Origin of the sequence: Actinokineospora auranticolor, from assembly GCF_002934265.1 — a bacterium.
GTDB classification, from domain to species: Bacteria; Actinomycetota; Actinomycetes; order Mycobacteriales; family Pseudonocardiaceae; genus Actinokineospora; species Actinokineospora auranticolor.
Genome location: NZ_PTIX01000001.1, coordinates 56290 through 113960 on the forward strand (window position 1 = coordinate 56290; position 57671 = coordinate 113960).

At 72.4% G+C, this 57671-nt stretch carries 47 protein-coding genes (2 of these 47 only partly in view); 34 read left to right on the forward strand and 13 right to left on the reverse strand.

Annotated elements, in window-relative coordinates:
• Positions 1–1325 carry the 3' end of a tetratricopeptide repeat protein gene (locus CLV40_RS00280; RefSeq protein ID WP_146107862.1) on the forward strand. The gene continues 1432 nt to the left of window position 1, outside the view, so the window shows 1325 of its 2757 coding nt (coding positions 1433–2757); its start codon lies beyond the left edge, outside the window; the stop codon is at positions 1323–1325.
• Here the strand turns inward: CLV40_RS00280 and CLV40_RS00285 are convergent.
• Positions 1311–2396, reverse strand: a complete 1086-nt coding sequence (locus CLV40_RS00285) for a carboxylate-amine ligase (protein WP_104475746.1) — start codon at positions 2394–2396, stop codon at positions 1311–1313. The two genes, CLV40_RS00280 and CLV40_RS00285, sit on opposite strands and share 15 nt — an antisense overlap.
• 100 nt (positions 2397–2496) lie before the next feature.
• Here CLV40_RS00285 and CLV40_RS00290 point away from each other — a divergent pair, with 100 nt between their 5' ends.
• Genes CLV40_RS00290 through CLV40_RS00300 form a run of 3 tightly spaced genes read left to right on the forward strand, consistent with a single transcriptional unit; the run spans position 2497 to position 6065 of the window.
• The gene (locus CLV40_RS00290) at positions 2497–3993 is read left to right on the forward strand and encodes a CYTH and CHAD domain-containing protein (RefSeq protein ID WP_104475748.1); all 1497 of its coding nucleotides are present in this window, start codon (positions 2497–2499) and stop codon (positions 3991–3993) included.
• A 39-nt stretch (positions 3994–4032) separates the two neighbouring features.
• Entirely contained in the window at positions 4033–4701 is a 669-nt protein-coding gene (locus CLV40_RS40485; protein WP_146107863.1) for a hypothetical protein, read from the forward strand.
• Entirely contained in the window at positions 4701–6065 is a 1365-nt protein-coding gene (locus CLV40_RS00300) for a sodium:proton exchanger (RefSeq protein WP_104475751.1), read from the forward strand. Before CLV40_RS40485 ends, CLV40_RS00300 begins: the two co-directional genes overlap by 1 nt.
• Here CLV40_RS00300 and CLV40_RS00305 read toward each other — a convergent pair.
• A complete protein-coding gene (locus CLV40_RS00305; protein WP_181043236.1) occupies positions 6033–6452 on the reverse strand; it encodes an anti-sigma factor antagonist in 420 nt (139 codons plus the stop codon). The genes CLV40_RS00300 and CLV40_RS00305 overlap by 33 nt on opposite strands.
• 204 nt (positions 6453–6656) lie before the next feature.
• Here CLV40_RS00305 and CLV40_RS00310 point away from each other — a divergent pair, with 204 nt between their 5' ends.
• The 3 genes from CLV40_RS00310 to malQ are packed head-to-tail and all read left to right on the forward strand — an operon-like array spanning position 6657 to position 10431.
• The gene (locus CLV40_RS00310; RefSeq protein ID WP_104475755.1) at positions 6657–7193 is read left to right on the forward strand and encodes a hypothetical protein; all 537 of its coding nucleotides are present in this window, start codon (positions 6657–6659) and stop codon (positions 7191–7193) included.
• Positions 7193–8530, forward strand: coding sequence for a DUF2867 domain-containing protein (locus tag CLV40_RS00315; protein ID WP_181043237.1), 1338 nt, complete (start codon positions 7193–7195; stop codon positions 8528–8530). The genes CLV40_RS00310 and CLV40_RS00315 overlap by 1 nt, the downstream gene beginning before the upstream one ends.
• A gap of 38 nt (positions 8531–8568) precedes the next feature.
• Entirely contained in the window at positions 8569–10431 is a 1863-nt protein-coding gene (malQ, locus tag CLV40_RS00320) for a 4-alpha-glucanotransferase (protein WP_104475759.1), read from the forward strand.
• A gap of 734 nt (positions 10432–11165) precedes the next feature.
• On the opposite strand, the gene CLV40_RS00325 is transcribed toward malQ, so the two are convergent.
• Both CLV40_RS00325 and hisG read right to left on the reverse strand, forming a co-directional pair.
• Positions 11166–11750, reverse strand: a complete 585-nt coding sequence (locus CLV40_RS00325; RefSeq protein WP_104475761.1) for a DUF7711 family protein — start codon at positions 11748–11750, stop codon at positions 11166–11168.
• 26 nt (positions 11751–11776) lie between these two features.
• On the reverse strand, positions 11777–12634 hold the full coding sequence (gene hisG / locus CLV40_RS00330; RefSeq protein ID WP_104475763.1) for an ATP phosphoribosyltransferase: 858 nt from the start codon (positions 12632–12634) through the stop codon (positions 11777–11779).
• A 127-nt stretch (positions 12635–12761) separates the two neighbouring features.
• Here hisG and CLV40_RS00335 point away from each other — a divergent pair, with 127 nt between their 5' ends.
• From CLV40_RS00335 to CLV40_RS00355, 4 genes are all read left to right on the forward strand, one after another.
• Positions 12762–13313, forward strand: a complete 552-nt coding sequence (locus CLV40_RS00335) for an ArsR/SmtB family transcription factor (RefSeq protein ID WP_104475765.1) — start codon at positions 12762–12764, stop codon at positions 13311–13313.
• Positions 13306–14163, forward strand: coding sequence for an SRPBCC family protein (locus tag CLV40_RS00340; RefSeq protein ID WP_104475767.1), 858 nt, complete (start codon positions 13306–13308; stop codon positions 14161–14163). The genes CLV40_RS00335 and CLV40_RS00340 overlap by 8 nt, the downstream gene beginning before the upstream one ends.
• 694 nt (positions 14164–14857) lie before the next feature.
• Positions 14858–15286: a VOC family protein gene (locus tag CLV40_RS00345; RefSeq protein WP_104475769.1), complete on the forward strand. Its 429-nt coding sequence runs from the start codon at positions 14858–14860 to the stop codon at positions 15284–15286.
• 319 nt (positions 15287–15605) lie between these two features.
• Positions 15606–15965 carry an STAS domain-containing protein gene (locus tag CLV40_RS00355; RefSeq protein WP_146107864.1) on the forward strand — a complete coding sequence of 120 codons (360 nt, stop codon included), beginning with the start codon at positions 15606–15608 and terminating at the stop codon, positions 15963–15965.
• An 85-nt stretch (positions 15966–16050) separates the two neighbouring features.
• Here CLV40_RS00355 and CLV40_RS00360 read toward each other — a convergent pair whose 3' ends face one another.
• Positions 16051–17400, reverse strand: coding sequence for a bifunctional 3-(3-hydroxy-phenyl)propionate/3-hydroxycinnamic acid hydroxylase (locus CLV40_RS00360; protein ID WP_181043238.1), 1350 nt, complete (start codon positions 17398–17400; stop codon positions 16051–16053).
• A gap of 247 nt (positions 17401–17647) precedes the next feature.
• The gene (locus CLV40_RS00365) at positions 17648–18829 is read right to left on the reverse strand and encodes an MFS transporter (RefSeq protein ID WP_245930892.1); all 1182 of its coding nucleotides are present in this window, start codon (positions 18827–18829) and stop codon (positions 17648–17650) included.
• Positions 18830–19036: 207 nt separating this feature from the next.
• Here CLV40_RS00365 and CLV40_RS00370 point away from each other — a divergent pair, with 207 nt between their 5' ends.
• Both CLV40_RS00370 and CLV40_RS00375 read left to right on the forward strand, forming a co-directional pair.
• Positions 19037–21274 (forward strand): terpene synthase family protein, encoded by a 2238-nt coding sequence (locus CLV40_RS00370; protein ID WP_104475777.1) that lies wholly within the window; start codon positions 19037–19039, stop codon positions 21272–21274.
• A gap of 120 nt (positions 21275–21394) precedes the next feature.
• Entirely contained in the window at positions 21395–22954 is a 1560-nt protein-coding gene (locus CLV40_RS00375) for an amidohydrolase (RefSeq protein ID WP_104475779.1), read from the forward strand.
• Positions 22955–22957: 3 nt separating this feature from the next.
• On the opposite strand, the gene CLV40_RS00380 is transcribed toward CLV40_RS00375, so the two are convergent.
• A complete protein-coding gene (locus tag CLV40_RS00380) occupies positions 22958–23605 on the reverse strand; it encodes a response regulator (RefSeq protein WP_104475781.1) in 648 nt (215 codons plus the stop codon).
• Between the two features lie 13 nt (positions 23606–23618).
• Positions 23619–24770, reverse strand: coding sequence for a sensor histidine kinase (locus tag CLV40_RS00385; RefSeq protein WP_104476686.1), 1152 nt, complete (start codon positions 24768–24770; stop codon positions 23619–23621).
• Between the two features lie 1355 nt (positions 24771–26125).
• Here CLV40_RS00385 and CLV40_RS00390 point away from each other — a divergent pair.
• The 5 genes from CLV40_RS00390 to CLV40_RS00410 all read left to right on the forward strand — a co-directional run bounded on the left by CLV40_RS00390 (position 26126) and on the right by CLV40_RS00410 (position 31136).
• The gene (locus CLV40_RS00390) at positions 26126–27385 is read left to right on the forward strand and encodes a hypothetical protein (protein ID WP_342752232.1); all 1260 of its coding nucleotides are present in this window, start codon (positions 26126–26128) and stop codon (positions 27383–27385) included.
• Complete coding sequence (locus tag CLV40_RS00395) at positions 27382–27783, forward strand: FixH family protein (RefSeq protein ID WP_245930894.1); 402 nt, start codon at positions 27382–27384, stop codon at positions 27781–27783. Before CLV40_RS00390 ends, CLV40_RS00395 begins: the two co-directional genes overlap by 4 nt.
• Before the next feature lie 16 nt (positions 27784–27799).
• Positions 27800–28891: a hypothetical protein gene (locus CLV40_RS00400; protein WP_245930896.1), complete on the forward strand. Its 1092-nt coding sequence runs from the start codon at positions 27800–27802 to the stop codon at positions 28889–28891.
• Positions 28888–29418 carry a hypothetical protein gene (locus CLV40_RS00405; RefSeq protein ID WP_104475783.1) on the forward strand — a complete coding sequence of 177 codons (531 nt, stop codon included), beginning with the start codon at positions 28888–28890 and terminating at the stop codon, positions 29416–29418. Before CLV40_RS00400 ends, CLV40_RS00405 begins: the two co-directional genes overlap by 4 nt.
• Before the next feature lie 101 nt (positions 29419–29519).
• A complete protein-coding gene (locus tag CLV40_RS00410) occupies positions 29520–31136 on the forward strand; it encodes a methyl-accepting chemotaxis protein (RefSeq protein ID WP_181043240.1) in 1617 nt (538 codons plus the stop codon).
• Positions 31137–31193: 57 nt separating this feature from the next.
• Here the strand turns inward: CLV40_RS00410 and CLV40_RS00415 are convergent, their stop codons facing one another.
• Positions 31194–32153, reverse strand: coding sequence for a small ribosomal subunit Rsm22 family protein (locus tag CLV40_RS00415; protein WP_104475787.1), 960 nt, complete (start codon positions 32151–32153; stop codon positions 31194–31196).
• 242 nt (positions 32154–32395) lie between these two features.
• Between CLV40_RS00415 and CLV40_RS00420 the strand changes: the two genes are divergently transcribed.
• From CLV40_RS00420 to CLV40_RS00440, 5 genes are all read left to right on the forward strand, one after another.
• Positions 32396–32590 carry a sigma factor-like helix-turn-helix DNA-binding protein gene (locus CLV40_RS00420; RefSeq protein ID WP_245930898.1) on the forward strand — a complete coding sequence of 65 codons (195 nt, stop codon included), beginning with the start codon at positions 32396–32398 and terminating at the stop codon, positions 32588–32590.
• A 64-nt stretch (positions 32591–32654) separates the two neighbouring features.
• Positions 32655–33074, forward strand: coding sequence for an ester cyclase (locus CLV40_RS00425; RefSeq protein WP_104475791.1), 420 nt, complete (start codon positions 32655–32657; stop codon positions 33072–33074).
• Positions 33075–33392: 318 nt separating this feature from the next.
• The gene (locus CLV40_RS00430; protein ID WP_245930900.1) at positions 33393–35786 is read left to right on the forward strand and encodes an immune inhibitor A domain-containing protein; all 2394 of its coding nucleotides are present in this window, start codon (positions 33393–33395) and stop codon (positions 35784–35786) included.
• A 184-nt stretch (positions 35787–35970) separates the two neighbouring features.
• Complete coding sequence (locus CLV40_RS00435; RefSeq protein ID WP_104475793.1) at positions 35971–36663, forward strand: DUF2306 domain-containing protein; 693 nt, start codon at positions 35971–35973, stop codon at positions 36661–36663.
• Positions 36664–36685: 22 nt separating this feature from the next.
• The gene (locus CLV40_RS00440; RefSeq protein WP_146107865.1) at positions 36686–37501 is read left to right on the forward strand and encodes a hypothetical protein; all 816 of its coding nucleotides are present in this window, start codon (positions 36686–36688) and stop codon (positions 37499–37501) included.
• A gap of 22 nt (positions 37502–37523) precedes the next feature.
• Here the strand turns inward: CLV40_RS00440 and CLV40_RS00445 are convergent, their stop codons facing one another.
• The 4 genes from CLV40_RS00445 to eccCa form a co-directional block, all read right to left on the reverse strand.
• Positions 37524–37976: a hypothetical protein gene (locus CLV40_RS00445; RefSeq protein WP_104475797.1), complete on the reverse strand. Its 453-nt coding sequence runs from the start codon at positions 37974–37976 to the stop codon at positions 37524–37526.
• A gap of 202 nt (positions 37977–38178) precedes the next feature.
• Positions 38179–38697, reverse strand: coding sequence for a sigma-70 family RNA polymerase sigma factor (locus CLV40_RS00450; RefSeq protein ID WP_104475799.1), 519 nt, complete (start codon positions 38695–38697; stop codon positions 38179–38181).
• 145 nt (positions 38698–38842) lie between these two features.
• Positions 38843–39958, reverse strand: a complete 1116-nt coding sequence (locus CLV40_RS00455; RefSeq protein WP_104475801.1) for a S8 family serine peptidase — start codon at positions 39956–39958, stop codon at positions 38843–38845.
• Positions 39955–43899, reverse strand: a complete 3945-nt coding sequence (gene eccCa / locus CLV40_RS00460; RefSeq protein ID WP_104475803.1) for a type VII secretion protein EccCa — start codon at positions 43897–43899, stop codon at positions 39955–39957. The genes CLV40_RS00455 and eccCa overlap by 4 nt, the downstream gene beginning before the upstream one ends.
• A 755-nt stretch (positions 43900–44654) precedes the next feature.
• On the opposite strand from eccCa, the gene CLV40_RS39210 reads away from it, so the two are divergent.
• From CLV40_RS39210 to CLV40_RS00515, 11 genes are all read left to right on the forward strand, one after another.
• Positions 44655–45320, forward strand: a complete 666-nt coding sequence (locus CLV40_RS39210; protein WP_245930902.1) for a RibD family protein — start codon at positions 44655–44657, stop codon at positions 45318–45320.
• Positions 45317–45760 carry a cytidine/deoxycytidylate deaminase family protein gene (locus CLV40_RS39215; RefSeq protein WP_245930904.1) on the forward strand — a complete coding sequence of 148 codons (444 nt, stop codon included), beginning with the start codon at positions 45317–45319 and terminating at the stop codon, positions 45758–45760. The genes CLV40_RS39210 and CLV40_RS39215 overlap by 4 nt, the downstream gene beginning before the upstream one ends.
• 57 nt (positions 45761–45817) lie before the next feature.
• Entirely contained in the window at positions 45818–47200 is a 1383-nt protein-coding gene (eccD, locus tag CLV40_RS00475; protein ID WP_104475805.1) for a type VII secretion integral membrane protein EccD, read from the forward strand.
• A gap of 72 nt (positions 47201–47272) precedes the next feature.
• The gene (eccB, locus tag CLV40_RS00480) at positions 47273–48607 is read left to right on the forward strand and encodes a type VII secretion protein EccB (RefSeq protein WP_104475807.1); all 1335 of its coding nucleotides are present in this window, start codon (positions 47273–47275) and stop codon (positions 48605–48607) included.
• Between the two features lie 75 nt (positions 48608–48682).
• Positions 48683–48973: a hypothetical protein gene (locus tag CLV40_RS00485; protein WP_104475809.1), complete on the forward strand. Its 291-nt coding sequence runs from the start codon at positions 48683–48685 to the stop codon at positions 48971–48973.
• Positions 48974–49014: 41 nt separating this feature from the next.
• On the forward strand, positions 49015–49305 hold the full coding sequence (locus CLV40_RS00490) for a hypothetical protein (RefSeq protein WP_104475811.1): 291 nt from the start codon (positions 49015–49017) through the stop codon (positions 49303–49305).
• Positions 49306–49398: 93 nt separating this feature from the next.
• A complete protein-coding gene (locus CLV40_RS00495; protein WP_104475813.1) occupies positions 49399–49761 on the forward strand; it encodes a hypothetical protein in 363 nt (120 codons plus the stop codon).
• 143 nt (positions 49762–49904) lie between these two features.
• Positions 49905–52076 carry a hypothetical protein gene (locus tag CLV40_RS00500; protein ID WP_104475815.1) on the forward strand — a complete coding sequence of 724 codons (2172 nt, stop codon included), beginning with the start codon at positions 49905–49907 and terminating at the stop codon, positions 52074–52076.
• Between the two features lie 9 nt (positions 52077–52085).
• A complete protein-coding gene (locus CLV40_RS00505; RefSeq protein ID WP_104475817.1) occupies positions 52086–52493 on the forward strand; it encodes a YbaB/EbfC family nucleoid-associated protein in 408 nt (135 codons plus the stop codon).
• Positions 52490–52795 carry a hypothetical protein gene (locus CLV40_RS00510; RefSeq protein ID WP_104475819.1) on the forward strand — a complete coding sequence of 102 codons (306 nt, stop codon included), beginning with the start codon at positions 52490–52492 and terminating at the stop codon, positions 52793–52795. Before CLV40_RS00505 ends, CLV40_RS00510 begins: the two co-directional genes overlap by 4 nt.
• Positions 52796–52847: 52 nt before the next feature.
• A protein-coding gene (locus CLV40_RS00515; protein ID WP_104475821.1) for a toxin glutamine deamidase domain-containing protein crosses the window boundary here: on the forward strand, positions 52848–57671 show its 5' end (the start). It continues 5760 nt past the right edge of the window; 4824 of the gene's 10584 nt are visible here — the first part of the coding sequence; its start codon is at positions 52848–52850; the stop codon falls past the right edge of the window.

A 57671-nucleotide genomic window follows, 5' to 3' on the forward strand; every position in this document is an offset into this window, starting at 1 on the left:
TGGATCCCGACGAGCGCACCGCCTTGGCCGTGCGCGGTGACATCGCTCGCTGGGTGGGTGAGGCGGGTGACGCCAAAGGCGCGTCCGGTGAACTGCGGGCGTTGTTGGCGGACCAGGAGCGAATGCTGCCACCCGACGACCGCGAGACGCTGACCAACCGAGCCAACATCGCCCACCTCCGGGGCGTCACAGGGGATGTCGCGGGCGCGTTGGCCGAACTCAGAGCTGTCCTGGGCGTCCGCGAACGCGTTCTGGGCGTCGACCACCCCGATACCCTCGGTACCCGCCACCGCCTCGCCTACTTCCGCGACGCCTCGGGCGACAGCGCGGGCGCCTTGGTCGACGGTCTCGAGTTGCTGACCGACCTACAGCGGGTCTTCGGGCCGGACCACCCGGACGTTCTCCTCGCCCGCGCCAACGCCGCGGGCTACCGCGGCGGGGCAGGTGATCCCGCCGGTGCCGTGGCCGAGTTCGAGGTGCTGGTGGCTGATCGCCTGCGCCTGTTCCCGCCGGACCACCCCGCCACGCTGCACGACCGCGAGAACCTCGCCTACTGGCGCGGTCAGAGCGGTGACCTCCATGGCGCGTTGACCGCCTACCGCGCGCTGCTGGCCGACCGCGAGCGGATCCTGGGGCCCGGCCACCTGCACACCGTCGAGTGCAGACTCGGTGTCGCCGTGCTGCGCCACCGCGCCGGTGACGCGATCGGCGCGCTGGATGACCTCGACGCGGTGGTGGCGGGCAGGCACCGGCTGGTGGGGCCCGACGACAAGCTGACCCTCAGCCTCCGGCGGGCCGCCGCCACCTGGCGATTCGAGTCCGGGGACCCGGTGAGTGCGCTGGCCGAGGCCCGAGCCCTCGCCGCCGATCAGGCGCGGGTGCTGGGTCCGGACCACCCCGAGACCTCGGCGACCCGCTACCACCTCGCGGTGTGGCGGCAGGCGAGCGGGGACACCGCGGGTGCGCTCGCCGATTTCGAAGCCCTGCTGCCAGACCAGCGACAGGGGCTGGGACACGACCACCCCCAGACCCTGTCGACCCGCCACCACCTCATCCGGCTCGGCAGCGGCGACGCGAAAGCGAAGCACGCCGCGATCGGGGCGTTGTTGCTGGATTTCGTCGCGGTGTTCGGCGCCGACGACCCGCAGACCCTGATGGTGCGCGACGACCTCGCGTACCAACGCGCCCAGTGTGGCGACCTCGCGGGCGCGCTGGCCGATTTCGAAGCCCTGCTCCCCGAGGAGGAGCGCGTCTTGGGCGCCGATCACCCGACCAGCATCGGCACCCGCCACTACATCTCCGTGCTCAGGTCAGGTCGCGCCTGAGGTCTGTCGGGCCAGCATCCTCAGCACCCCGTCCACGCTTCCCGTGCGGTGGAACGCTTCCCGCTGCCGGTGAGCCCCGTCTCCGTTGTGCGTCAGGAAGCTCAGCGTCTCCTCCACGAACGGCAGCTCCCCGGACGCCTTCAACGACGCCGAGTGCCGGTCCACCAGATCCCGGACCACCGCCATCGCCTCCCGCAGCGTCCCCGTGCGCGGGTCCGGCACCGACGCCACCAGCCCGTCCTTCGCCGCCCGCCACTGCGCCGCGCTGATCACCGTGCCCGGTACCCGCGGCGCCGGGTCCGGCGACTCCACCGCCTCCGCGACCAGGCACCGCACCAGCACCGCCAGCAGGGCCGCCTCCTCGACCGTGCCCAGCACGTCCGCGACCCGCACCTCCACCGTCGGCTGCGCCTCCGACGGCCGCACGTCCCAATACACCATCTTCCGGTCCATCGCCGCCCCCACCTCCAGCAGCCGACCCACGATGTCCTCGTACTCCTCGACCGAGTCCACATAGGGCGGCGGGCCCGCCGACGGCCACCGGCCCCACAGCACGTGCCGGGTCGACGCGTAGCCCGTGTCCACGCCGCCCTGGAACGCCGAGTTGCCGCTCACCGCCAGCAGCGCCGGCAGCCACGGCCGCAGGTGGTTCGCGACCCGCAGTCCGGCTGCTCGGTCTTCGACGCCCACGTGCACGTGGCACCCGCAGGTCAGGTCCGCGAAGATGAACGGCCCCACGTGCCGGGCGATCCGGTGGTAGCGGGTGCCCGGGCCGATCTCCGAGATGTCGCGCTGCGCGTGCGGCACGGTGCCCGCCGCGATCAGCACCGCGTCCCGCTCCGCCGCCGCGTCCGCCAGCCGGGCGCGCAGCGCCGCCAGCTCGCCGCGGATCTCCTCGGCGTGCCGCAGCACACCCGTCGCCGACTCGACCTGGCAGCGCAGCAGCTCCGGCTTCAGGTCGACGTCCGTGATACCCGCCACCGCCTCGGGGCCTTGGTCGACCAGGTCGCCGTCCGCGTCCACCAAGAAGAATTCCTCTTCCACACCGACTGTGTAATCCTGCTCAGCCAAAGCCGCTCCTCGAAACGTACTGGTCAGCGGCCGAATGGCCCCGTCTCGAAGGCAGAAGTACCCATCCCCGCGCCCGCTCACCCGGTGACATAGTGGGGGGATGCCTACCCGAGTACGCGAGACCGAACGCAAGTACGAGGCGCCCGCCGACTTCGCGCTGCCGGACCTCACCGCGGCCGAACCCGTGCACACCACCTCGGGCCCCGTCCGGTCCGAACTGGACGCCACCTACTTCGACACCGCCGACCTCCGGCTGGCCCGCGCGGGCATCACCCTGCGCAGGCGCACCGGCGGCAGCGACGCGGGCTGGCACGCCAAACTGCCCGTCGCCCCCGACGTGCGCGACGAGATCCGGGTGCCGCTCGGCCGGGCCAAGACCCGCGTGCCCGAGGACCTCGCGGTCCTCGTCCGCGCCCACACCCTCGGCGCGCCGCTGGCCCCGGTCGTCCGGATCACCACCGAGCGGCACGAGTGGGAGCTCAAGGACGCCGACGGCGGCACCATCGCGTTACTGGCCGACGACCGCGTCACGGCCCACCCCGTCGACGACGAGCCGCACGCCTGGCGCGAACTGGAGGTCGAGGCCACCGACCGCGACGTCCTGGCCGCCGTCGGCGCCGTCCTCGGCGCCCAACCGGCCCAGTCCACCTCCAAGCTCGCCCAGGCCCTCGGCGACCGCGCCAAGACCACCCGCAGGCCCGACCTGCCCACCGACCCCACCGCCGCCGACGTCGCCCTCGACTACCTGCGCGCCCAGGCCGCCGCCCTGCGCGCCCACGACACCGGCGTCCGCCTCGACACCGACGACGCCGTCCACCAGTTCCGCGTCGCCGCCCGACGGCTCCGCAGCGCCCTGCGCTCCTTCCGGCCGCTGCTCGACCGCGACCGGGTCAACGCCCTGCGCGTCGAGCTGAAGTGGCTCGCGGGCGAGGCCGCGGTCGCCCGCGACACCGAGGTGCTGACCGGCGAACTCCAGGCCGAACTGGCCGCACTGCCCACCGAGAACGTCCTCGGCCCCGTCTCCGCGCACCTCACCGCCGAACTCGGCCGCGCCGCCGCCAACGGCCGGACCCAGGTGCTGTCCGCTGTGGACAGTGACCGCTACCTGGCGCTGCTCACCGACCTCGACGCCTTCCTCACCGCACCGCCCTGGACCAAGCGCGCCACCCGACCCGCCGCGCGGGAACTGCGCAAACCCATCCGCAAGGCCTGGCGTGCCCTGGCCGCTTCCGTCGCAGCCGTCGACGCCACTACGAACCCCACCGATCGCGACAGCGCACTGCACCAGGCCCGCAAGGATGCCAAGAAGGCCCGCTACACCGCCGAGGCCGTCGCCCCCGTATTCGGTGCGAAGCTCGACACCTGGCGCAAGCACATCAAGAGTGCTCAGAAACCACTAGGACTCCACCAAGATGCCGTAGTAGCCCGCACGACTTTGCGCGACATCGGCGTCCGGGCATACCTTTCCGGCGACAACGCCTTCACCTACGGCCTGCTGCACGCCCGTCAGGACGCGCGAGCCGCCCGAGCCGAGACCGAGTTCACCCGGGAGTGGAAACGACTGCGCCGCGCCCGGGCGCCGCGCTGGCTGCGGTGACGCGCCGTTTTGCCGGAGTTCACCGGTGGTACCCACCAGGTGACCGACAGACGCTTGTCCGAGAAGGGGCCCATCGTGGACGACGGCACCTATGTCTTGTTCCTGGTCCTCGGTATCGCACTCGTGGTGGTGGACGGGCAGATCATCTACCGCAGCGGGCTGAGGTACCTGTCCGACTCCTACGGCGACCCCGGGTCGGCGCGATCGATGGCCCGCCTGGTGTCGGTGCTGTTCCACTTCGCCGTGCTCGGCGTCCTCGCGCTGATCTCCGCCATCGACATCGGCGGTGACACCGTGCTGATGGCCGTCGTGCGACGCCTCGGCGTGGTTCTGCTGCTGCTGGCCGTGGCCCACGCGCTCACCATCCGCATGCTCACCCGGATGAGGGACCGCCTCGACGCGGAGAACCTCACCAAGCAGCGCCAAGAGCACATGCAGACGCACGGCGTCCCGCTCGACCCGAGCGCTCCGACCCCGCCCAGCGGTGCCATCGACAGCGAGGCCATCGCCCGCGCCAACGGCAACGCCGAGACCCGCCTGTCCCGCGCCCCCGGCGCCGAGCCCGGCATCGGCACCGTGCCCACCGGCCCGGACGCCGCGGTGCCCGGGCAGGACGTGCCGGTGCAGCAGCGCCGCGCCGTGAAACCGAACCTGGGCACCGAGGCGGTCGCGCGCCGCGGCGGCACCGTGGGACCCGAGGAGCTCTGATGTCGCAGCCGCGGCCCGCGCCCAAGCGGGCCGCGGTTCCCCTCGCTCTGGCCGCACTGGCCACCGCCCCCGGCGTCTACCTCGGCGCCACCGGAACCCACCTCGCCCCGCCGCTGGCCGCGGCCCTGTTCGGCATCGCCGTGATCGGGGCCGCGTTCGTGCTGTCCTGGGTCGCCGAAGCCATCCAGGTCGACATCTCCGCCGGGCTCGCGATCACCGTGCTGGCGCTGATCGCGGTGCTGCCCGAGTACGCCGTCGACTTCGTCTTCGCCTCCGAGGGCGGCAACGCCTTCGCCGAACACGGGCCGACCTGCGTCCCACCGGGCTCACCCGACCACTCCAGCTGCGGGCTCGCCCTGGCCAACATGACCGGCGCCAACCGGATCCTCGTCGGCGTCGGCTGGGCACTGGTCGTGCTGCTCGCCGCGTGGCGCGCGCACCGCGACCGGCTCCGCTCCGGCGACCACCGCAAGGCCCGCCACGCCTCCGAGACCCGCGTGTCCCTCGACCGCACCGACGCCGTCCCGCTGGCCTTCCTCGGCCTGGCCACCCTGTACTCGCTGACCCTGCCACTACGGCACAGCATCACCATCGTCGACGCCATCGTCCTGGTCGGCATCTTCGCCCTCTACGCGATCCGCGTCGCCAAAGCACCCGCCGGGGAACCCGACCTCGAAGGCGTCGCCGCGCTGCTGGGCGGCCAGCCCAAGGCCCGGCGGCGGGTCAGCTGCGTCGCGCTGTTCGCCTTCGCGGCTGCGGTGATCCTGCTGGTGGCGGAGAACTTCGCGCACGCGCTCGTGCAGACGGGCACCGACCTCGGGGTCAGCCAGTTCTTCCTCGTCCAGTGGGTCGCGCCGCTGGCGTCGGAGGCGCCGGAGCTGCTCGTGGCGGGCCTGTACGCGTGGCGGCTCAAGACCACCGACGCGCTGGCCACGCTGGTGTCGTCCAAGGTCAACCAGTGGACGCTGCTGGTCGGCACGCTGCCCGTGGTGTTCGCCGTGGCCGCGGGCTCCACCGCCGGGCTGCCCATCGACGCGGCCCAGCGCGACGAACTGCTGCTCACCGCCGCCCAGTCGCTGTTCGCGGTGGCCCTGCTGATCCGCCTGTCGATCACCGTGCGCGGCGCGCTCGTGCTGCTGGGCCTGTTCCTGGCGCAGTTCGCCCTGACCGCGCTGCTACCCGCGTCGATCAAGGGCGTCGAGATCGTCGCCCTGTCGATCGTCTACCTGGTGCTGGCCGTGGGCGTCGCCGTCCACAAACGGGCCGACCTGCGCACGCTGGTCCGCGACGGGTTCCGCACGCCCTACCGCGACCTCGCGCACCACGAGGAGTCACCGGTGCGCGAAAAGGTGCGGGGCCAGTAGCGCCCGCCGGTCGGCGTGCACGCGGAACGACTGCCGCAACCCCGTCACGTCCAGCGGCCGCAGCACCGACCGCCGGTCCGCCACCAGCCGCAGGTCCACCGCCCGCGCCCGGGCCCGGTCGCGCACGTCCACCAGCACACCCAGCCCGGCCGCCGCCAGGAAGTCCACATCGGACAGGTCGACCACGAGCAGCAGCAGGTCCGGTGGCGCCAGCGCGCCGAGCAACGCCGCCCGCACCCGCGGCGCCGTGACCAGATCGATCTCGCCGCGCACCGCGGCCACCGCCGCCCACCGGCCCACGAGGTCCACCCGCGTGGCCACCGGGTACCGCGCGGGCGCGGCCCGCCGGGGCGCGGGGATCAGCTGGTTCGGGATTCGAGGTGCCATGCCGACCTCGGTTCGCGAGACGGGTGCCCCGGTGCCTGCCTGGGGTCTTCGAATCATAGAGCACCGCTGCCCGCGGACAAGGATCACGCGCTGGCTTCGCCCGATGGGCGCAGAAACACCGCTGGGCCGGGCGATCGATGGTGATTGGGTGTCACTGTGCACGGGTAGGTAAACGACAACGGCGGTGACCCGAGGAGAGAGCCGATGCTCCGACGCTGCTACCGACTCGCCTGGCTCGCGCTGGCCGCGGCCGTCGCCATCCTGGGCGTCGGCACCGGGGCGGTGCTGCTGCGCTCGTGGACCCTGCTGTTCCTCGGCGTCACCGCGGGCTGCCTGGCGATGGCCACGGCGGCGGCCCGCACCGACCCGGACAGCGCGCGCCCGGACCGCGGCACCGCGCTGCTGACCCTGCTGTTCTGCGCCGCGCTCGTCGGCGTCGCCGGGCTGGTCATGCTGGTCGAGTGGGTGGCGTTCGCGGTCGTCGGCGCGCTGGCCGCGGCGGCGTACCCGCTGTTCGGGCTGCGGGCCATGAGCACGTCGAGGCTGTGCGAGCGGTGGCGGACCGGGCTCGACACGCTCCGCGCCGCGCAGACGCCCCTCGCGGCCGCCGCGGTGGTCCGCGAACGGCAGAAGTGCCTGGACGAGCTGGAGCGCCGTGACCCGATCGGGTTCGCCCGGTGGTTGGAGACGCCCGGCGCGGACCCGGCGACGATCCTGCGCCCCCGGCAAGGGACCCGGTAGTGGCCCGCTGCCTGGTACTCGGCGCGGGCGGGTACGTCGGCACCCGGCTGGTCGCCGCGCTGGCGTCGGCCGGGCTCGCGGTGGTGGCGTCGTCGAGGACCATCGACGCGGAGGCCGTCCCGGTCGGGGTGCGGGTGGTGCGGTCGGACGCCCTCGACCTGGGGCCCGCCGAGCTGGAGGGCGTCGACGTCGTCTACCACCTGGTGCACTCGTTGTCGTCGCCGGACTTCGCGGTCCTGGACGAACGCATCGCCCGCGCGGTGGCCGAAGCGGCGGGCGCGGCCGGGGTGCGGCAGCTGGTCTACCTGGGTGGGCCGCGACCACGAGACGGTGAACCGTCCGACCACCTGGCGTCGCGGGCGCGCGTCGGGGACGTGTTCCTGGCGTGCCCGGTGCCCGCGCTGGTGCTCCAGGCGTCCATGATCATCGGCGCCGGGTCGGCCAGCTTCGAGTTGCTGGCCCGCGCGGCTCGGGGTGGTCCGGTCATCCCCAACCCGGCGTTCCTGCGCAACCGCAGCAGGCCGATTGCCCTCGATGACGTGATCCGCCACCTGCTGGCGGCCACGGGGGAGCCGGTGAACGGCTGCTACGACATCGGTGGGCCGGAGGTGTTGACGTACTGGGACCTCATCCAACGGTGCGCCCGGGCGGCGGGGCTCCCGCGTCGCGTGCCGCTGCCTGCCGCGTTCCCCACGTCCCTCGCCGCCGCGGCGACCCCGGATACCTTGACCCGCGCGCTGCTGGAATCCCTCCAGCACGACCTGGTGCCCAGCGCTGTCCTGCCGCTCGACGGCCGCACGAGCGTCGACCGGGCCCTGCGGCAAGCTCTCGACATCCCCACGCCGCCGCTCCCGCCCGCCGACGGTGCGCTCACCGATCACCAGACCCTCCAGGTCCATGCCGATCCCGCCGCCCTCTGGCACGCGATCACCACCCGCGGCGGCTCCGCCTTGCCCGCGTTGTGGGCCCTGCGTGGTGCGTTCGACCATGTCGCCGGTGGTCCGGGTCTGCACCGGAACCGCCCGCCCCATCCGAGGGCGGGGGACATCGTGGACAGCTGGACGGTCGTTCACCGCGACGACGACACCCGCGAACTCCACCTGCACGCGGACATGCGCCTGCCGGGTAGGGCGTGGCTCACCCTGCGCGCGGAACCGGGGGCCGCTCCGGGGGAGAGCGTGTTGCGTCAGACGACCACTTTCGCCCCCGATGGCCTGCTGGGGCACCTCTACTGGCGTGCGCAGAAACCGGCGCATGTCCTCGTGTTCACCCTGATGGCGCACAGCCTCGCCCGCACCGCCGAGACCGCGCGGCGGGGGAGCGGCCGGTCCGGTTGAATGGCGGGGTCCGCCTACCGCCGGTGAAAGGTTCCCCTGTGGACGATCGACTCGCCGTACTCGCCGCCGCGCACGGGGTCGCCGTGGAGTACGAGAACGGTGCGCGGCAACGGGTCGAGGTCGATCCGGCCGTGGTGCGGGCGATCCTCGACGAGCTCGGCGCGGACGGGCCACCGGCTGCCGGCGCGGTGCCGACGGTGGTGCGGCAGGGGAGTCGCGCGGAGGTCGGGCACGGCACGGTGCTGCTGGAGACCGGTGCGGAGGTCGCCGTGCACGGCACCCTGCCGGAACTGCCGCTCGGCTGGCACACGCTGCGCGTCGAGGGGCGTGAGACGTCTCTCGCCGTTACGCCCGCGGCGCTGCCCCCGGTGCCGCGGACTTGGGGGTGGATGACGCAGCTCTACGCCATCCACACGCCTGACTCCTGGGGGATCGGTGACTACGCGGACCTGGGGGCGTTGGTCCGTCGGGCGGTCGCGGACGAGGCGGGCGCGGTCTTGGTCAGTCCCGTTGCCGCGGGTGCGCTCACCCATCCGGTGCGGAAGTCGCCGTACTCGCCGTCGAGCCGCCGGTTCCTCAACCCGCTGCACCTCTCGGTCGCGGACCTGCCCGAGTTCCGCGACGCCGACGCGGCGCTCCGCGCGCGGGTCCTGGCCGCCAAGCCGGCCCTCGGGGAGCAGATCGACCACGACGCCGTGTGGGCGGCGAAAACCGGCGCCTTCGACCTGCTCACCCCGCGTCTGCCCGATCTGGGGTCACTTGATCGGGCAACCCTCGACTACGCGACGTACAGCGCGTTGGCCGAACTGCACGGCCCCGACTGGCGCGTCTGGCCCGCGGGGCTGCGCCACCCGGGCCGCCCGGAGGTCGCCGCCGCCCGCCGTGAACTCGCCGGTCGGGTCGCCTTCCACGCCTGGCTCCAGCAGCGCGCGGCCGAGCAGCTGGCCGCCGTGCACGAGGCCGCGCGCGGCATGGCGGTCGGCGTCATCCACGACCTTCCCGTCGGCGTCGACCCTGGTGGCGCCGACGGCTGGTCGCTCCAGGACGTCCTGGCCTCACGCGTGACTGTCGGCGCCCCACCGGACGCCTTCAGCCCGCTCGGCCAGGACTGGGTGCTCCCGCCGCTGCGGCCCGACCGCCTCGCCGCGACCGGGTACCTGCCGTTCCGCGACATGATCCGAGCCGTCCTCACCCACGGCGACGGCATCCGGGTCGACCACGTCGCGGGGCTTTGGCGGCTCTGGTGGATCCCACCGGGCGAGTCGCCCGATCGAGGGACATACGTGCACTACGACGCCGAGGCGATGCTCGGTGTCCTCCTGCTCGAAGCGCACCGCGCCAACGCCGTCGTCATCGGGGAGGACCTGGGGACGGTGCCCGAGCACATCACCCGGACCCTGCACGACACGGGTGTCCTGAGCTGTGCCGTGGCTTGGTTCCAGCGTGACCGGGCGGGCAACCCGCTGCCGTCGGCGGAGTACCCGACCCAGGCCGCCGCGAGCATCTCGACCCACGACCTACCCACCGCCACCGGCTTCCTGACCGGCGAACACGTCCGGGTCCGCGCGGAGTTGGGCCTGCTCACAGACCCCGAACAGGAAGCCGAAACCGCCAAGGCCGAACGACAGGCGATCATCGACCTGCTGGGTGCGGAGGGGCTGCTCCCCGAGGAACCGACGACGGACGACATCGTCGCGGCCCTGCACCGGTTCATCGCGCGCACCCCGTGCACGCTGGTCTTCGCCGCGCCGCAGGACCTGATCGGGGAACCCCGGCAACCCAACCTGCCGGGCACCATCGACCAGTACCCGAACTGGCGCCTCCCCCTACCCCTCGACGTCGAGACCCTGATGAACCACCCCGCCGTCCGAGCCGCCACCACCACCTTCCGCACCCGCTGACCCAGCGCCGACGATCCCGTCCGCTGGGTAGCTCGGTCGGGCGCGCGGGGATACCGGTCGTGAACCGGCGGCCAGCCGGCCGACCCCGGGCATGACCGGACCCTGATGGGCGGCGCGGCGACTCCCTCTCGCCGTGGACCAGCCTGCCCGCTGCGCCACCTCGGACGAGGCGGGCCGCACCGTCGGGCCGCTCCAGTGCCTGCGGCGGGCGTGCTGTTGCCTGAGCCCGTGGACCTGCCGGGGGCGGTGCGCGATCTCAACCGCGGTGTACCCAGCCATGTCAGGGATAGCGGACCAGCGTGCTACCGCTGTTCCCGGTGGCAGCCCCCGCATGCGGCAGAAAACCGCAGGTCGGGCCGGTCGATGGGCGGCCCCGCCGCCTCTGCCGTACCGAATCCGCAGGATGCCGGGCGTCGGCCGACGAACCCTCCCCGGACATGACAGACCCGCGGGGCGCCGGGACTCCCGGCCTGCGCGGCCCGCGGGTCTGGTGGTCGACTACTCCGGTTGGTCGTCGTCCGGAACCGGGGTCACGCCCTGTTCCTCGATCAACGCCGTGTAGATCGGGTTCGGGTCGGTCTCCCGCGTGGTCGTGGTGCTCATGTCGGCCCCCTGGTATTCGTCTCCCCCGGACTTCCCGGGACTCCATCTGTCTTCCGCTGTGTAACCAAACCGCCATCCCCCCACACGTCTGATCGGGTGAAGGTTGCCGGTTCGCAATACACGAGACTAGTTCAGTTTGTTGCTCGCAGGAGATCCAGGTAGCCGTCACTGGCTTGCCACAGGGCGTCGGCCACCGGTTCCAGCTTGCCCGGGCGCCAGCGTTTCCGCTGGTAGTCGGCTGTTCGATCACGCAAACCGGCCAGGCTGACGGCCAGGTCCGCGGCCAGTCGCTCCCGCGTCTCGGCCTCCGACGGGGCCGCCGCGCGCACCGATTCGGCGTCACCCTCGGCGATGCGGTCGATCACCCGCTCGTCGACGCCGTCGTCCGCCGACCACACCCGCGCGGGGCGGTGCAGCACGTGGTTCCACACCGGCACGCGCGTCGAGCGCCAGAAGACCTCGACCGGGGCGTGCGGCAGCCGCGCCGCCGCCGCCCAGTGGCGGGCGCCCGCGGGTTCGGTGCGCCAGGGCACCTCCTCGACGTCCACCGTCAGCGCCACGATCAACGTCTCGACCTCGACGGGACCGGACAGCACCGGCCCCGCCACCCACAGCTCCGCCACGCGCAGCGGGTAGATCGACACCGGTCGGGTCGCCATGTCGGCGCAGGTGTCCGCCAGGGAACGCAGGTGGTGCAGCGCACGCGTCCAGTTCACGGACCGACATCCTGCCAGGCGGGCCCCTAGATCCGGCTCGACTCCAGCGCGCTGACCAGGATCGCCCGCGCGCCCACCTCCCACAGCTCGTCCATCACGATCGCCGCCCGGTCGCGCGGCACGAGGGAGCGCACGGCCATCCACCCCTCGCGGGCCAGCGGCGACACCGTCGGCGACTCGACGCCCGGTACCAGCGCGCACGCCTGGTCGAGGATCGCCGTGGGGCAGTCGAAGTCGATCATCACGTAGTTGCGGGCGATCAGCACGCCCTCCAGCCGCCGCTGGACGCGGTCGATCCCCGCGCTGACCTCGGGCGTCAGGTCCGGCCTGCGGATCAGCACCGCCTCCGACCGCAGGATCGGCTCGCCGAACACCGCCAGGCCCGAGTTGCGCAGGCTCGTCCCCGTCTCCACGACGTCGGCCACCGCGTCGGCGATGCCGAGCTGCACCGACGTCTCCACCGCCCCGTCCAGCCGCACCAGCTTCGCCTCGACGCCGTGCCGGGCCAGGTACTGGCCCACCAGACCCGGGTAGCTCGTCGCGACCCGGCGGCCCGCCAGGTCCGCGACGGTCGTCAGCTCGTCCGGCCGCGAGGCGAACCGGAACGTTGACTCCGAGTAACCGAGCGCCAGGGACTCCTCCGCGCCGGTGTCGGCGTCGATCAGCAGATCGCGACCCGTGATGCCCGCGTCCAGCGTGCCGGTGCCGACGTACAGCGCGATGTCGCGCGGGCGGAGGAAGAAGAACCGCACGTCGTTGCGCGTGTCATCGATCATCAGCTCGCGGTTGGCGCGATGGACCCGGTACCCGGCGGCGGCGAGGAGCTGTTCGGAGGGGAGGCTGAGCGACCCCTTGTTGGGTACGGCGATCCGAAGCGTGGTCACGCGCTGGAATCTTGCCACAGCGCCGGGCACCCCTCCTGACCCGGGCCTTAACGCCCGGTAACACCTGAACGGGCCCGGTCGGCGGTCATTGACAAAGAGAGTTTTTACGTACAAACTCTTTTTTGCCATGAAGAACGTCCACTACCTAGACCGCATCGAGCAGGCCGAGGCCCTGCTGAAGCCGCAGCGCATCGAGGTGCTGCGGCAGCTGGCGGAGCCCCGGTCCTGCACCGAGGTCGCGAGCCGACTCGACCAGACGCCCCAGCGCGTCTACTACCACGTCAACAAGCTGGTGGAGGTCGGCCTCGTGACCCGGGTGGCGGAGCGGAAGGTGCGCGGCATCAGCGAAGGCGTCTACCAGGCGACCGCCCGGTCGTACTGGCTCTCGCCCGCGCTGGTCGGCCGCGTCGGGCCGCGCGGCGACGACCTCGCCCTCGGCTACCTCGTCGAGCTGATGGAACAGGCCCAGGCCGACATCGGCGCGCTCGACCGCACCGCCCCCGAACTCCCGTCGCTCGGCGTCTCCGGCGCCATCCGGCTGCCCCCCGAGCGGCGCCAGGAGTTCTTCGACGACCTGAAATCCACCCTCCAAGACCTCTTCACCCGCTACGGCGGCACCGAGGGCGACGCCTTCGCCCTGCTCGTCGCCTGCTACCCCAAGGAGAACGCCGATGACTGAGACCCTCGTCGTCAAGGCCCGCATCGCCGCGACCGTCGACCGCGTCCACCGCGCCATCACCGACCCGGTCGAACTGCGCGCCTGGCTCGCCGACAACGCCGAGTCCGACGCGGACACCTTCAGCTTCTGGGGGCCGACCGTCCTCGAGGGCGACAAGCCGCACCAGACCCTCACCCGGGTGAGCGCCACCGAGTTGGTCTTCCACTGGGACCTCGGTGGCGAAGACTCCACGGTCGAGATCACCCTCGCCCCGGTGGGTGAGGAAACCTCACTCACCCTGTCGCAGAGCCACTTCCCCGGCTGGGCCGCCGCCGCGGTCGGCGAGGGCGGCGCGCTCGGCCAGGTCGGCACCTGGTGGAGCCTCACCATCGCCAACCTCGTCGAGCACGTCGAGGGGCGCGAGCTGACCCCGCGCGCCGACTTCACCTCCTCCGACCTCAGTGCCGTGGTGGACATCGCCGCCAGCGCCGAGGACATCTACGACGCGATGGTGAACCCGGCCCGCTTCGCCGAGTGGTTCGGCTACCCGGTCGGCATCGAGCCGCGCGTCGGCGGCAAGTGGGCGATGGGCGGCCTGGAGAACAACCCGCACCCCGCCACCATCACGCGGCTCGAACCGGGTCGCGGCATGACCATCGACTTCGGCACCGGCTTCGGCGTGACCTCCTGGGAGCTCGAGGAATCCGGCGGCCGCACGCGACTGTCGTTCTCGCAGAGCGGCTTCGACGTCGAGCGCACGCCGTACGGCGGTTGGCTCGGCTGGCTCAGCGGTCTGGCCGAGCTGCGCCGCTACGTCGAGCAGGGGCAGAACTGGCGCTCCACCTGGGTCGACCTCGTCATGCCCGCGTGACCGCCGAACGAGCGGTTCTCAGGTGGGGGAAACCCGCCTGAGGCGCCCGATCGGGTGAGTCTCCACCGGTTGACGCCTGGCTGGGCGAGAGATGACCGAAAACCGAAGCCCCGCGTGTCTTCCCCACCGGTGCCGCGCAAGGGACCCGGCGAGGCCGGACACGCAGGGCGTAGGTCGCGTGTCCGGCCCGTACCCGAGGCCGGCCCACCATTCGGGCGGCCCGGGGCCCGGAGCCGTCGGCCGGTTTCCGCGGCGGCCGACCTGCTCCGATCGGAGTGGTGCAGGGTGACTAGAGCATGCCCGACCGGTCACCCGCCGCGCCCATCCCAATAACTCATAGCCTCGAGTTATGATCACGAGGCGTCAGAGTCGGTCACTGTGGATCACCGCGCGGAGTGACTACGCTGGTAGGCCGATCGTGCTCCCCGCGCCGCCGCGCGCTGCCGCCGGACCGCGGCGATCACGTTTGGTCACAGCGGAAACCGGGCGGTGCCGTCAATCGGGGTCGCACCCGCGCCGCGCGTCACCCCTCGCGCGTCCCTGCCGGGATCGCTTCCGGCGTGATCGGCGCCCCGGGGCGCCCGTCGACCACACTGGACCGCCGTGCCTGTGGACAGTCCACGCCGTGTTGTCGTACCCCGCCGCTAACGTCGGCGCCGGACGGCTTCAACCACAGGTGAAAGAGGCTCACGTCATGGCGCTCTCCGTGCGCAAGGTGGACTGCACGCTCGACTGCGCGGCCCCCGCGGCCCTGGCCGAGTTCTACAAGCGGGGTTTCGGGTACGAGGACGAACCGCCGCCGCCCCCGTTCGCCACCCGCGAGGAGTGGCTGGCCCAGTTCGACGACCCGGAGGACGACGCCGACGACGGCGCCTGGCTGCACCACCCGGCGGGCACCGCGCCCCGGCTGTTCCTGCAGCAGGTCAAGGAGCCCAAGGTCGGGAAGATCCGGTTGCACTTCGACTTCCGGATCACCGACGCGGACACCCCCGAGGGGCGCTGGCAGCAGGTCGTGGCGGCCGCCGAGTTCCTCACCGGGCTCGGCGCCACCGAGGTCGCCGTGGCGACCGGCCACCACGTCGTGCTGGCCGACCCCGAGGGCAACGAGTTCTGCGTGGCCTGAGGATCCACAGAGGACCGGTCCGGGCGGGGTGCGCGCCTCGGGGGTCGGTGCCCGGGGGCGGTGGTCTCGCGGTCGAAGGCTGTGATCGCTCTCGCCGCCGCGCCTGCCGCGGAGGGAGGCACCGCGGTGGTCGTCGGCCCGTCGAACCTCGACCGGTCGCGGCGTTGCCGTTGGTGCCTGCTCCTCGGCCCGCCGGGGGCGATCGGGAGAGCCGCCGCGGGCTTCGACGTGGCCGTCGAGTCGCTCTCCACGGTAAACCGGGGCGAGCGTGGCTACACTTGACGGCCATGCGGCTCTGGGGTGGCGGGTGGCGTCCGCGATGAAGTCATTGCTCAGCTTCGCCCGGTCGGCCACGGCCGGGTGCTCGGTGCTGGGCGTGTCCGGTGAAGTGGACATGTCCAGCGCCCACCTGCTCGACAGCGCGCTGAGCGCCGCCGCCGACGAGGTGGGCGCCGCCATCCTCATCCTCGACCTCGGCGACGTCCGCTTCCTCAGCGCCGCCGGGGTGGACGTGGTCCTCAACGCCCACTGCCGCAGCGACGAGTCGGGGCCGCGGCTCATCGTCGTCGCGCCGGACGGTGGTCCGGTCCACCGAACCCTGATCCTGGCGGGTCTGGACGCCGCGATCGCCCTGCACCCGACACTGGCCTCCGCGCTGACCGCCGCCAGCGGCGCCTGACCGTCCCGGTCCCGTTGTCCTGTGACAACGTTTTGTGGCGCGACGTCCACTGGGCGACCAAGGGGCGGCGTGTGGGGGTTGTCACCTATTCCGGTCGGGGTGGGTACTCGGGTGGGGTCAGCGACGCGACCAGTTCGGCGAGGCGTGCTAAGTCCTTTGTGGACTTGGTGGCGTCCATGATGGCCCAGTCGGGGCGGACCGCGGTGTACCGCGGGCGGCGTGGTGCCGGGTCGACGACCGCGGGCGGGGTGAGCAGGTCGTCGGTCCAGCCGTCGGGGGTTCTCCGCTGGGGGAAGAGGGTTCCGGCGAGCCGGTGGCGGGCGATCAGGGCGGAGCGGCCGAGTTTGGGGGAGGAGTAGCGCGACGCGGCTGCGGAGACGCCGGGGATCGCCACGGCGGCGCGGATCGCGGTGCGGCGTGCGGGACCGGCCGTCAGGGCCCAGCCGATGACCTGGGCCGCGCGGATCGTGCGCACCGCGTGCGGGAGGCGTTCGGGTTGGTACGTGCGGAGGATCTCGTCGTTGCCGGTGCGGAGGGCGAGGTCCAGTTTCCACACGAGGTTGTGCGCGTCGCGGAGGCCCGCGCCCAGGCCCTGCCCGGTGAACGGGGGCAGTTGGTGCGCCGCGTCGCCGAGGAGGAAGGTCCGCCCGGTGTGCCACCGGGTGGCCACCTGGGCGTGGTAGGTGTAGGTCGCCGCGCGCAGGATCGTCATGGCCTCGAACGGGATCGCGCCGAGGTGGACCAGCCACGGGGTGAGGAGTCCGCGCAAGTCGTTGTGGGACAAGGGGTAGCGGAACTCCCAGCGGTAGTGGTCGCCGGTCACGCGCATGAAGGTGGCCGGGTGGCGGTGGTCGCAGACCTGGTGCACGCCGTCCCAGGTGGTCAGCGGTCGAGGGGACTCGGCGTCGACGACGAGCCAGTCGTGGGGCTCGCCGAGTGCCCGGGTGGGGATGTCCAGGAGGCGGCGGACGGTGCTGTCGGCGCCGTCGCAGGCGAGGATCGCGCGGGCGGGGACCGGGCGGGCGTCGGTGAGCAGGGTGTCGCCGCGCAGTCCTGTGACGGTGACGCCCCAGCGGACGGCGGCGCCGACTTCGCCGCGCAGCAGGCGCTCCAGGTCGGGCTGGTTGAACATCGACGCGTCGGGGTGGCCGTTCGGGCCGGTGCGCGCGTCGCGGCGGAACTCGGCGAGGACCCGGTGGCGGCGGTCGACCAGGCGCAGCCCCGGCATCGGGCGGCTGACCGCGTGGAACCGCGACGCGACGCCCGCGTCCTGGAGCACGCGCAGCGCCTCGCCGTCGAGGTGGACGGCGCGGGGGAGCGGGTAGGGGGCGGGGTGCCGCTCCAGGACCACGGTCGGCACCCCGCGGCGGATCAGCAGGGCGGCCGCGGTCAGCCCCACGGGGCCCGCGCCGACCACCACGACAGGATCGGTCACTCCCGCAGCCTGCCACGGACCCGGACCACCTGCGCCTGCCGCTTTGCCCGCGGCCCGCGCCCGCCCGAGCGTTGTTCGGCGCCCAGCCCCTTTAGTCATTGAGCCAGATACGTATCTAACTATCTAGATAATGGGTATTGGGCGATTGGGTGGTGCGAGCGGGGGATAGCAGGAAAAGAGAAGGGCAAGCAGAGAAGGGCAAGCAAAGAAGAGAGGGTGAAGACGGGGAGTGTGGAGGAGGAGCGTGTCAGTGCTGTGGTGCCACGCCGCGCAGGGTTCGGGCCAGGAGTGCCGTGGCCGCGCCTGCCGCCACCACGGTCAACAGGGCCACGCGCAGGCTGGTCGCGTCGGCGAGGAGGCCCACCAGCGGGGGCGAGACGAGCAGGCCGACCCGGAGCATCCAGCTCACCACCATCAACCCCAGGCCCGACGGCAGCCCCGGTAGCTCGTCCGCGCTGTGCATGGCCGCCGGGATCTGCGTCGAAGCGCCCAGGCCGGCCAGCGCGAAGCCCCCCAGGGTCGTCGGCACCGTCTGGAACGCCAGCGCGAGGGCCATGCCCGCGGCGGAGAGCAGGCCGCCGAAGCGGACAACTCGTTCCTGGCCGAAGCGGTCCGTGACGCGGTCGCCCAAGAGCCTGCCGGTCGTCATCGCCACCTGGAGGGCCACGTACGCCATGCCCGCGGTCGCCGCGCCCGTGCCGAGGGAACCGGACAGGTAGACCGCGCCCCACGACGAACCCGCGTCCTCGACCAAGGCCCCGCAGGCGGACAGCACACCGAACGCCAAGACGAGCCGGACCACCGCGGCCGGGAACCGGCGCCTGCCCGGGGCGACCGCCGGTTCGGTCCGCTCCTCGTCGTCGTCGCCCGGCAGCATGAACCGGAAGCACACGACCGCCACCGCGCTGAACAGCGCGCCCGCCACCACCAGGTGCACCAGGACCGGCACCCCCAACCCCGCCGCCGCGGCGCCCATCAGGCCGCCCGTCACCGCGCCGATGCTCCACAGCGCGTGGAAGGAGTTGACGATCGAGCGGCCGTAGCGGCGCTGCACGCGCATGCCGTGGGTGTTCTGCGCGACGTCCACGATCGAGTCCAGCGCGCCCGCCGCGAACAGCGCCGCCGCCAGCGCGAGCCAGCTCGGCGCCAGGGCGATGCCGATCGTGGCCACCGCCAGCGCGACGATGCCCAGGGTCGCGACCCGCGACGAGCACCACCAGCGGATCACCGTCGAGGCGAACAGCCCGGCCAGCAGGGCGCCGAGCGGCATCGCCGCCAGTGCCGTGCCGAGGGCCGCGTTGGACAGGCCCAGGTCGTCCTTGATCTCGGGGATCCGCGGCACCACCGCCGCGAACAGGGCGCCGTTGGTGAGGAACACCCCCGCCACCGCCGCCCGGGCCCGGGTGTCCACCGTCGTCCGCACCGCCACCCGACCGACCCTACCGAGGTGGTCCGATCATCCCCACCCGGTTTCCGGTGACCACCGGTCGTGTCCGGAACCGGTCGGCAATTCCCGATCGGGTGGATTCCCCCGTGGCCCCTTGGCGCACACCGTCGCGCACTGGTTCTCTTCACCGCGTCCCAGGTCACCAAGACCAACACCGTCGGGGAACACCCCAGAGAGGCCGGGCCGCCCATGCCGCAGCCGTTCCAGCTGCCGGAGTTCTACATGCCCTACCCGGCCCGGCTGAACCCGAACCTGGAACAGGCCCGCCTGCACAGCAAGCGGTGGGCGCGCGCGATGGACATGGTCGACGTCCCGCAGCACGGCACCACCATCTGGTCCGAGGCCGACCTCGACGCGCACGACTACGCGCTGCTCTGCGCGTACACGCACCCCGACTGCGACGGCCCCGAGCTGGACCTGATCACCGACTGGTACGTCTGGGTCTTCTACTTCGACGACCACTTCCTGGAACTGTTCAAGCGCACCCGCGACATCCCCGGCGCCCGCGCGTACCTCGACCGGCTGCGCCTGTTCATGCCCGTCGAGGGGCCGATCACCGAGACCCCGACGAACCCCGTCGAGGCCGGGCTGGCCGACCTGTGGAACCGCACCACGCCAGCGATGTCCGCCGACTGGCGCGGCCGGTTCGTCGAGAGCACCAAGAACCTGCTCGACGAGTCCCTCTGGGAGCTGGCCAACATCAGCGAGGAGCGCGTCTCCAACCCGCTGGAGTACATCGAGATGCGCCGCAAGGTCGGCGGCGCGCCGTGGTCGGCCAACCTCATCGAGCACGCCGTCGGCGCCCAGGTGCCCGCCGCGATCTCCGCGAGCAGGCCGATGCACGTCCTGCGCGACACCTTCGCCGACGGCGTCCACCTGCGCAACGACCTGTTCTCGTACGAGCGGGAAGTGCTCGACGAGGGCGAGCTGAGCAACGGTGTCCTGGTGTTCGAGAAGTTCCTGGGCATCGACACGCAGGCCGCGGCGGAGGCCGTGAACGACCTGCTGACCTCGCGGTTGCACCAGTTCGAGCACACCGCCGTCACCGAGGTCCCGCCGTTGCTCGAGGAGCACGCCATCGACCCGGCCGGACGCCTCGGGGTGCTGGCGTACATCAAGGGTTTGCAGGACTGGCAGTCCGGCGGCCACGAGTGGCACATGCGGTCCAGCCGCTACATGAACGGTGGTGGACCCGGCTCGGACCTGCTGCGCGGCCCGCTCGGACTGGGCACGTCCGCCGCCCGGATCGTGCCTTCGCTGCTGTCGACGTACCGGCAGCGCGCGCGGTCGTTCAGCCACGTCCCGTACGAGCGGGTCGGCCAGGTCAAGCGGCCCGACCTGCGGATGCCGTTCCCCGTGCGCAGCAACCCGCACCTCGAGGAGGCCCGGGAGAACCTGGTCGACTGGGGCAAGCGGGTCGGCATCGTCGACGAGCTCCCCGAGCTGTGGGACGAGGTGAAGCTGCGCGACTACGACCTGCCGCTGTGCGCGTCCGGCATCCACCCCGACGCCTCCGCCGAGCAGCTCGACATCACCTCCGGCTGGCTGGCCTGGGGTACCTACGGCGACGACTACTACCCCGTCGTGTTCGGCCGCACCGGGGACATCACCGGGGCGAAGCTGCTGACCGAGCGGTTCTCCCAGTTCATGCCCGTCAACGGTGAGCCCACCCCGACCCCGGCCAACGCGCTCGAACACGGTCTGCACGACCTGTGGCAGCGCACCGCCGGGCCGATGGCGCCCGATGCCCGCGCCCAGTTCCGCCGCACCATCGAGGAGATGGCCGACAGCTGGCTGTGGGAGATGGGCAACCAGCTGCAGAACCGCATCCCCGACCCGGTCGACTACATCGAGATGCGGCGCAAGACCTTCGGCTCCGAGCTGACCATGAGCCTCTCGCGCATCGGCCACGGCCGCACCGTGCCGCCCGAGGTCTACCGCAGCCGTCCGGTGCTGGCCATGGAGAACGCCGCCATGGACTACGCCTGCATGATCAACGACATCTTCTCCTACCAGAAGGAGATCCAGTTCGAGGGCGAGCTGCACAACATCGTGCTGGTCGTGCGCAACTTCTTCGACACGGACTCCGCCACCGCGATGGCCATCGTCGGCGACCTCATGGACAGCCGGATGCGCGAGTTCGAGCACGTCGTGGCCACCGGCCTACCCGCCCTGTTCGAGGACTTCGACCTCGACGAGGACGCGCGCACCACGCTCACCGGGTACGCGGAGGAGCTGCGCAACTGGCTCTCCGGCATCCTCGCCTGGCACGAGGGCTGCCGCCGCTACACCCAGGCCGACCTGCTGCGGCACTACCCGGAGAGCCCCGGCAACCCCGAGGTCGGTCTCCGCGAACTGCGCGGCCCCCACGGCCTCGGCACCGCCGCCGCCCGGATCACACCGCGCAAGGTCGTCGCGGTCGGGTGATCCACCCTGGTTCTGCCTTCGAGTCAACTGTGCGGGTGGCCAAGTCGACCGCGCGACTGTCCCGTCGCCCCCACGCGGATCGGCCCAGTCCGCGCCGGCGGCAGCCCCTAGGGTGAGGGGGTGCTGGACCTCCGCCTGGTCAACGCGACCTTTCGCACGATGGACCCGGCCCGGCCGCTGGCCACCCGCCTCGGGGTGTGGCGCGGTCGGGTCGTCGGGCTCGACGAGGAGGTCGACGGGCTGCCCGCGCGGCAGGAGGTCGACCTCGGTGGGGCCGCGGTGCTGCCGGGGTTCCTCGACGCGCACGTCCACCTCGCCTGGACCGGGCTGCGGGCCGGGGCGGTGTCGGTGGCGCCGTGCGCCCGGGTGGACGACGTGCTGGCCGCGATCGGGGACGCGGCTGCGGCGGTAGCGCCGGGGGAGTGGCTCGACGTCGTCGGCTACGACCAGCGGCCGCTGGGGCGGCACCTGACCTCGACCGAGCTGGACCGCGTCGCGGCCGGGCGGCGGGTGCTCGTCCTGCACGACTCGGGGCACGCGTGCGTCGTGAACGGGCCGGTGCTGGCCGCGCTGCCCGCTGGTGCGTCGCATGTGGACGGTTTTCTCGCCGAGGGCGGTATGGCGGCGGTGCGGGCGTTGCGCCAACCGTATTCCCTGGGGGAGTTGACTTCCGCTCTTCGTCGCGCGGCCTCGGTGTGCCTGTCCGAGGGGGTGACGACGGTCGCGGAGGCCGGTGTCGGCGGCGGGTTGATCACGCACAGCCCCATCGAGGCCGCGGCCTACCAGCGCGCGGACCTGCCGATCCGGGTGCAGCTGATGGTCGCGGGGACGTTGCTGCGCGACCCGGGCGCGCATCCCTCGGACGAGGTGCCCCGGGCCATGGACCTCGGCCTGACCACCGGGTTCGGCGGCCCGCGGCTGTCGCTGGGCGCGCTGAAGATCTTCACCGACGGCGGGATGATGGCCAGAACAGCCGCCATGACCGCGCCCTACGTCGGATTGGACCACAGTGGACAGTTCTACGACGACCCGGACGTGCTGCGGTCGCTGATCGTCGACGGACACCGGGCGGGGTGGCAGCTGGCCGTGCACGCCATCGGTGACCGGGCCGTCGACCTGGCGCTGGATTCGTTGGCGGCAGCGCAAAAGGCGTTCCCGCGCGAGGGAACCCGGCACCGGATCGAACACGCGGGCGCGGTGCGCCCGGACCAGCTGCCGAGGTTCGCGTCGCTGGGTGTGACGGCCGTGGTGCAGCCGAACTTCCTGTACTACCTGGGCGACGACTACGCGGCCATCATGGGCGAGTCGCGCGCGGACTGGCTCTACCGGGGTCGCGGGTTCCTCGACCACGGCGTGGCGCTGGTGGGGAGTTCGGACCGCCCGGTGACGGCGGGCGCGCCGCTGCGGTCGATCGAGTTCATGGTGAACCGTCGCACCGAGCGCGGGAACGTGGTCGGCCCCGAGGAGGGGGTGACCGTCGAGGAAGCGTTGCGGGCGTACACGATCGACGCCGCGCGCGCCTGTTTCCTGGAGTCGGAGCTGGGCAGTCTGACAGCCGGGAAGTGGGCGGACCTGGTGGTGCTGGGGGAGGACCCGGTGGGGGCGCCCAGCGTTGGCGACATCGCGGTTGTGTCCACTGTGGTGGGTGGTGAGGTGGTTTCGGGCGCGCGGCTGTGGTGAGCGCTACCGCCGGATGAGGCCGTGGCGGTGCGCGTAGACGACGGCGTGCACCCGGTCGCGGAGGCCGAGCTTGGCCAAGACGCGTGAGACGTGCGTTTTCACCGTTTCCTCGCCGATGTGCAGCTCCGCCGCGATCTCCGCGTTGCTCAACGCGTCCGCGACGAGGAGCAACACCTCTCGTTCCCGCGACGTCAACCGGTCCGGCTCGGCGTCGTCGGGCCGCAGGCTGGCCGTGAACCGCGACACCAGCCGCTTCGTCACGGACGGGTCGATCAACGCGTCCCCGCGCGCGGCGACCCTGATCGCGGCGATCAGCTCCTCCGGTGGCAGGCTCTTGAGCAGGAACCCGCTGGCTCCCGCCCGCAGTGCCCGGTAGACGTACTCGTCGAGGTCGTAGGTGGTCAGCACGAGGACCTTGGTCCGGTTGGCGGGGTCGGCCAGGATCGCCTCGGTCGCGGCGAGCCCGTCGAGTTGGGGCATGCGGACGTCGAGCACCGCGACGTCCGGCCGCAGCCGCGCCACCTCGCGGACGGCGGCGGCGCCGTCGCCGACCTCCGCGACGCAGTCGAGGTCGTCCTGGGTGTCGAGCACGGCACGCATCCCGGACCGGAACATCGCGTGGTCGTCGCCCAACAGCACCTCTACCGCCACTGTTCCCCCTCTTTTAGTTGGCTTCCAACGGGATTGACACCTTGACTGTCCACTTGAGACCGTCTGGGTTCGGGCCGCAGTCGGTGCGGCCGCCGAACATGGCGGTGCGGTGGCGGATCCCGGTGAGGCCGCGGTGGCCGGTGGCGCCGTTCGAGGCGGACCGGGTGATGTCGTTGGTGACGGAGAGGGTGATCTCGGCCGGGGTCCGGTCGATGGTGAGGGTCGCGGAGCCGCCGTGCCCGTGGCGCAGGGCGTTGGTCAGGGCTTCCTGGGTGACCCGGTAGAGGGCGATGTCGACGGACTGGGGGACCGTGGCGAGGTCGCCGGACGTGACGACGCGGGTGGGTAAGCCCGCCTCGCGGACGACGGCGACCAGGTCGTCGAGGTCGGCGAGGCCGGGTTGGGTGCTCTCCTCGCCGCGGTGCAGGACGTCGAGGAGCCGTCGGAGGTCCGCCATGGCGGCGCGGCTGGCGGACTCGACCGCCGTCAACGACACCCGCACGGTATCCGGGCGGGACTCGTCGACGGGCAACGCCAACCGCGCCGCCCCCGCGTGGATGTTGATCGCGCTGACGTGGTGGGAGATCACGTCGTGCAGGTCCCGGGCGATGTCGGTCCGCTCCCGCGCCACCGCCCGCCGAACCGCCTCCCGCTCCTCCGCCGCTCGACGGGTGGCGAGGTGTTCGAGCCCGGCGATGTACCCCCGGCGCGCGGTGGTGTTGCGGCCGACCAGCCAGGGGAGCAGGCCGGTGGCCAGGATGTGCAGGACCGAGAGCCGCCAGTCGGTGCCGTAGAAGAAGCGCGCGGTGGCCAACCCGGTGGCCACGAAGGCCAGCGCGAACAACGCCTCGCGCGTCCCCAGCCACGCGCCTGCGCGGTAGCCCGCGACGAGGACGCCGACCTGGTTGGGCCCACCGAAGTCGAGCTGCCACACCACCGGCGTCAACGCCTCGGCGAGCCCGTGCACGAGGGCGACGGCACCGGCGTAGCGGGCCGGACCCGCGAGCAGCAGATCGGCCGCGACGGTGACCGCGATGGCCGCCCAACCCCGCCACCCGACGAACAGGTTGGGACACCCCATGACGAGAAACCCCACATCGGCCACGACGCACACCGCCGCGACCAACCACGCCTGGCGCCGCAGCGCCACCGCCGTGTTCAACACGGGCACAGCTTGACTCACCCGGGTGGGCCTGCGGAACCCGGACATACCTCACGTCCACGGCTGCGGGTGTTGAGAGTGGCGCACCGGCTCTGATCCGGGGAGGTGGGGGGCTTGCGTGATCATGGCGCGCCTCCGGCCCCCGAAATCCATTCGGGCCAAGGGGGCCGACAGTTCCGGCCGAAGACGATCAAGCCTGTGGATAGTGTGGGCGGCCGCAGTGGATCGCCTGCCACCTGCCGCTGTCGATGCTTCGCCGCCTTGCCGGAACCCACCGCTCCCACCGCCGCTCGACCGGTGTCACCCACCCCGCCCTTCCGTCAACCCACCCCGCAACCGTCGCTTGAGCCCAGCTCGCACTCGACGCAACGTGTTCCCGCCACGACATTCGGTTCGTCTCGGCTCTTCCCTGGCCACCCCGAAACCGCCGCAGAAGCCCAGTCACCGCAGAAGCCCTATCCCCGCCGAACGCAACGCGGCTGTACCGGCTCTACCCCATAACCACCGCAGGATCCCTCTCCCCGCAGAACGCAACGCGGCTGTACCGGACCCACCCCATAATTACCGCAGGATCCCAGCTCCCACCGAAGGCAGCGCGGCTGTACCGGACCCACTCCGAATCCGCCGCAGGATCCCAACCCCCACCCAACCCAACACGGCCGTACGGGACCCATCCCGAAACCGCCGCAGGATCCCAGCCCCCGCAGAACGCAACGCGCCCCTGCCACACGCCTTGATTGGGTGGGCTTGCTTTGCGTGGGGGGACGAACCTGCCAAGCTTCCCGGCGGGTGGGGTGGGCTTGCCCATCCCCACCGCTCTTCCCCACCGCAGGTCCGTAGGGGCCCCGCGCAAAGCAAGTTCACTCAATCGAGGCCGCGCATCTTTTCCGCGAACAGCCGGACCGATCAACCCAGCCACGGCTCCAACCGGCACCCCCGCAGCACAAAGATGATCAACGCATGCCTCCGGCCCCCAATGTCCATCCTAGCGACGAGGACCGACAGAACCGGAAGATCAACAGCGAGCCTGTGGACAACTCGAGATGCAACCAACGGCATCCCGATCGGCCCCCGCTCGCCGCCGCGAACCCAGCGAGAGCGGTGCCGCCGGCGGGAAGGCGGCGGGTGGCAACGATCGAACGATGATCGATGCCTCCGGCCCCCGACATCCATTCTACCGACAGCCACCGACAATTTCGCGAGAAGACGATCAAGGCCGGGGACAACTCGGGGTGACCCCGTGGTGACCCTGAGCGGGGTGTCCCCCTTGCGGGGGATCACGAATCCCCTCCTGCCGTGACGATCCGGTGCCGTGGTCGGCGATAGCGTCTTCGACCGTGGGGACAGGGGTGCGACTGGTGGTCGCTCTGGTGTTGCTGCTGCTCGGGGGAACAACCGCCGCCGCGGCGGACGGTGGGCCAGTCGGGGCCGACCTGCACGTGGCGCAGACGGTGGGGGAGCGCGAGTTGACCGTGGTGATCCGGCGGACCGACGGCGCGCCTGCACCGCTGCGCGTCGACGTGGTGGCCCACGCCGGGGACCCCGGTGGGGTGATCAGGGTGCGGGCTGTTCCGACCGGCGCCCGCGCGGTGAGTGAGGCGGCCGTCGAGCTGCGGCAACCGGGTCCGGTCGGGGTGTCCCTGTCCGTGGACCGCTTCGGCGCCTGGGAACTCGAGCTTGACGACGGTACCCACGTGGCCCGCATCCCGTTCACCGTGCCCGAGCGGATCACACCCGCCTGGGAACGGACCGCGTTCGGCGGTTTCGTCGCGGCCGGGGTCTTCCTGCTCGCCGCACTCGTGATGGCCCCGCGCGGCGGCCGGAAAGCGCTGGTGCCCGCGGCTGGAGTTGTCGCGTCGGTGGCGGTCGGGATCACCGCGGCGTTGCTCTCCGCTACGGTCGGGCCGAAAGCGGTCGTGGACACCGGACGCCCTCCCGTGGCGCTCGCGGTGACCCCGGACAGCGAAGCCAAAGCGGGGCAAGGCGTTTGGCTCTCGCTGGACTGGTACGACGCGGCCACCGGACGGCCGGTCGACGACCTCCTCGTCCACCACGGCGCCCTCGTCCACCTCGCCATCATCAGTCCCAACGGCACGCCGACCCACGTCCACCCCATGCGCGTCGGTCCGGGGCGGTACCGCATCCTCTACAAGCCAGCAGAACCCGGCAGGCACGCCATGGCCGCCGAGATCGCCCGCGCGGGCGGCGGGCAGCAGCAGATCCGGGCCGAGGTCGAAGTCGCGCCGGGCACCTCCCAAAAGTCCACTGTGGACAACACGGGCAAGGTCGACACCGGCGCGCCGGTCGCGGGCCGACCCGCGACGCTCACCGCCGACTTCGGCGGCCCCGACGACCTGCAACCCTGGCTCGGCATGCGCGGCCACCTCATCCTCGTCGGCCCCGGCGAAACCCTCTGGGCCCACGCCCACGCCCTCACCAGCCCCATGGCGGGCGGCCAACCCGACGAGAGCGTCGCCGCCTACCCCGCCAAGGTCTCGTTCACCTTCACCTTTCCCACCCCCGGCCGCTACCGGCTCTGGTTCCAGGCCGAACGCGACTACCGGATCCTCACCCTCCCCGCCGTCGTCGACGTCGCCCCCGGCGGGAGCCCCCGGTGAAGCCCCGGGGGAAAGCCCTGCTCGCGGGCGTCGTCGTCGCGCTCGTCGCCGTCTTCGCCGTCATCTGGACGACCCGGGACAAGCCGGTCGAGTTGACGGCCGGGACCGCCAGCTACGCCGTCCGGCTCACCGTCGACTCGCCGCGCATCGGGGGGAACGCCGTGCTCGTCGAGGTCACCGACCTGGCCGGGGCGCCGGTCGTGGCCGACGAGGTGACCGTCGAGCCCGTCATGGCCGACATGGGGCACGCGCTCACCCCGGTCCCGGCCACCGCCGCCGCACCCGGGCACTACCGGGCCGACCCCACGGACCTGCCGATGGCGGGCCTGTGGGAGTTGACCGTCACGGTCCGCCGGGACCGCGCCAGCGAGCACGCCGTCTTCACCCTCGTGATCTGACCGGAAGGAGACCGAAGTGGACCACGATGTCCCGACCACCAGGGAGATCCGCGCCCTGCCGCCCGCCGCCGCCCTGCTGACCGGGGGGCTGCTCACCCTGATCGGGCTGACCTGGGACGTCCAGTGGCACACCGACGTCGGACCCGACACCTTCTTCACCCTCCCGCACCTCTTCCTCTACGCGGGCAGCGCCGTCTCCGGACTGGCCAGCCTCACCGCCGTCCTCATGACCACCGCCGCCCGCCGCGCGGGCAGGCCGACCGACCCGGCCGTCGGCGGTGCCCCCGTCGGCGTGTTCGGCCGGGTGTTCACCGCCCCGCTCGGCTACCTCGTCGCGGGCTGCGGCGCCGCGTCGTTCCTGCTCTACGGCCTGTGGGACCAGTGGTGGCACGGCCTCTACGGGTTCGACGCCGTGATCGACTCGCCGCCGCACATCGGGTTGCTGACCTCGGTCATGGCCACCCTCGTCGGCACCGTCGTCGTCTTCGCCGCGGCCGTGGACCAGCGGTGGGGTCGGATCGGCGCGATCGTCTCGCTGGCCGTGCTGGCCGCGTTCAGCACCATCACGGTCGTGGCGTTCGAGACCATCAGCAGGCCGGTCAACGCCGTGCACGTGGCCATGGCCGGGCTGATGGTCCTCATCGTCGCCACCGGCGCGGCGTTCACCCGGTTCGGCGGCGTGCTGGTCGCCGCCGCGCTCGCCGTCGTCCAGGCGGTGAGCTGGTGGTTCTCCCCGTGGGCCGCCGAGGTCTACGCCGACGCGGTGGGCCTGCCGCTGCGCGACTACGTCGACGGCGTGCCGGTCATGCCCGCGTTGATGCCCATGGTGCTGATCCCGGCCGCGCTGCTGGTCCACCCGCTGCTGACCGCCCGCGCCCGCTGGGCCCCGGCGCTGGCGGGTGCCGTCGCGGGCGCGCTGGTCGCCGGGTTGCAGGTCGTGCAGAACTCGATCGTCTACGACTTCCCCACCCCGGCGGTGAGCAGGCTGCTGCCGACCGCGCTCGCCGGGGCCGTGCTCGGCCTGCTGGCCGGGCACGCGGGCACCCGCCTCGGCGGCGCGCTGCGCCACGCCAAGGGCTTCCCCACCGACGAGAGCGAGGCATCGTGAAGCGCACCATCGCCGCCGCGGTCACCACAGCGGCGCTGCTCGTGGGCACCGCCCCGGCGGCCCTGGCCTACGAACCGGTCAACGTCGTGCACACCGAGACCGTGCAGGCCGGGCCGTACCGGGTGGTGGTCGGGTTCAGCACCTGGCCCGTGCGGGCCATGCAGTCGTTGGACTTCACCTTCGCCCCGGACGGGGGGCTCGAGGGCAAGTCCGGGTACCTCACCGTCGTCCCGGCCGCGGCCCCGGACGTCGCCTGGGACGAGCCGCTGGCCCGGCACCCGCGCAAGCGCGACGTGTGGGGTCTCGACATCCGGGCCATGCCCGTGGCAGGCGACTACACGTTCGGGTTCCATCTCGAAGGCCCCCAGGGACCGGGCGAGGGCACGCTCACCGGGTTGGAGGTGCTGGCGCAGCCCGGTCCGCCGATGGGGCTGAGCTGGGCGTTGAGCACGCTGCCGCTGATCGGCCTCGTCGCGTTCCTGGCCATCGCCTGGCGCCGACACCGCAACCGGACCGCCACCCGGTAGGGAGCTTTCCTCAGGTTCGCCCGGCCCGTGCCGACCACCTCCGAAGGCGGCAGGTATGACCGGATGCTCTTAATGCGAACGTGAGGTAAACGATGGCTGCGGTGAACGCGTCAGAAGTCAAGGCATCGCGTGCCTCAGGTGCGCGGTTCGGCAGTTGGGGGATCCGCGCGAAGATCCTGGGCTCGTTGACGTCGGTGGTCCTGGTGGCCGTCGTGATCGGCATCGTCGCCATGATCCAGATGTCGCGGTTGGACGAGCGCCTGAAGACCGTGGCCACCGGCAACGCGGCCGCGCTGAGCGACCTCGGCGACATCCGCGGCGCGCAGGGAGACGTCAACCACTGGGCCGTCATGTGGTACGTCGACAACTCGCCCGAGGGGCAGAAGCGCGCCCGCGACGGGCAGCACACCGCGGACGCCGCCAGCGACGCCGCGATCACCGCGTACCTGGCCCACACCACCGAGCAGTCGGGCCGCGAGCGCGCGGCGCAGCTGCTGGCCGACCAGAAGAAGTTCCGCACCGAGCGGGACATCAGCTACGGCGACCCGGTGCCCGCGGGCTACACCCCGATCAGCGACATGAACGAGTTCAACACCCTGGTGATGAACATCGACAAGGGCATCACCGAGCTGGCCGTGATCGAGAAGACCAGCGCCGAGAAGGCCTCCGCCGAGGGCGAGTCCGCCTACACCGCCGCCTGGACCACCGTGCTCATCGCGATGATCGTCGGCCTGGCGGGCGCGATCCTGCTGGCGCTGGTCGTCTCCGGTCGCATCGTGCGCCCGCTGCGCCAGATCACCGGCGTGGCCCAGGCCATGGCCGCCGGTGACCTGAGCCGGGCCGCCGAGGTCCGCGGCAAGGACGAGGTCGCCCAGCTGGGCACCGCGTTCAACCAGGCCCGGGAGAACTTCGGCGACGCGGTGTCGGCGCTGGCCAACACCGCCGAGACCCTGCAGGCCGACTCCAACCGGCTGGTGCAGGTCTCCGACCGGCTGCTGACCAACACCAGCGGCGCCAACACCCAGGCCACCCAGGTCGCGTCCGCGGCCGACCGGGTCTCGCTGAACCTGCAGACCGTGGCCACCGGCGCCGACGAGCTGGGCTCGTCGATCAAGGAGATCGCGCACTCGGCCAACGAGGGCGCCACCGTGGCCTCGCACGCCGTCGAGGTCGCCGCCTCCACCACCGACGTGGTCGCCAAGCTGGGCGACTCCTCGGCGCAGATCGGCAACGTCGTCAAGGTCATCACCGAGATCGCCGAGCAGACCAACCTGCTGGCGCTCAACGCCACCATCGAGGCCGCCCGCGCCGGTGAGGCGGGCCGCGGGTTCGCCGTCGTGGCGAGCGAGGTCAAGGAGCTGGCGCAGGAGACCGCGAAGGCGACCGAGGACATCGTCCGCAAGGTCGAGGCCATCCAGTCCGACACCGCGCAGGCGGTCGGCACGATCGGCGAGATCAGCTCGATCATCGCCAAGATCAACGACTACCAGCTGGTGATCGCGTCCGCGGTCGAGGAGCAGACCGCGACCACCGCGGAGATGGGCCGCAACATCGCCCAGGCCGCGTCCGGCAGCACCGAGATCGCGGGCAGCATCTCCCACGTCGCCGACGCCACCAACACCGCGGCGAACGAGATCGACGAGAGCCGCCAGGCCGCCGTCGACCTGGAGAAGCTCTCGGCCCACCTGCGCGAGCTGGTCGCCAAGTTCAAGATCTGACCCGTCCCCTTGCTTCCCGGCGGATCACCCTCTCAGGGTGGTCCGCCGGTCGGCGTTTCAGGGGGACCCGTTCCCGGTCCACGCGTCGCCCCACGCCACGTCCCGCGCGTCCCGGTACGACTCCGGCGTGCGCTTGGTGACGGTCACGTCCGCGAGCGCGCCATCCGCGCCGCAGACCCGCAGCGACACGAGCCCCTTCCGCTTGACCGGGTGCCGCACCACCCGCCCCGGCGCGGGCGCCCAGTCGGCGCGCGCGGCGGCGACGTAGGAGAACTTCTCGTCCTCGAAGCCGAGCGTCGCGTCCTTGATCTTGCGGTGCACCGCGCTCCGGTTCAGCCGCGCGGTGAAGTGGCACCAGTCCTGCCCGGTCGGGATCGGGCAGGCGCCGCTGTGCGGACAAGGCGCCACGACCCGCAGCCCGGCCGCCACCAGCACATCGCGCGCCGCCAGCACCCGCTCGTACCCGGCGGGTGTCCCCGGTTCCACCACGACCACCAGCCCACCGGCCCGCGCCAGGGCGGCCACCGCGTCCGCCCGCGCCCGCTCGGTCAGCTCGTTGAGCACGTAGGACATCGTGACGACGTCCGCGGGCGGCACCTCCCCGATGCCCGCCCGCCGCCACTGGACCCCGCGCAGCCCGCCCCGCCCGGCCAAGCGCTTCCCCAGCGCCAGTGCTTGCGCGGACTGGTCGATCACGGTCACCTCCCGCAACGACCCCCACGCCGCCAGCGCCGCCCACACCGCCGCCCCGGTCCCACCGCCGACGTCGACCATGGACGCGGGCTCGAACCCGGGCGCGAGCCCGGACACGACGTCGAACACCGCCCCGAGCGCGGCGTGCGTCGCGGGCATCCGGTACGCCGCGTACGCCACGGCGGCCACCTCGGAATCGAGCACCACCGACCTCGGGTCGACCCCGGTGCGGTACCGCTCGATCAGCCCCCGAACCACCTCGCCGAGCCGCGCCGGGGGAAACCCCGACACCTCGTCCGCCAGCGCGTCACCCAGATCGCCCACAACCGGCCATCATGCCCGCCACCTCGCCGCACCCCGTGGGCGGGACCGGCGGAGCGGACGCGGTGGGTGACCGGGTGTCACTCTCGGTCGAACTAGTGGGAATCTTAGGTTAGTTGGGAATTTTTCTTCCGTGAGTGCCGTCATGAGGCGTGTGGGTCGCGCGTCCACTGGGTATGCGGATGCCCAGGACGTCGGACGGTCGGGGGCTCATACCTGAGCCCCGGCGCGGGGCGGTCGACCCCATGTCGACCCTCAGCCCCCTACAGCGGCACGTCCTGCGCCTGCGGGTCGTCGACGGGCGCACGGCCGAGGAGGTCGCCGTCGAGCTGTCGATGTCGCCCCAGGCCGTGCGGGTCACGCAGCACCGCGCGCTGGAGGCGTTGCGGGCGCACCTCAAGCGGCGCAGGCGCGACGCCGAGGACGACTCGGTCGAGTGATCTTCGCGGGGCCGCCCGGCGCGCGTCCTGGCGGGCCGCGAGGCGCGGCCTAGCCTGCCCGGCTATGAACGCGGCGGAGATCCACCGGCGGCACTGGGCGACCATCGACCGCTACGACTGGGAGGGCATGCGCGCCCTCTACCACCCCGAGTACCGCTACACCGACGTCACCGGAACCACCTTCGACGACACCGACACCCCGGTGGGCGTCATGGCGTACCTGCACGCCGCCTTCCCGGACGTCGTCTTCCACTACCGGGACTTCCACCCCAGCGCCGACGGCGGCACGTCCTTCGTCGAGGTGCGCTGCGTCGGCACCCACCTCGGCCCGCTGGGCGACCTGCCCGCCACCGGCAGGCGCGTGGTCAGCGTCGCCTGCCACGTCATCGAGGCCCGCGACGGGCTGATCACCGCCGAGCGCGACTACTTCGACATGGCCGCGATCGGCCGCCAGATCTCCGGCGAACTCGTGGTCGGCGAATAACCCACGTCACCCGGCAGTCCACGCAACCGACACGGCCCGGATTACGTCCCAGAAGCGGACATCCGGGCCGTTCCCATATGTAACTCAATTCTGTGAATAACGAATTGAGCAAATAGGGGCCACGATCCCCGGGCATCTGCCCTGGCCCGGCTGGTCCAATGTGGCCTTGCGCCGTTCGGTTCATCACCTCGTCCTATAGTTGAATGTGATGGCCGAAATGGCCGTTGTAATCAGCCCGTGATCTGAGATAACCGGATTCTCCTCTACTGTTTCGCCAGGCTTCACCAGGAGCCGACTGGTACGAATCAGGAGGAATTAGTGCGCCGAAGACTGGTCGTGGCTATCGCCGCGGCGACGGCGGTCGGCACCGGGGCGGTGATGGTCAGCTCGTCCGCCACCGCGGCTCCGATGGCCGCGCCGCAGGCTCCGTCGGCCGCTGCCGAGCACTCCGATGAGGTGGTCGCGCCGCTGGAGCAGAAGCGCCGGGCACTGCGCCAGGAAGGTCTGGCCCAGGTCCTGTCCGGGGAGGCCCGCGCGGAGAAGCGCGGCGCCAGCACCGTGGTCAAGGTGGGCAACAAGCCCGCCGCCAAGGGCCGCAACACCAAGGGCGTCGACCAGTACGTCGAGCTCGCCCGGGAGAAGACCGACAAGATCTTCGTGGTGCTCGCCGAGTTCGGCGATGAGCGCCACCCGGACTTCCCCGACCGCGACACCAGCCCCACCACCCCCGGTCCGGCTCGCTTCGACGGTCCCCGCCACAACCAGATCACCAAGCCCAACCGGGCCGTGGACAACAAGACGATCTGGCAGGCGGACTACTCGCAGAAGCACTACCAGGACCTCTACTTCTCGGCCGACCCCAAGGTCGAGTCGGTGAAGACCTTCTACGAGAAGGCCTCCTCCGGTCGGTACTCGGTCGACGGCCAGGTCACCGACTGGGTCAAGGTCCGCTACAACGAGGCGCGCTACGGCCGTTCCGACGGCTACCCGTGCCCCGGCAAGATCTGCGGCAACTCCTGGTTCCTCGTGCAGGACGCGCTGGACCAGTGGGTCGCCGACCGCAAGGCGCAGGGCGCGAGCGACGCCTCCATCAAGGCCGACCTCGCCTCCTACGACCAGTGGGACCGCTACGACTACGACGGCGACGGCGACTTCAACGAGCCGGACGGCTACCTCGACCACTTCCAGATCGTGCACGCGGGTGGTGACCAGTCCGACGCCGACCCGGCGCAGGGCGAGGACGCGATCTGGGCGCACCGCTGGTACGCCTTCTCCAGCAACACCACCGGCCCGGCGGGCAACAAGCTCGGCGGCGTGCAGATCGGCAACACCGGTCTGTGGGTCGGCGACTACACCATGCAGCCGGAGAACGGCGGCCTGGGCGTGTTCGCCCACGAGTACGGCCACGACCTCGGCCTGCCGGACAACTACGACACCGTCGGCCCCGGCGGTGCGCAGGAGAACGGCATCAACTGGTGGTCGCTGATGGCGCAGAGCCGCGTGTCCAGCGCGGACGAGCCCATCGGTCTGCGCGCCAACGACCTGTCGGCGTGGGACAAGCTGCAACTGGGCTGGCTGGACTACGAGACCGTGGTCGCGGGCCAGGACAAGAAGCTGGACCTCGGTCCGGCCGCGTACAACACCGACAAGGCCCAGGCCGTCGTGGTGGTCCTGCCGGACAAGCAGAAGTCCACCGTCTACGGCCCGCCCTTCGCGGGGCAGCGGATGTGGTGGAGCGACCGCGGCGACAACCTCGCCAACACGCTCACCCGCACCGTGGACCTGACCGGCAAGTCGGCGGCGGAGCTCAAGCTCAAGGCCCGCTACGACATCGAGGACTGCGACTGCGACTTCCTGTTCGTGGAGGCGTCCACCGACGGCGGCGCGAACTGGACCGCCCTCGACGGTGTCGCGAACGGCAAGCCGTTCATCCGCGACGCGCTGGGCACCCCGGCCATCGCGGGCACCACCAACAACCAGTGGGCCGACGTGTCGGTCCCGCTGACCTCGCTGGCGGGCAAGAACGCCAAGATCCGCTTCCGCTACCGCACCGACGGTGGCCTGGCGCTCAACGGCTTCTTCGCCGACGAGATCTCGGTGGTCGCCGACGGCACCCCGCTGTTCACCGACGGCGCCGAGAACGGCGACAACGGCTGGACCGCGGCGGGCTTCCGCACCACCACCGGCACGGAGACCGCGACGTTCGACAACTTCTACGTCGCGAGCAACCGCACCTATGTGGGCTACGACAAGTACCTGCAGCCCGGCCCGTACGACTACGGCTTCCCGGACCGGCCGAACTTCGCCACCCGGTTCCCGTACCAGAACGGCCTGCTGGTCACGTACTGGGACACCTCCCAGCCCGACAACAACACGTCGGTGCACCCGGGTGAGGCCCTGCTGTCGGTGGTCGACGCGCACCCCGAGCCGATCTACAACCTGCAGGGCCAGGCGTGGCGGCCCCGCGTGGCCGGGTACGACGCGCCGTTCTCGCTGGAGAAGTCGGACTCGTTCACCCTGTACGCGGGCGGTCGGGCCAGCTACATCCGCGGTACCGCCGCGCAGCCGCTCTTCGACGACAGCAAGTCGTACTGGAGCGCCGCGCAGCCGAGCGCGGGCGTCAAGCTGCCGAACGCCGGCGTCAGCATCAAGGTGCTGAAGCAGGAGGGCACCTCGCTGCAGATCCGGGTCTTCGCGACCAAGACCAAGTAGCGAGTCGCGTCGCCTGACGGACGGCAGCGGTGGTGGGGCATACCGCCGCTGCCGTTCCACAGAGGACACCGGGCCGGTGGTGGGGTTGACCCCACCACCGGCCCGGGTGCGTTCCGCATGGAGGCAAGATCACCGGATGCCTAGCGTTGGTGGTGCGAAACCAGCCCACGCAAGGAGTTCCGAGATGCCACAGACGTTGTCGCAGGCCACCAAACGAGCACCCTGGGTGGTGCCGGTGGCCGCCGCGATCATCGCGTTCCTGGTCTACGCCCTACCCCCGTACCTCGGCCTGCGGCCCGACATGTCGCGGGTCCCCGCCACCACCTCGTGGCACTACCCCGCGCTCGTCGCACACATCGGCTTCGGCCTCATCGCGATGATCACCGGGTTCCTCCAGTGCTGGCCGTGGTTCCGCAACCGGCACCTGGCGCTGCACCGCAAACTGGGGCGCGTGTACGTCTTCGGCGGGGTGCTGCCCGCCGCGACCGCCGGGTTGCTCGTCGGGATCACCTCGCCGTTCGGCCCGGTCGCCCGGTTCAGCCACGTCGTGCTCGTCACGCTCTGGTTCACCAGCACCGTCATCGGCTACCGCAAGGCCCGGCAGCGCGACTTCCGCGCGCACCGCGAGTGGATGATCCGCAGCTTCGCGCTGACCTTCTCCACCATCACCAACCGGATCTGGTCGCCGCTGCTGGTGCTGCTGTTCGAGCCGCAGCTGGACACCACCTTCGGCGGCAGCGAGCTGGCCATGTTCCAGGCCATCGGCGGGCTGTCGTCCTGGCTGGGGTGGACCGTGCCGCTGCTGGTCGTCGAGTGGGTGCTGCTGCGCAAGAAGCGCCGCGCGCCGCGGGGCGCGCCGGTAGAGTCGGCGGCCTGACAGCTCCTGCTGGGGGGTGGGCGTGCGGAATCCGGTCGCGGTCGACGGCGCGGCGGGTCGGTGGGTGGTCACCGAGCCGTCCCGGTCGTTGAGCGGTTGGCACCACCGGCTTATCGGGCTGGACCTCGTCATAGGGGTGCCGGTGGTGCTGGTCACCGCGGTCCTGATGTTCCTCGCGGCCGTCAACCACGCGGCCCTGCTGGCCATGGCCCCGCTGCTGCTCGGCGCGTCGTTCTTCGCGCTGACCTGGCTGGCCCGGCGGCGGGTGGCGGCCGACCCGCCACCCGCCGCGGTCGGCTCGGACGAGTTCGCGGACCTGCCGGACGGGGTGCGCGAGACCGGGCACCAGCTCGTGCTGTCGATGGCGAGCCTGTTCGCCAGCCGCACCGTCGTCGCCGGGTGGGTGGACGAGGCGACGCTGGCGACCGCGCACCAGGTCACCTGGCAGGCGCTGCGGTCGCTGCGCGACACCGCCGACCTGCGCGCGGCGGTGCGGGAGGCGGAGGGTTTCGCGGAGCTGCGGGAAACCGCCGACCTGCGGCGGGCCGAGCTGGCCGCGGTGGAGGCCGCCGCGGCGGAGATCGCCGACCGGATGGCCGACGTGGCCCGCGCGGTCGCCGCGTCCGACGCGGAGATCGCCGCGGTCGAAGCCGAACGGGCCCGCGACCGCAGGGTCGCGGAGCTGCGGGAACGGCTCGCTGGCCAGGCCCTGCCCGCCGACGGCCGGGGCGCCGCCCCGCGCCCGTCCGACCTCGACGCCATCGCCGCCTCGGTCACCGCCGCCGCCGAGGTCTTGGCGGCGGGCGGGTACCGGGGCGAGGAGGACCCGGCGGGTTAGGCCGTGGTGTCCCGGCGCGGTGTCAGTACGAGTAGCCGAACGTGCGGTGGGTGCTGGAGCCCCAGGTGTTGTAGGCCCAGGTCTCGACCTTGACGTAGCCGCCGACGCTTCCGGCGCTCGGGCCGGTCAGGCTGTAGGTGGCGTTGGTGCCGCAGCCGTTGGTCGCCGTCGCGGACTTCGTCCACAGCGTCACGTAGTTCCCGGAGCCCCGGTAGTCCTGCACGGTGACCTGCACCTTGGCGGAGCGGCTGTCGCAGCCCTTGTCGTAGACCGTCCCGGTGACCTGCGCCTGGCCGTCGCCGCAGCGCTCGACGGTGATCGAGTAGCTCGCGGCCGCCACGTCGTCGCCGACGGTTCCGCTGGACTGCGTGCCGCCGCAGGCCCACGCCGTGCCCGCCGGGACGACCGCGATCCCGGCCGCGCCGAGCGCGACCGCGAGTACCGCCTGCCCGAGCCGCTTTCCCCTGCCCGCCATGCCGACTCCCTTCCGTGGGGTGATCGTCGCGGACGATACACGCGGGAACGGCGGCGGGGGAGTGGTCGCCAAGGCGAGATCGTCGAGGCAACGCAACGAGATCACGCGGTGCCGGGTGGTGCCCGGAATTCCTCTTGAGGTGCGAAGTGGACGGACATCCGCGCGGTTCGGGGCATTGGGGCGGTTTGCCGTGCGGGGCGGATCACGCCGCGTCGGTGAGGTGCGGGGCGTTGTCGCGCAGGGCGCGCAGGGCGTAGTGGAGCCTGCTCTTCACCGTGCCGACCGGGATGCGCAGCGCCTCGGCGGCGGCCGCGGCGGTGCGGTCGGCCAAGTACACCTCGACAACCGTGCGGCGGTGCGGTTCGGGGAGGGCGTCCAGGGCGGCGTCGACGACCACCCGGTCGATCACCTCGTCGACCCGGGCCGGGGCGCTGGTCGGGTCGGCCTCGGGCAGCGCGACCTCGGCGGGTCGGGCGGCGCGGGTGCGGTGGTGGTCGACGGCGATGTTGTGCGCGACGCGCAGGAGCCAGGCCCGCACCGAGCCGCGGTCCTCCGTCAGCCGGTCGCGGTGCCGCCAGGCGCGGATCCAGGTCTCCTGCACGACGTCCTCGGCCCGGTGCGCGTCCCGGGTGAGCCCGCGGACGTGGGCGAGCAGGACGTCGCGGTGCGCCGCGACGATGGTGTCGAAGTCGACGGTCTCCCCGGTGGCGGTGACGGTCATCTCGGTGCTCCCTTGTCGGTGTGCCACCAGATTCCCGCGTTCCACCGGCGAAATCGCTGGGTATGCCCCCCGGACCGCGGGGTGCGGGCCCGCGTCTTCGCGGAGGGTGCGCCCCGCCCCGGGGTGGGGATACCCCTACCCGGCCTCAGCCCGCGTGCCAGCGGCGGCGGCGCGCGCGGGCCACGACGGCCGCCGCCGCGCCCGCGACAGCGGTCGCCCCGGCCAGGCCCGCGACGAACCACAGGGCCGTCGTCGCAGGCCCCCGGTCCTCCACCGCGGGCAACGGCACCACCATCCGCTCCGGCCGCGCCGCGACCGGACCGCCCGCGGTCACCACGGTGGTCACGGCGGCCACCGGGTCGACGATCCCGTTGCCCACCAACGGATTGGGACTGGGACCGGACGGCCGGTCCGCGGTCTCGGCGAGGCGCCGCACGACCTCGGCGGCGGACAGCTCCGGGTACTGGTCGCGCACCAGCGCGGCGGCGCCCGCGACGAAGGCGACACCCAACTCGGGACCGGTCGCCACCCGGTGCCCCGGCCCCGACGGCCCGATGCCGACCAACTGGTCGGCGGGCGCGGCCAGGGTCGGCTCCGCGCCGAGCGTCGCCTGCACCGGACCGTTCGGGCCGACGGGCGCCACCGCCACGACCCCGTCGAGCGAGCCCGGGTACGCGCGCTGCTTCGGCTGCCGGACCGCGGCGGGCGCGATCACGACCACGTCCCGCTCGCGGGCCAGCGCCACCGCCGACCGCAGCTCCGGCGCGTCGACCGCGGTGGTGACTCCCACCGCCACGACCCGCGCCCCGCTCGCCACCGCCGCCCGGATCCCGCCCGCCAGCAGCGCCGCGTCCACCCGGTTCGGGTCGTCGGTGATCCGCACCGGCACGACCCGGGCGGCGGGCGCGACACCGGTGAACGGCGTCTTGTCCCTGGGGCGCGCGGCGATGAGCCCGGCGAGGAACGTGCCGTGCCCGGAGCAGTCCACGGTGGCCGACGCGGCCCCGGTCAGGTCGACACCGCCGTCCACCGCCCCCGCCAACGCGGGCGCCGCCGCGCTGACGCCGGTGTCGACCACCGCGACGAGCACCGCGCCCTTCGTGATCGGCCACACCCGCTCGGCGCCCATCCGCTGCTGCGCCCACCCCCGCTCCCGCGCCGCGGTCGCCTCCGGCGGCGCGCACTGCCCGCCCTGCTGCGCCAGGGCGGGCGTCGGCAGCAGAAGTCCACTGAGGACCACTACGGCGACCAGGGACCTCATGCCTCCTCCGTCCACGCGATCTGCAGGAGGCTGGAGTCGCGGCGGGTGACGAGCATGGCCCGCCCGGGCGGCAGCTGGCGCCCGCGCTGCCCGTTGAGCAGCGGCATCTCGTTGGGCGGCATGGAAAGCGCCAGGTCCGGGGTGTTGGACTCCTGGAGCCTGCGGACCACCGAGTCCATCGACATCCGGCCCGACCCGGCGGCGGCGCGCGAGAGGAGCACGTGCAACCCGATGTCCGCGGCCTGCGGCAGCAGCTCGACGAGCGAGTCGAGCGGACCGCCCGCGCCGTTGTGCACCAGGTCGTAGTCGTCGACGACCACGAAGTACTCCGGCCCGGTCCACCAGTCCCGGTCCCGCAGCCTGCTCGGCGCGATGTCCGGCCCCGGCACCCGGGCCTTCAGCTCGGCGGCCAGCGGCCGCACCAGCTCCGCCGCCGGGCCCGACGACACCGCCACGCCGTGCCGGTACGCCTCCGGGACCGACTCCAGCAGCGACCGGCGCGGGTCCACCAGCAGCACCTTCGCCTCGTCCGGGCCGTAGACCTTGGGGATCGCGGTCGTGATCAGGCGCAGCACGGCCGTCTTGCCGCTGGCCGCGTCGCCGACCACGGTCAGGTGCGGGCGCGTCGCGAAGTCGTGCCACACCGGTTTGAGGTCCAGCTCGCCCGCGCCCAGCGCGATCCGCATCCGGCCCTCCGGCGCGGGCAGCTCGGCCACCGGCAGCGTCGAGGGCAGCGTGCGCACCGGCGGCGCCACCGGACCCGTCCACGACTCGCCGACCGCGCGGGCCAGCTCGCGCGTCGCCTCCGCCAGGTCGTCCAGCGCGGACCGGCCGTCCGCGCGGGGGATGGCGGCCAGGAAGTGCAGCTTGTCCGCCGTGAGACCGCGGCCGGGCAGGCGCGGCACCTGGCCCGCCTTGCGCATGTCGATCACCGAGTCGATCGCGTCGCCCAGCCGCAGCTCCAACCGGGTGCCGAGCTGGTCGCGCAGCGCGCTGTGCACGTCCGACCAGCGGCCCGTGGTCAGCAGCAGGTGCACGCCGTAGGCCAGGCCGCGCACGGTGAGCTGGCGGATCGCCTGGTCGTGCTGCTCGAAGTCGGCGCGCAGCGAACCCCAGCCGTCGACGACGAGGAACACGTCGCCGTGCGGGTCGTCGGGGAACTCGCCCGCCGCGCGGCGCGCCCGGTAGGCGGCCATGCTCTCCACACCGTGCTCGGCGAACACCTTCTCCCGCTCCGCCAGCACCGCCTTGACCTCGGCGATCGTGCGGCCGACCCGCTCCGGCTGCAACCGCCCGCAGACCCCGCCGACGTGCGGCAGGCCCTCCAGCACCGAGAGCGTGCCGCCGCCGAAGTCCAGGCAGTAGAACTGCACCTCGGCCGGGGTGTGGGTCAGCGCCAGCCCGGTGATCACCGTGCGCAGCAGGGTGCTCTTGCCGGACTGGGTGCCGCCCGCGATGCCGACGTGCCCGCCGGACCCGGACAGGTCCACCATGTGCAGGTCGCGGACCTGCTCGAACGGCTTGTCCACCACCCCCACCGGCACGGTCAGGCAGCCGCGGCCGGGCCAGTCCGCCGGGGTCAGGCCCAGCTCGGGGTGCGGCACCAGCGGCGGCAGCAACTGGTCCAGTGGCGGTGGGGTGTCCAGCGGCGGCAGCCACACCTGGTGCGCGGGCGGACCCTGGCCCAGCAGCTTGTCCACGGCCACGTCCAGCACGGTGTCCACGTGCTCCTCGGCCACCGGCGCCCCGACCTCGGCGACCGACGCGGCCTCGGCGGGCAGGCGGCCCGCGCCGAAGGCCACGACCTGGCGGCGGACCTCCTCCTGCCGCTGCTCCCGCGTGCGGCGCTGGTAGCGGCAGGAGACATAGGCCGCCTTGAACCGCACCAGGGTCGCGACGTCGCTGCGGAGGTAGCCGTTGCCGGGTGCGCTGGGCAGTTGGTAGGCGTCGGGGACGCCGATGACGGAGCGGCTTTCCATGGCGGAGAAGGTGCGCAGGCCGATGCGGTAGGAGAGGTGGGACTCGAGTTTGTGCATGCGGCCGTCGTCGATGCGTTGCGAGGCAAGCAGGAGGTGGACGCCGAGTGAGCGGCCGAGGCGGCCGATCATGACGAACAGCTCGGCGAAGTCCGGGTTGGCGGCCAGCAGCTCGCTGAACTCGTCGACGATGAGGAACAGGGTCGGCAGCGGGTCGAGCGCGGCACCGGCCTGGCGCGCGCGTTCATAGTCCAGCAAGGAGGAGTAGTTGCCCGCCGCGCGCAGCAGCTCCTGGCGGCGCACCATCTCGCCGTGCAGGGAGTCCTGCATGCGGGTGACCAGCGGGGCCTCGTCGGCCAGGTTGGTGATCACCGCGGAGGTGTGGGGGAGGCGGTCGAGGCCGAGGAAGGTGGCGCCGCCCTTGAAGTCGACGAGGACGAAGTTGAGGATCTCCGAGCTGTGCGTCATGGCCAGGCCGAGCACGAGGGTGCGCAGCAGCTCGGACTTGCCCGAGCCGGTGGCGCCGATGAGCAGGCCGTGCGGGCCCATGCCGCCCTGCGCGGACTCCTTGATGTCCAGGTCGACGGACGAGCCGTCCTCCGCGATGCCCAGCGGGATGCGGAACCGGTCCGAGCCCATGCCGGTGCGCCACAGCGACTTCGGGGTGTACAAGTCCAAATCGGACACACCGAGCAGGCGGGGCAGGTCGAAGTCGGCGACCATCGGTTCGGCGACGTCACCGGTGGAGTTGATGCGGTACGGGGAGACGACCCGGGCCAGCGAACCGGCGCGCGCGACGCTGAGCGTGTCGGGGCGGCCGAGGTGGGTGCGGACCTCCTGGCCGGTGCGGTCCGTGCGGACGGTGTGCAGCTCGGTCGAGGTGACCTCCAGGCGCAGGCGGGAACGGCCCGCCGCGCCGTCGAGGGCGCCGGAGACGTCGAGGACGACGGTGTTGCGGTAGCCGGCGGCGGCGAGCCGGGACTCGGCGGGCACGGTCGTGCCGTCGAGGACCACCACGACGTACGGCTCCTCGCGGCTGGGGGTCGCGGCGGCCTCGAACCGGGCGCGGTCGGCCAACTCGGCGGCGAGGAGTTCGGTGAGGGCGTCGACGCCGTCGGTGAGCAGCCGGACCTGGCCCGCGCCGTCCTGCTCGACGGGGTGCTGGGCGTGGGGGAGCCACTTGACCCAGTCCCAGTCGGGGAGCCGGTCGGGGGTCGCGCAGACGGCGATCCGCAGGTCCTCGGGGGAGTGGAACGTGACGAGCTGGGCGATCAGGGCGCGGACCGAGGCGCGGATGGTGTCGTCGTCGCCCCGGTAGCGGACCTGGGCGAAACCGCGGAGGAACAGGGCGGTGGGCTGGTCGGCGATCGTGGTGTAGGCGTTGGTGAACCGGCGCAGCGCGCGGGCGGAGAGCGGTTCGAGGTCGGCCACCGGCTTGGTGTTGAGCGGGGTCATGGTCATGGCCAGGCGCTGCGGGCCGACGCCGATGCGGACCTCGGCGAAGTCGGCGTGCGCGGCCCGGCGCTCCCACAGCCTGCCGGTCATGGCGACCGACCAGAGCGCGGCGGGCTCCGGGTGCCGCCAGCGCAGCGCGGTCCGCTGCCGGTCGGCCACGGCCCGCACCTGGACCCGGGTGCCCGCGAGGTACCGCAGGTAGTCCCGCCGCTCACCCCGGAGCCGCTGCCTGCGGTCGGCCCCACCCCGGCCGAGCTGGGAGACGACCATCATGACGCCCATCAGCCCCATCATCCCGGCCATCATGAACGCCATCTGCGGGTTCTGCGGCCCCATGAAGAACAACATGGCCGCCCCACCACCGATGGCCATGGGCAGGTACATGAGCGTCCCACCCATGCCACCCCCCACGGTCTCGGGCAACACCGGAGGCTCCTGGAGCGACAACTCCCCACCCGGCATCTCGGGCGGCTTTTCCCTGGCCTGCCTGCGGAACAGCGTGGTGCTCATCGCCTGGACTCCCTGACTCGGTGCCGACGCCCCCTACACGGGCGGCACCCCCGCGGAAGTTCACCCGATCTCGCCGCGGGCTTGTCACCTGAACCGGTCACTGCTGTCCACAGGCTCGCTGTTGATCTTCCGGTTCTGTCGGTCCCCCTGGCTAGGATGGATGGTGGGGGCCGGAGGCGTGCGTTGATCATCTTGTGGTCTGCGGGGTGCCGGTTGGGGTCGTGGCTGGGTTGATCGGTCCGGCTGTTCGCGGAAAAGACGGGCGGCCTCGATTGGGCGAACTTGCTTTGCGCGGGGCCCCTACGGACCTGCGGTGGGGCAAAAGCGGTGGGGATGGCAAGCCACCCCACCCGCAGGCAAGCTTGGCAGGCTCGTCCCCCCACGCAAAGCAAGTCCACCCAATCAAGGCGTAGGGCAGGGGCGCGTTGCGTCAGGTGGGGGGCTGGGATTCTGCGGCGGTTTCGGGGTGGGTCCGGAATGGCTAGGTCGCGGGGTGCGGCGGGCGCGCGGACGGCGGATCTGGGATGGACCAGGCATGGCCAAGTCGCCCCGGAGCATGGCGGGCGCGCGGGCGGCGGCTGAGGCGTGGGTCCAGGCGAGGCGGCGGAGCGTTGGCAACGGCCACGCGGGCGGACCGTTGCCCGCTGCCCCTGTTGTCCGTAGCCAAGATCAATGTCGCGGGTGCTGTCGGTACCCGCCGGTAAATGGACCTGGGCTCGTCCCTGTGGTGCGGTGGGGTTGGATAGGAGGTGGAGGTGAGCGGCGTGCGTCCCTATGTGCTGGCGAGTGTGGCGGTCAGCGTCGACGGCTACATCGACGACCGCACCGACCAGCGCCTCCTGCTCTCCAACGCCGATGACTTCGCCCGGGTCGACCGGGAGCGGGCCGGGGTCGACGCGATCCTGGTGGGTGGGGAGACCGTTCGCCGGGACAATCCCCGGTTGTTGGTCAATGATCCGGAGTTGAGGGCCCAGCGGGTGGCCCGGGGGCGGTCCGCGTACCCGCTCAAGGTGGTCGTGTCCGGGTCGGGGGAGCTGGATCCGGGGCTGAACTTCTTCCACCACGGCGACGGCAAGGTCCTCTACACCACCGACGCCGGGGCCGCGGTCGCCCGACGGCTGGACATCGACACGGTCTCCCTCGGCGCCACGATCGACTTCGGCGCCCTCCTCGACGACCTAGGCCGACGCGGGGTGCGGCGGTTGATGGTCGAGGGTGGGCAGCGGATCCACACCGCCTTCCTCCAAGCCGGACTGGTCGACGAACTCCACCTCGTCATCGCCCCGGTCGTGGTCGGGCAGACCGGCGCGCCCCGCTTCCTCGGCGACGGCGACTTCCCCCGACACCGCATGCGGCTGGTGGACGCAACGCGAATCGGTGACGTCGTCCTGCTGCGCTACTTCCCCAAGGAGACCTCGTGAACCAGGACGAGCGCTGGATGCGCGAGGCCATCCGCCTCGCCCACCACTGCCCGCCCGCCGACGGGGCCTTCTCCGTCGGGGCCGTCCTCGTCGGCGCCGACGGCACGCCCCTGGCGACCGGGTACTCCCGCGAGACCGACCCCGTCGTGCACGCCGAGGAATCCGCGCTCGCCAAGCCGGTGCCGCGCGACCTGTCCGGGGCTACCCTCTACAGCACCCTCGAACCCTGCTCCGAGCGCAAGTCGCGGCCGCGCACCTGCACCCGGATCATCCTCGACGCGGGGATCGGCCGGGTCGTCATCGCCTGGCGGGAGCCGACGCTGTTCGTCGACGGGGAGGGCTACGAACTCCTCACCGCCGCCGGCATCGAGGTCGTCGAGCTGCCCGACCTCGCCGACCTCGCCCGGGAACCCAACCGCCACCTGCTCGACGGCGCGTAATCCAGTGTTCACCGAACCGGTCTGAACCCCCGGCCGCCCGGCGCCCGTGTCCTGGGCATGGCCACCACCGCAACCGCGGGGTCCGGCGAGATGTGCAGGCTCACGATCTGCGGGCCCGCGTCGCGTGTGGAACTCGCCGTGCCCGCCCACGTCCCGCTCACCGACCTGATGCCCACCGTGCTGGGGCACCTCGACCCGGCGCTGGCCACCACCGGCCTCGCGCACGGCGGCTGGGTGTTGCAGCGGCTGGGTGAACAGCCGCTCGACGAGGACCAGGGCACCGCCGCCCTCGGCCTCTACGACGGCGACCTGCTGCACCTGCGGCCCCGCGACGCCCTGCTGCCGCTGGTCGACTTCGACGACCTGGTCGACGGTGTCCACACCGGACTCACCGCCCGCGACGACCGGTGGCGGCCCGCGCTCGGCCGCCGCGTTCTCCTGGCGGTCATGGGTTTGCTCGCCGCGACCGCCGTGCTCGCGGCCGGGCTCACCGGCACCATGATGGTCCTGTCCGCCGGATCGCTCGCCGCCGTCCTGCTGCTCGCCGCCGCGGCCGCCTCGCGCGGGCTCGGCGACCGACCGGCCGCGTTGGTGCTGGCCACCGCCGGGATCGCGTCGGCCGCGCTCGCCGGTCTGGCGGTCCCCGCCGCCGACCACCCGTTCACCGGACCGGGAATCCTGGCCGCGGCGGGTGCCGCCGCGGTCGCCGCCGCTGCCGCGCGGGTGGCGGTCGGCGGATCGGACGCGCCCTTCACCGCCGCCGCCCTCGCCGCGGTGCTGGCCACCGCGGGCGCGGGCGCCGCCGTCGGGTTCGGGCTCGGCGGGGCCGCCGCCGCGTCGATCGCCCTGGTGGTCGCGCTGTGCCTGGTCCGGGTCGCGCCGCTGGTGTCCGCGCGGCTCGCGGGGCTCGGCGTCGACCAGGTGCCGACCAGCGCGGCCGAGTTCCAGCAGGACCTCGACCCGAGGCCCAGCGCCGAGGTCGTCGACCGCGCCAACCGCGCCGACGCGTACCTCACGGCGTTCTTCGTCGCCCTCGGCGCGGTCTGCGCCGCCACCCTGGCCATCCTCGCGGTCAACCCCAGGTGGGACGCCAAGACCCTCACCGCCGTGACGGCGGTCCTGATGTTGTTGCACGCCAGGGAACTCACCGCGGTCCGCCACCGGCTGGCCGCCCTGCTGCCCGCGTTCGCCGGCCTCACGACGCTGCTGGTCGCCGGGCTAGGCGACGCCGACCCGCCGCTGCGACCGCTCCTGCTCGCCGCCGTAGTCGTCGGCGTCGGTCTCGCACTGGCCGCCGCCCACCTGTTGCCCGGCCGCAAACTCGTGCCGCGCTGGGGCCGCTGGGGTGACCTGCTGCACTGGGCGACCGCGCTCGCCGTGATCCCGCTCGCCCTCTCGGTGCTCGACGTCTACACGCGACTCGTCGCGAACTGGCTCTGAAACCGTTGTCCGGTCGGTGAACCATTTCGCCGCGCCACCCGTGTCCAAGGTAGACAGCGAAGGAGGTAGACCGTGTACAGCAGGCGGGACCAGGTCCAGGCGCACTCGTTCCTCGTGGGCAGGCTGGTGAGCGCGGTACTGCGGGTCGACCCCGACGCCGTCGACCGACCACTGCGGCGGACCGTGGTCGGGCTGGCGGGCGGCACGGCCGTCGCCGGGCTGGTGTTGATCGTCGTCCTGGTCGTCGGCCTGCTCTCGCCGGGCGGCGCGACCGCGTGGCGCCAACCCGGGACGCTGGTCGTCGACGAGGACACCGGCAGCCGCTACCTCATGGTGGACGGCAGGCTCCGGCCCGTGCTGAACTACGCCTCGGCGCGGCTCATGCTCGGCAAGGACCCCAAGGTCGCCACCGTCGACACCGCCGACCTCGCGGGGGTCCCCCAGGGCGGGCCGATCGGCATCATGGGTGCCCCGGACTCGCTGCCCGCCGCGGGTGGCCCGGTCCGCCGGTGGGCGGTCTGCGCGATGTCCACAACAGACGGACCCGGTGTGGCGCTGGCGATCGGCACGACACCCGACCCGGTGCCCGCGGCCGACGGCGCGCTCCTCGTCCGGGCCCCCGACGGGGCCACGCACCTCGCCTGGCGCGACCGCCGCATGCGCGTCACCGCCACCTGGGTGCCCGCCGCGCTCGGCCTCGACCCCGGCACCGCCGTACCCGTGACCGAGTCCTGGCTCAACGCGTTGCCCGCCGGACCCGACCTGGGCCCGCCCAAGGTGCGCCGCGGCGGCGAAGGCCCCACGATCGCGGGCAGGCCGACCGCGGTCGGACAGCTCATCCAGGTGCCGGAAGCCGTTGTGGGACGCAAGTTCTACCTCGCACAGCCCACCGGGCTGCTGCCGGTGACCGACACCGTCGCCGCGCTGCTGGTCGCCGACCCCGCCGCCGAGGAGCCGCCCCGCCAGGTCACCGCGTCCGCCGTGGCCGAGGCCACCCTGCTGCCCGCACCCGACTGGCAGACCGCCATGCCCGCCGAACTCCCGGCGCCCCTCGACCTCGCGGGCGGCACCCCGTGCGTGCGGTGGGACGGCGACTCCGCCGAACTCGTCGTGCGCGGGAAGATCGGCGGGGAGCGCGCCCCCGACACCCAGGGCGCCGAACGCGACACCCGCACCGCCGACCGGGTCGAGGTCGAACCGGGCGCCGGGACGCTGGTGCGCACCCGGCCCGCGCCCGGGGTGCCCGGCGCGGGGATGTACCTGGTCACCGACGCGGGCACCAAGTACCCGGTTGCCAGCGCCGACGCCGCGACCGCGCTCGGCCACCCCGCTGACACCGCGGCCCAGGTCCCGGCCGACCTGATCGCGCTCCTGCCCACCGGGCCGGTGCTCGACCGCATCACCTGACCGACGACGAAGCCGAGCGTTCCGCCCACTCCGGGCGGAACGCGGGAAAACCACACCCAGAAGGAGAAACCGACCATGGCACGCTATGCCTACGACGACGCCACCCTGCAGGGGATCATCACCGCGACCGACACCGCGCTGCAGGGCATGGCCGACCTCAACAAGGGCGTCATGAACATCCAGGGCATGCTGCCCGCGGTCAACAACTCGACCTCCGGCATGAAGCTGGCCGCCGCCATCGGCGACTGGACCGCCGACTTCGCCCTGGTGAAGAACCAGCTCGACGTGCTCAACGGCAAGGCCAACGGCCTGCTGCAGACCAACCGCAACACCCAGAACGACGCCGACGGCGCAGCCAACGTCTGATCCCGCGAGCCTTCCCCACCCTCCCGAAAGGACACACGGACATGACCGCGTTCGACATCGACCACGACGGCTACCTCGAGCTCAACGAGCAGCTCTACATGTACGTCCGCCAGCTCGGCGACATCCTGACCAACCTCAACGCGTCGCTGAAGAACATCGAGGTCGCCACCCAGGGCAAGGCGACCCCGGTGTGGCAGGAGGCGCAGACCACCTGGACCGGCACATACACCGACATGGAGACCAAGCTGAACGCCCAGTCGCTGGGGTCGATCAACGCGCAGGAGATCTTCGGCGAGGGCGACCTGCGCGGCCAGGGGATCATGCTCGGGTGACCCACCCGGGACGCCGGTGTCCACAGTGGATAAATCCACGTGGACCCGGCGCCCGGCCGGTCCCCACCCCATCCGAGACGGAGAAGAAGAGTCATGGGTCAGCACATCACCTTCGACGAGACCAAGTACAACCAACTGATCGCCGTGCTCGACGACATGGAGCACGACCTGCTGCACGAGGCCACCGAGTCGCCGACCAACCCGCTCGACGGCGACTTCGAGCTCCAGCCCGGCACGCAGAAGTGGGACGCCGCGCTGGACCTGGTCAACAAGGGCAAGGGGTTCGGCGGCTCGGTCGAGCAGCAGAACGAGAAGATGCGCCAGGCGATCGTCAGGTTCCGCAACGCGCTCGTCGCGGCGAAGGACGTGTTCAAGGAGACCGACGACCTGGCCCAGTACGACATCACGCGGTTCGTCGCGGAGTACCCCGACTTCAACACCGGCGGCCGCGCCTGAGCCGGGTACGCCCCGCCCCCACCCCCTCTTCCCCGCCCGGCGCCGTCCCCGACCCGGCGGGCCACCCGCCGCCCGCGTGCCGCGACCGCTGACACCCGGGCTCGACCAGTCGGAAACCACGGGACTTCAGTCGAGGAGCCACCATGCCAGACCCCAAGGTCCCACCCACCGGGGACTTCAGCCGAGCGACGTTCTCCGAGATCCTGTTCGCGGTCACCGGGCAGGGCAGCGACCTGCACGCCGTGCTCGACAGCGCGGCGGGCACCGGCGAGACGCCGCAGACCTGGTTCAAGTTCACCCCGCCGGGCTCCTCGGCGAACTCCTACTCCTACCACGCCTGGGACAAGTACTACTTCGGCGTCGACCACAACCAGGGCGCCTACCACGCGTGGAACACCGCCACCAACGACATCGAGAGCATCGCGCTGCCGCTGTTCTCCGGCAAGACCGGGCTGATGGACGTCCAGCGGTTGCGCGACTCCTCGACCGTCGTCACGGCCTACACCACCTTCCTCTCCAACAAGGCCGACATCTCGAAGTACTGGGCGGACGGCCTCGACAGCGACGACAGCGCCTTCAAGGGCAAGGCGGCGTTCGCGATCCAGTCGAACCTGCGCAGGCTCGCCTTCACCTTCAACGACCTGCGCCACCAGATCACGGAGGACCGGACCCCGGCCACCGCGACCGGGCTGACCGAGGCCGCGGACGCGCTGTCCACCTTCGGCAAGAACATGGCGGGCATCTGGTGGGATTCGCGGACCTTCCTCTGGGAGGAGCCCGCGAAGACGGCCATGCTGTTCATCGAGAGCGTGCACCAGCACATCCAGCACCAGGGCCTGGACCGGGCCACCAAGGACATGGCGAGCTGGGGCCTGCCGCCGTACCTGCTGGACCAGTGGGGTGCGAAGGACCGCGCGAAGGCCGAGCAGTACATCAAGGACTCGATGGCGCTCTACGCCTCCAACCGGCTGGCGAAACCGGTGATGCCGACCGGGATGCCGGTCGTCGACGGCGACCTCACCCTCCAGTCCACCTGGGACCAGGCGAACACCGCCATCAGCACCTACATCCGCACCGAGCTGACGAAGATGGACGAGCGGGCGCGCGTGGAGTTCGAGAAGCTCCAGACCGCGTACCGGCGCAGCGCGCGCGGCCTCGGCACCCTCAAGGAGAACGCGCCGCCGACCATCGGCACGCTGCCCCCGACCCCACCCGACGGCGGCCCCGACGGCACCGGCGACACCCCGCCCCCGCCGCCACCCACGACCGTCCCGCCGCCCCCCAACGGCAGCGGCGGCGGCAACGGCAACGTGCCGAACCTCAACGGCAAGGGCGACATCGACCCGCCGAACGGCGGCCCCGAAGGCAACGGACCGAACATCCCGGGGCTCAACGACTCCCTCACCGGCGGCCCGAACGGCCCGAACGGCGGTCCCGGCGGAACCGGGAACCTGCCCGGCCTCCACGACCCGAACGGCGGCCCCGGCGGGGTCGGGAACCTGCCCGGCGCGGGCGGCCCCAACGGCGGCCCCGGCGGCTTCCCGACACTGCTCCCCGGTCCGAACGGCGGCGGTGTCGGGCGGTTGCCCGGCACCGGACCGGGCCGCGACCCGGCCAACGGCGGCCCCGGCGGCATCGGGGACATCCCCGGTGTGGTCGGCGACGGACCCGACGGCACCATCGGCGACGACGGCTGGCAGCCAGGCCAACGGGATCCGCTGTCCCCGCAGCTGCCCGGCTCCTCGGGGGGCGCCAACGGCGGCGCCAGCTTCGGCCCCGGCTCCACCCCGGGCTCCCTGCCCGGCGTCGACCTCAACGCCGAACAGCTCGGCAAGCTGGCCGAAGGCGCGGGCGGCGGCGCGGGCGGTCTCGACGCCTGGGGCGCGGCCGGTGGCGGCGCGGGCGTCGGCTCGGACGGGGCCTTCGGGTCCGGTTCCGGCGAGGGGTGGTCGGACTGGTCGGGGCGCGGCGGCGACGCGGGTGCGGGCGCGGGCGGCCCGGGGTCGGTCGACGGGCGCGAGGACCAGCGCGGCGGGATGCCGTTCATGCCGCCGATGATGGGCGGGATGGGGGGCGCGGGTGGCGCGGGCCGCGAGGAGAAGGAGCGGGAGCGCACCACCTGGCTGTCGGAGGACGAGAAGGTCTGGGGCACCGACACCGACATCGGCGACGGCGTCATCGGCCGCCCGGACAGCGGCGCCCCCGAGATCGACGAGCCGCTGGTCACCACGCACGTGCACCTGCGCACCGGTGCCCGGAGCAAGCCCGTCGAGCAGCCCACCCGCACCACCGAGCAGACCGCGACGACCTCGTAGGAGGAACGGATGTCGACACCACTGCACAACGAACTGGCCGCCGCGCTGGTCGAGCTGCGGGAGCAGCAGACGCGCATCACCGAGGCCGTGGCCAAGGTGGCCGAGGCGAGCACGACCGTCGCGGCCGACGACCGGATGGTGGAGGCCACTGTGGACGGCCAGGGCAAGCTGGTCGGCCTCAAGTTCCACGGCCGCCGCTGGCGCGACCTGGCCCCCGGCGAACTGGCCGCCCGACTGGTCGACGTGGTCGCCAAGGCCCAGGACCAGGCGGCGGCGGCCACCGCAAGCGTTTTCGCCGGGGTGATGCCGAACGGCATGTCGTTCACCAAGGACAGTGCCGACGACCTGATCAGCGAACTCGACGCCATGTTCGACACCGCCGTCGCCAACGGCACCCCGCAGGGGGGACCGCGGTGAGCAGGCTGGCGGTCGACCCCGAGGCGCTGCGCAACGGCGGCGTGAACATCCGGGCCACTGTGGACCTGGCGGTCGACATCTGCAACCAGCTGTTCATCGCCGCCGACACCAACCGCGGCGCGGGCGGCACCGGCGAGATCGGGGAGAAGTTCGACTCCGGCTACCGCCCCGGCGAGGAGCAGGCGCTGAAGTTCCTGCGCCTGCTGCAGAAGTCCCTGGGCGAGACCGGGAGCCGCACCATCACCACCGCGGGCGTCTTCCGCGAGACCGACGAGGACGCCAACGCCGCCGTACCGCCCTGACCGGTCCACGCCAGTGGTCCCTGACGTGATCGACGTGGAGGTGTGACCGGCCATGGCCATGATGGTCTCCGACGAGGTGCGCAAGCTGTTCCAGGTCCTCACCGGCGAGGAGTGGCCGGACGCCAACGAGGACAAGCTGCGGGCGCTCGCGGACGCGTGGGAGACCACCGCCAACCGGCTGACCGGCGAACTGGCGCCGGACCTGCGGCGGGCCGTGGCCGGCATCCGGTCCACCTTCACCGGGGCCGCCGAACTGGCTTTCGCCAACCGGATGGCCCCGTACGTCGAGGGCAGCGACAACTACCTCTCCATCGCCGACGAGCAGTTCCGGGCGCTGGCGAAGTTCCTGCGGGACCTGGCGCTGGAGGTCGAGTACGTCAAGATCGTGTCGATCCTGACGCTGGTCTCGCTGATCGTCGAGATCGCCTGGGCCATCGCCATGGCGGGCCCGACCGCGGGCGGCAGCATGGCCTGGCTCGCCGCCCGCATGGCGATCGTGCGGTGGCTGCTCAAGACGCTGCTGGGCAGGCTGCTGATCCGGGTGCTGCAGGCGGAGCTCCTGGGCATCGCGTTCCAGCTGGTGATCGACGTGCTGGCCCAGCTCATCCAGTTCGGCATGGGCAGCCGCACGGAGTGGAACCCGAAGTACACGCTGTCGGCGGTGGCGGTCGGCGCGCTCGGCGGCGCGCTGACCCTGCCGCTGGCCGGGATCGGCAAGGCCATCGCGCACGTCTCCACGTCCGGTCTGGACTCGTGGCTGGGCAAGATCGCCAAGGGCAAGTTCGACTGGCACAAGGCCGTGCCGCACCACCTCACCGAGATCGGTGTCGAGGCGTTCCACGAAACCTTCACCGAGGCGCTGTACAAGTACATCACCGAGGGCGAATGGGAGATGAACCCGTACTCCGCCACCTCGGGCGCGGTGTCCGGCACGGCGGGCGCGGTGGGTACGACGATCGGCGACGCCCTGCACACGCCGCCGCCCCCGACGACCCCCGGCGCGAACGGCACGGGGGAGAACCCGGTGACGAGACCGGACATCGTCGTGGAGGACGACAAGGTCTCGGTGGACGACCCGACGGCCCCGCTGCTGGGACCGAACACCGGGCCGACGGACACCGTCGGCGGGCTGATCGGACCCAAGACAGGCACACCCGTGCCGGTCACCGGCGGCACGCTGAGTCCCCAGGTGGGCACCGGGCAACCCGGCGGCGCCGGGCCCGGTCCGCAGGTCCCCGGTACCGCGACGAACACCGGCGGGCAGGGGCAGAACGGCACGGTCGGCCAATCCGGCAACCAGACCGGGCAGCAGACCAGTACGTCACAGGGCACCACGCGTGGTCAGAACGCGGGGCAGCCCACCACGACTCCGAGCACGACCCCCTCGACCACGACTTCGACGACGACAGCCCCCACGACTTCGACGACCAACACCCCGGCCACCGCACAAACGCAGCCGGTCTCGACGACGTCCACGAGCACGTCCCAGACCTCGACCACCCCGGCCACAACCGCTCAGACCTCGACGACCTCGACCTCGACGACCTCGACGACCAACGCCCCGAGCACAGCGCAAACCACGTCCCAGACCGCCACGACCGCCACCCAAACCGGCACCACCCAGTCCAACTCCGGCCAGAGCGGCGCCGCGCAGTCGCAGTCGACTTCGAACAAGGTCGCGGTGGGCCAGGGCGGCACGCCGAGCACGATGAGCCAGACCAGCTCGACCCAGGCCGGGACCACCCAGTCCACCTCGGGGCAGAGCGGGGCCACGCAGTCGCAGTCGAACAAGGTCGCGGTGGGGCAAGGCGGTACCCCGAGCACGGTGAGCCAGACCAGTTCCACGCAGGCAGGCACCAGTCAGTCCAACTCCGGTCAGAACGGCGCCGCGGCGAACAAGGTGGCTGTGGGCCAGAACGGCATACCGAGCACGGCGAGTCAGACCGGTTCCACGCAGGCCGGGGTCAGCCAGACCAACTCCGGTCAGAGTGGCGCCGCGCAGTCGGCCGCTACCAAGGCCGTGGGCCAGGGCAGCACGTCAAGCACGGTGAGCCAGGCCAACTCGACAGCGACCACACCTGGTCCGTCCGGCAAGGGACTGCCCCGCGCCACCCAATCCACCGCAGGCGGAAAGCGGCGGGCGGACGCGGGTCGCAAGGACAAGGTCGGCGAGTCGGAACTCACCCGGCCCACGACCAGCACCCCTTCCCTCCCCACCACCGCCAAGACGCCCCAGACCGCCGTCGCGACCGCCGGGCCGGACGGCCAAGGCGTGAAGCGGCGCAAGGTCGAGGTCGCCCCGCAGGTCCAACGACGCAAGCCCGCCTTCTCCGTGCCCGGCCGGTTCAGCGACTTCCGCCGGTGGGTCGGGTCCATCAACCCCGCGGGCGGCACCCTCAACTGCGTCGACGCCACCGTCGCGTTCCACTCGACCTGGCGGGGTCAGGCCACCGACGCGGGCACCGGCAGGCAGAGCGCGGGCCGGGCGGGGGAGCGGACCGGGTACGCGCCCCAGTACATCGGCGAGGGCAAGGCCGCCGTCGACGAGGTGGTGCGGCGCGTCCGCGAGGGCGGGCACGGCACCGACGCCCTGGTGTTCACCACACCGCCCGGCGCCAAGGACGGGCACGCGTGGAACATCGTCAACCAGGACGGGGTCGTCTCCCACGTCGATGCCCAGGACGGCACCTGGGGCACCAAGACCCCACCCGCGGGCAAGGTCTGGGCGATCACGCTCGACCCGGCGGGGGAGTTCATCGGCGGGCCGACCCTCGACAACGCGGGCAGCACCGGGCCGCAGGCGATCGGTGACTCGTTCGGGCGGCGGCCCATCGCCAACGTGGCGAACCTCGCCGCGCAAGCCGTCACCGACGCCCGAGGCCACCAGACCGCGGCCGAGCGCTCGGTGCTGGCGGCCGAGCAGCAGCGCCGGTCCGCGCAGGCCCAGGTTGTCGCGGCGAACGAGGCCAACCGGCAGGCCCAGGCCGCGGTCGCGGCCACCCAAGCCGTTGCCGCGCCGCTGATCCAGCGGCTCAACCAGATCCGCGGCCAGATCAACACCGAGGTCGCCACCCTGGAGGACCAGGTTCGCGCCGAGGGCCTGCTCCAGCAGCGCAACGACCGGGCCGACCAGCAGGAAGACGTCATCGCGCAGCGGGTCACGGACGCGCAGACCGGCATGAACAACGCGGCCACCCCCGCGGCGGCCCTGGTCGCCCAGACCGCACGCGACCGCGCCCAGATCGAACTCGACACCCTCGTCGAGACCCACCGTCCACTGCGGACCCAACTCGAGACCGCCACCCGGACCCGGCGCGGCACCCAGGCGCGACTGGCGGCCCTGCGCACCCAGGAGGCCGCCGCGCACGCCGCCGCCCGCGGTCCGCACGTCTCCGCGACCGCGGCCAACACCAGCGCCCAGACGGCGGGCCAACGCACCCAGGCCGCCACCCAAGCCGCCACGCAGACCAACACCCACCACCAGACCACCATCACCCAGCGGCAGGCCGCGGCGGACGCGGTCGCCACCGCCGTCGGCCTCCAGACCCGGATCACCACCGAGGCCGCCACCGAACTGCGCCTGCACAACGAGGCCCAGCGCCGCCTGGGGCTCGCGGACACCGCCGCCGAGGACCTGCGCCTGCTCACCGAACGCGAAGGCCAACTGACCCAACGCATCGAAGGTTTGCAGAACCAGGTCGACCAGACCAAACGGGACATCGCTCGCGACAAAGCGGCGGCCGCACAGCAGAACGCGGGTCCCAGCAACGCCCAGCAGAGCGCACCGCAGAGCACCGCACCGGATCCCCGCGAGCGGACCGTCGCGGAGCAGGAAGCCGAGATCGTCACCCTGACCGGTCAACGCGACCCCATGTCCGCGCAGATCGTGCGGGACACGCGGACCGCGGGACAACTGCGCGACGAGGCCAACGAGGCCCAAACCCAGGCCGACCAGCAGGCCGATCTGGTCGACAACCTGTACAACCAGCTCACCACCGCCCGCGACGACGCCGACACCGCCGCCCAGGCCGCCGCCGCGGCGGCCACCTCGGCCGCGAACACGGCCCGCAACGCCAAGGACCTCGCGGCGGAGGCCAAGAACGCCGCCAAGCAGGGCGACGTCGAACGCGGCCTCACCCTGCTCACCGACGTGCCCTTCGCCGAGCGGATCGCCGTCGAGCGGATGGGCGACACCACCGGTGTGCAGAACTCGGTCACCGGCCTGTTCGGCGACCAGAACGCGGCCATCGCGGGGCAGGCGGGGCAGGCCGCGCGCCAGGCCGTCGAGCAGCACCTGGACGACATCATCAACCAGGGCCACGAGATCACCGTCACCCTCGGCGACGGCACCCAGGCCCGTGTCCTGCTCACCGGCACCCCCAAGCGCCCCGGGGACACGCGCAAGTCCGCCACCGTCAACGCCGTGCCCAACTCCCACCCCGACGTGGTCAAGACGGTGCGCGACGACGCGGCCAACCCCGTCGCCATCTCCACGTCGTCCAACCTGCCGGTCCGCGTGCCGTTCGTGTCGCTGGTGCCGATCGTCGACGTCGTCCCGTTCCTGCGCCCGGTCGCCTCCGCCGGGTTCACCCTCAGGCGCAACCAGGGCATGACGTCGAACAACACCAGCAGGCCCGGTGTGCGGACCGCCGACCGGGCGTGGGTGGAGACCGACATCGAGATCACCGCCACCCGGATCGGCAACCCCAACCCCGCGGTGTCCACAGTGGATGTCGGGATGCGGGTGCCCGCCGTGGTGCCGACCAACACCGCTCCCGTGGCGCTGCCGGACAACGGCCGCGACCAGCTCACCTCCGACGCGGTCCGGGTCCCCACGGCCTTCACCGACGGCATCACCACGCAGGTCGGCGCCCAG

Coding starts and splice junctions, on each gene's coding strand:
- CLV40_RS00425 (WP_104475791.1), top strand. CDS start 32,655: ATGAACGCGGCGGAGATCCACCGGCGGCACTGGGCGACCATCGACCGC.
- CLV40_RS00495 (WP_104475813.1), top strand. CDS start 49,399: ATGGGTCAGCACATCACCTTCGACGAGACCAAGTACAACCAACTGATC.
- CLV40_RS00420 (WP_245930898.1), top strand. CDS start 32,396: ATGTCGACCCTCAGCCCCCTACAGCGGCACGTCCTGCGCCTGCGGGTC.
- CLV40_RS00370 (WP_104475777.1), top strand. CDS start 19,037: ATGCCGCAGCCGTTCCAGCTGCCGGAGTTCTACATGCCCTACCCGGCC.
- CLV40_RS00305 (WP_181043236.1), bottom strand. CDS start 6,452: ATGGCACCTCGAATCCCGAACCAGCTGATCCCCGCGCCCCGGCGGGCC.
- CLV40_RS00505 (WP_104475817.1), top strand. CDS start 52,086: ATGTCGACACCACTGCACAACGAACTGGCCGCCGCGCTGGTCGAGCTG.
- CLV40_RS00450 (WP_104475799.1), bottom strand. CDS start 38,697: ATGACCGTCACCGCCACCGGGGAGACCGTCGACTTCGACACCATCGTC.
- CLV40_RS00485 (WP_104475809.1), top strand. CDS start 48,683: ATGGCACGCTATGCCTACGACGACGCCACCCTGCAGGGGATCATCACC.
- CLV40_RS00435 (WP_104475793.1), top strand. CDS start 35,971: ATGCCACAGACGTTGTCGCAGGCCACCAAACGAGCACCCTGGGTGGTG.
- eccCa (WP_104475803.1), bottom strand. CDS start 43,899: ATGAGCACCACGCTGTTCCGCAGGCAGGCCAGGGAAAAGCCGCCCGAG.
- CLV40_RS00345 (WP_104475769.1), top strand. CDS start 14,858: ATGGCGCTCTCCGTGCGCAAGGTGGACTGCACGCTCGACTGCGCGGCC.
- eccD (WP_104475805.1), top strand. CDS start 45,818: ATGGCCACCACCGCAACCGCGGGGTCCGGCGAGATGTGCAGGCTCACG.
- CLV40_RS00300 (WP_104475751.1), top strand. CDS start 4,701: ATGTCGCAGCCGCGGCCCGCGCCCAAGCGGGCCGCGGTTCCCCTCGCT.
- CLV40_RS00335 (WP_104475765.1), top strand. CDS start 12,762: ATGAAGAACGTCCACTACCTAGACCGCATCGAGCAGGCCGAGGCCCTG.
- CLV40_RS00445 (WP_104475797.1), bottom strand. CDS start 37,976: ATGGCGGGCAGGGGAAAGCGGCTCGGGCAGGCGGTACTCGCGGTCGCG.
- CLV40_RS00290 (WP_104475748.1), top strand. CDS start 2,497: ATGCCTACCCGAGTACGCGAGACCGAACGCAAGTACGAGGCGCCCGCC.
- CLV40_RS00500 (WP_104475815.1), top strand. CDS start 49,905: ATGCCAGACCCCAAGGTCCCACCCACCGGGGACTTCAGCCGAGCGACG.
- CLV40_RS00340 (WP_104475767.1), top strand. CDS start 13,306: ATGACTGAGACCCTCGTCGTCAAGGCCCGCATCGCCGCGACCGTCGAC.
- CLV40_RS00490 (WP_104475811.1), top strand. CDS start 49,015: ATGACCGCGTTCGACATCGACCACGACGGCTACCTCGAGCTCAACGAG.
- CLV40_RS00310 (WP_104475755.1), top strand. CDS start 6,657: ATGCTCCGACGCTGCTACCGACTCGCCTGGCTCGCGCTGGCCGCGGCC.
- CLV40_RS00455 (WP_104475801.1), bottom strand. CDS start 39,958: ATGAGGTCCCTGGTCGCCGTAGTGGTCCTCAGTGGACTTCTGCTGCCG.
- CLV40_RS00355 (WP_146107864.1), top strand. CDS start 15,606: ATGAAGTCATTGCTCAGCTTCGCCCGGTCGGCCACGGCCGGGTGCTCG.